55 protein-coding genes, 3 tRNA genes and 1 pseudogene (1 of these 59 only partly in view) are annotated in these 57,671 nt (G+C 35.9%); 22 read left to right on the forward strand and 37 right to left on the reverse strand.

Annotated elements, in window-relative coordinates; genetic code table 11:
- Positions 1–166: 166 nt before the first annotated feature.
- Together CQZ96_RS06965 and CQZ96_RS06970 are read left to right on the forward strand one after the other, a co-directional pair.
- Entirely contained in the window at positions 167–1,627 is a 1,461-nt protein-coding gene (locus CQZ96_RS06965) for a CYTH domain-containing protein (protein ID WP_004820133.1), read from the forward strand.
- 184 nt (positions 1,628–1,811) lie between these two features.
- Positions 1,812–3,281, forward strand: a complete 1,470-nt coding sequence (locus CQZ96_RS06970) for a CHAD domain-containing protein (protein WP_105714501.1) — start codon at positions 1,812–1,814, stop codon at positions 3,279–3,281.
- A 92-nt stretch (positions 3,282–3,373) separates the two neighbouring features.
- Here the strand turns inward: CQZ96_RS06970 and tsaA are convergent, their stop codons facing one another.
- Positions 3,374–4,102, reverse strand: coding sequence for a tRNA (N6-threonylcarbamoyladenosine(37)-N6)-methyltransferase TrmO (gene tsaA / locus CQZ96_RS06975; protein WP_105714502.1), 729 nt, complete (start codon positions 4,100–4,102; stop codon positions 3,374–3,376).
- Positions 4,103–4,201: 99 nt separating this feature from the next.
- Here tsaA and CQZ96_RS06980 point away from each other — a divergent pair, with 99 nt between their 5' ends.
- On the forward strand, positions 4,202–4,981 hold the full coding sequence (locus CQZ96_RS06980) for a ferredoxin--NADP reductase (protein WP_004721908.1): 780 nt from the start codon (positions 4,202–4,204) through the stop codon (positions 4,979–4,981).
- 174 nt (positions 4,982–5,155) lie between these two features.
- Here the strand turns inward: CQZ96_RS06980 and CQZ96_RS06985 are convergent, their stop codons facing one another.
- The gene (locus CQZ96_RS06985; protein ID WP_105714503.1) at positions 5,156–7,930 is read right to left on the reverse strand and encodes a M16 family metallopeptidase; all 2,775 of its coding nucleotides are present in this window, start codon (positions 7,928–7,930) and stop codon (positions 5,156–5,158) included.
- Positions 7,931–8,080: 150 nt separating this feature from the next.
- Positions 8,081–8,911, reverse strand: a complete 831-nt coding sequence (locus tag CQZ96_RS06990) for a PhzF family phenazine biosynthesis protein (protein ID WP_105714504.1) — start codon at positions 8,909–8,911, stop codon at positions 8,081–8,083.
- A gap of 187 nt (positions 8,912–9,098) precedes the next feature.
- On the opposite strand from CQZ96_RS06990, the gene CQZ96_RS06995 reads away from it, so the two are divergent.
- A complete protein-coding gene (locus CQZ96_RS06995) occupies positions 9,099–9,428 on the forward strand; it encodes a hypothetical protein (protein ID WP_004721915.1) in 330 nt (109 codons plus the stop codon).
- A 198-nt stretch (positions 9,429–9,626) separates the two neighbouring features.
- Here the strand turns inward: CQZ96_RS06995 and CQZ96_RS07000 are convergent, their stop codons facing one another.
- Complete coding sequence (locus CQZ96_RS07000) at positions 9,627–11,018, reverse strand: L-cystine transporter (RefSeq protein WP_034612245.1); 1,392 nt, start codon at positions 11,016–11,018, stop codon at positions 9,627–9,629.
- Between the two features lie 196 nt (positions 11,019–11,214).
- Here CQZ96_RS07000 and CQZ96_RS07005 point away from each other — a divergent pair, with 196 nt between their 5' ends.
- The 3 genes from CQZ96_RS07005 to CQZ96_RS07015 all read left to right on the forward strand — a co-directional run bounded on the left by CQZ96_RS07005 (position 11,215) and on the right by CQZ96_RS07015 (position 14,931).
- A complete protein-coding gene (locus CQZ96_RS07005; RefSeq protein ID WP_105714505.1) occupies positions 11,215–11,790 on the forward strand; it encodes a flavin reductase family protein in 576 nt (191 codons plus the stop codon).
- A gap of 262 nt (positions 11,791–12,052) precedes the next feature.
- On the forward strand, positions 12,053–13,237 hold the full coding sequence (locus CQZ96_RS07010; protein WP_105714506.1) for a YbfB/YjiJ family MFS transporter: 1,185 nt from the start codon (positions 12,053–12,055) through the stop codon (positions 13,235–13,237).
- Between the two features lie 335 nt (positions 13,238–13,572).
- Complete coding sequence (locus CQZ96_RS07015) at positions 13,573–14,931, forward strand: nucleobase:cation symporter-2 family protein (RefSeq protein WP_105714523.1); 1,359 nt, start codon at positions 13,573–13,575, stop codon at positions 14,929–14,931.
- A gap of 102 nt (positions 14,932–15,033) precedes the next feature.
- Here CQZ96_RS07015 and CQZ96_RS07020 read toward each other — a convergent pair whose 3' ends face one another.
- From CQZ96_RS07020 to CQZ96_RS07035, 4 genes are all read right to left on the reverse strand, one after another.
- On the reverse strand, positions 15,034–16,263 hold the full coding sequence (locus CQZ96_RS07020; protein ID WP_105714507.1) for a lipase family protein: 1,230 nt from the start codon (positions 16,261–16,263) through the stop codon (positions 15,034–15,036).
- Positions 16,264–16,722: 459 nt separating this feature from the next.
- Entirely contained in the window at positions 16,723–17,949 is a 1,227-nt protein-coding gene (locus CQZ96_RS07025; RefSeq protein WP_105714508.1) for an alpha/beta hydrolase family protein, read from the reverse strand.
- Between the two features lie 219 nt (positions 17,950–18,168).
- Complete coding sequence (gene ubiA, locus CQZ96_RS07030; protein ID WP_105714509.1) at positions 18,169–19,047, reverse strand: 4-hydroxybenzoate octaprenyltransferase; 879 nt, start codon at positions 19,045–19,047, stop codon at positions 18,169–18,171.
- A 17-nt stretch (positions 19,048–19,064) separates the two neighbouring features.
- Positions 19,065–19,562 carry a chorismate--pyruvate lyase family protein gene (locus CQZ96_RS07035; RefSeq protein ID WP_105714510.1) on the reverse strand — a complete coding sequence of 166 codons (498 nt, stop codon included), beginning with the start codon at positions 19,560–19,562 and terminating at the stop codon, positions 19,065–19,067.
- A 266-nt stretch (positions 19,563–19,828) separates the two neighbouring features.
- Between CQZ96_RS07035 and CQZ96_RS07040 the strand changes: the two genes are divergently transcribed.
- The gene (locus CQZ96_RS07040) at positions 19,829–21,370 is read left to right on the forward strand and encodes a DUF4139 domain-containing protein (protein ID WP_105714511.1); all 1,542 of its coding nucleotides are present in this window, start codon (positions 19,829–19,831) and stop codon (positions 21,368–21,370) included.
- 80 nt (positions 21,371–21,450) lie between these two features.
- Here the strand turns inward: CQZ96_RS07040 and rnk are convergent, their stop codons facing one another.
- The 7 genes from rnk to CQZ96_RS07075 all read right to left on the reverse strand — a co-directional run bounded on the left by rnk (position 21,451) and on the right by CQZ96_RS07075 (position 30,378).
- Positions 21,451–21,858 (reverse strand): nucleoside diphosphate kinase regulator, encoded by a 408-nt coding sequence (gene rnk, locus CQZ96_RS07045; protein WP_004820092.1) that lies wholly within the window; start codon positions 21,856–21,858, stop codon positions 21,451–21,453.
- A 265-nt stretch (positions 21,859–22,123) separates the two neighbouring features.
- On the reverse strand, positions 22,124–23,377 hold the full coding sequence (gene glyA / locus CQZ96_RS07050) for a serine hydroxymethyltransferase (protein WP_105714512.1): 1,254 nt from the start codon (positions 23,375–23,377) through the stop codon (positions 22,124–22,126).
- Between the two features lie 160 nt (positions 23,378–23,537).
- On the reverse strand, positions 23,538–24,764 hold the full coding sequence (locus tag CQZ96_RS07055; protein WP_004721951.1) for an alpha/beta hydrolase family protein: 1,227 nt from the start codon (positions 24,762–24,764) through the stop codon (positions 23,538–23,540).
- 353 nt (positions 24,765–25,117) lie between these two features.
- A complete protein-coding gene (locus tag CQZ96_RS07060; protein ID WP_105714513.1) occupies positions 25,118–26,527 on the reverse strand; it encodes an alpha/beta hydrolase family protein in 1,410 nt (469 codons plus the stop codon).
- Positions 26,528–27,164: 637 nt separating this feature from the next.
- The gene (locus tag CQZ96_RS07065; RefSeq protein ID WP_105714514.1) at positions 27,165–28,448 is read right to left on the reverse strand and encodes an alpha/beta hydrolase; all 1,284 of its coding nucleotides are present in this window, start codon (positions 28,446–28,448) and stop codon (positions 27,165–27,167) included.
- Positions 28,449–28,573: 125 nt separating this feature from the next.
- Positions 28,574–28,915, reverse strand: a complete 342-nt coding sequence (locus CQZ96_RS07070) for a transposase family protein (RefSeq protein ID WP_171287953.1) — start codon at positions 28,913–28,915, stop codon at positions 28,574–28,576.
- A 209-nt stretch (positions 28,916–29,124) separates the two neighbouring features.
- Positions 29,125–30,378 carry a lipase family protein gene (locus CQZ96_RS07075; RefSeq protein WP_105714516.1) on the reverse strand — a complete coding sequence of 418 codons (1,254 nt, stop codon included), beginning with the start codon at positions 30,376–30,378 and terminating at the stop codon, positions 29,125–29,127.
- A gap of 564 nt (positions 30,379–30,942) precedes the next feature.
- On the opposite strand from CQZ96_RS07075, the gene CQZ96_RS07080 reads away from it, so the two are divergent.
- The 3 genes from CQZ96_RS07080 to CQZ96_RS07090 all read left to right on the forward strand — a co-directional run bounded on the left by CQZ96_RS07080 (position 30,943) and on the right by CQZ96_RS07090 (position 33,070).
- Positions 30,943–31,644 carry a DUF3820 family protein gene (locus CQZ96_RS07080; RefSeq protein ID WP_004721962.1) on the forward strand — a complete coding sequence of 234 codons (702 nt, stop codon included), beginning with the start codon at positions 30,943–30,945 and terminating at the stop codon, positions 31,642–31,644.
- Between the two features lie 85 nt (positions 31,645–31,729).
- Positions 31,730–32,425 carry a hypothetical protein gene (locus CQZ96_RS07085; RefSeq protein WP_004721963.1) on the forward strand — a complete coding sequence of 232 codons (696 nt, stop codon included), beginning with the start codon at positions 31,730–31,732 and terminating at the stop codon, positions 32,423–32,425.
- 354 nt (positions 32,426–32,779) lie between these two features.
- Positions 32,780–33,070 (forward strand): hypothetical protein, encoded by a 291-nt coding sequence (locus tag CQZ96_RS07090; protein WP_004721964.1) that lies wholly within the window; start codon positions 32,780–32,782, stop codon positions 33,068–33,070.
- Between the two features lie 82 nt (positions 33,071–33,152).
- Here the strand turns inward: CQZ96_RS07090 and CQZ96_RS07095 are convergent, their stop codons facing one another.
- From CQZ96_RS07095 to CQZ96_RS07110, 4 genes are all read right to left on the reverse strand, one after another.
- Positions 33,153–33,380 carry a hypothetical protein gene (locus CQZ96_RS07095; protein ID WP_004721965.1) on the reverse strand — a complete coding sequence of 76 codons (228 nt, stop codon included), beginning with the start codon at positions 33,378–33,380 and terminating at the stop codon, positions 33,153–33,155.
- 1,307 nt (positions 33,381–34,687) lie between these two features.
- The gene (locus CQZ96_RS07100; protein ID WP_004721967.1) at positions 34,688–34,870 is read right to left on the reverse strand and encodes a ribbon-helix-helix domain-containing protein; all 183 of its coding nucleotides are present in this window, start codon (positions 34,868–34,870) and stop codon (positions 34,688–34,690) included.
- 258 nt (positions 34,871–35,128) lie between these two features.
- Positions 35,129–35,485, reverse strand: a complete 357-nt coding sequence (locus CQZ96_RS07105; protein WP_004721968.1) for a hypothetical protein — start codon at positions 35,483–35,485, stop codon at positions 35,129–35,131.
- 736 nt (positions 35,486–36,221) lie between these two features.
- A complete protein-coding gene (locus CQZ96_RS07110; RefSeq protein WP_004721972.1) occupies positions 36,222–36,416 on the reverse strand; it encodes a hypothetical protein in 195 nt (64 codons plus the stop codon).
- A 406-nt stretch (positions 36,417–36,822) separates the two neighbouring features.
- Between CQZ96_RS07110 and CQZ96_RS07115 the strand changes: the two genes are divergently transcribed.
- Together CQZ96_RS07115 and CQZ96_RS07120 are read left to right on the forward strand one after the other, a co-directional pair.
- Positions 36,823–37,260 carry an SRPBCC domain-containing protein gene (locus CQZ96_RS07115; RefSeq protein ID WP_105714518.1) on the forward strand — a complete coding sequence of 146 codons (438 nt, stop codon included), beginning with the start codon at positions 36,823–36,825 and terminating at the stop codon, positions 37,258–37,260.
- A gap of 147 nt (positions 37,261–37,407) precedes the next feature.
- Entirely contained in the window at positions 37,408–37,896 is a 489-nt protein-coding gene (locus tag CQZ96_RS07120; protein ID WP_105714519.1) for a GNAT family N-acetyltransferase, read from the forward strand.
- A gap of 135 nt (positions 37,897–38,031) precedes the next feature.
- On the opposite strand, the gene CQZ96_RS07125 is transcribed toward CQZ96_RS07120, so the two are convergent.
- From CQZ96_RS07125 to CQZ96_RS07200, 16 genes and pseudogenes are all read right to left on the reverse strand, one after another.
- Positions 38,032–38,298 (reverse strand): DUF2164 domain-containing protein, encoded by a 267-nt coding sequence (locus tag CQZ96_RS07125; protein WP_004721976.1) that lies wholly within the window; start codon positions 38,296–38,298, stop codon positions 38,032–38,034.
- Positions 38,299–38,683: 385 nt separating this feature from the next.
- Positions 38,684–38,911: a hypothetical protein gene (locus tag CQZ96_RS07130; RefSeq protein ID WP_105714520.1), complete on the reverse strand. Its 228-nt coding sequence runs from the start codon at positions 38,909–38,911 to the stop codon at positions 38,684–38,686.
- A gap of 71 nt (positions 38,912–38,982) precedes the next feature.
- Positions 38,983–39,174, reverse strand: a complete 192-nt coding sequence (locus CQZ96_RS07135) for a hypothetical protein (protein WP_105714521.1) — start codon at positions 39,172–39,174, stop codon at positions 38,983–38,985.
- Between the two features lie 400 nt (positions 39,175–39,574).
- Entirely contained in the window at positions 39,575–39,877 is a 303-nt protein-coding gene (locus CQZ96_RS07140) for a transposase (protein WP_146113223.1), read from the reverse strand.
- Between the two features lie 124 nt (positions 39,878–40,001).
- Positions 40,002–40,348, reverse strand: a pseudogene (locus CQZ96_RS21860) (IS630 transposase-related protein).
- A gap of 158 nt (positions 40,349–40,506) precedes the next feature.
- A complete protein-coding gene (locus tag CQZ96_RS07150) occupies positions 40,507–40,719 on the reverse strand; it encodes a helix-turn-helix transcriptional regulator (protein WP_004721981.1) in 213 nt (70 codons plus the stop codon).
- Positions 40,716–41,093, reverse strand: coding sequence for a hypothetical protein (locus tag CQZ96_RS07155; RefSeq protein WP_105714522.1), 378 nt, complete (start codon positions 41,091–41,093; stop codon positions 40,716–40,718). Before CQZ96_RS07155 ends, CQZ96_RS07150 begins: the two co-directional genes overlap by 4 nt.
- Positions 41,094–41,340: 247 nt before the next feature.
- Positions 41,341–41,417, reverse strand: a tRNA-Met gene (locus tag CQZ96_RS07160).
- A gap of 511 nt (positions 41,418–41,928) precedes the next feature.
- The gene (locus tag CQZ96_RS07165; protein ID WP_105714800.1) at positions 41,929–42,141 is read right to left on the reverse strand and encodes a hypothetical protein; all 213 of its coding nucleotides are present in this window, start codon (positions 42,139–42,141) and stop codon (positions 41,929–41,931) included.
- Between the two features lie 184 nt (positions 42,142–42,325).
- Positions 42,326–42,601 (reverse strand): hypothetical protein, encoded by a 276-nt coding sequence (locus tag CQZ96_RS07170; RefSeq protein ID WP_105714801.1) that lies wholly within the window; start codon positions 42,599–42,601, stop codon positions 42,326–42,328.
- Positions 42,602–43,800: 1,199 nt separating this feature from the next.
- Positions 43,801–44,016 carry a cold-shock protein gene (locus tag CQZ96_RS07175; protein ID WP_004721990.1) on the reverse strand — a complete coding sequence of 72 codons (216 nt, stop codon included), beginning with the start codon at positions 44,014–44,016 and terminating at the stop codon, positions 43,801–43,803.
- 385 nt (positions 44,017–44,401) lie between these two features.
- On the reverse strand, positions 44,402–45,241 hold the full coding sequence (locus CQZ96_RS07180) for a sterol desaturase family protein (protein WP_105714802.1): 840 nt from the start codon (positions 45,239–45,241) through the stop codon (positions 44,402–44,404).
- A gap of 81 nt (positions 45,242–45,322) precedes the next feature.
- On the reverse strand, positions 45,323–46,135 hold the full coding sequence (locus tag CQZ96_RS07185) for a helix-turn-helix transcriptional regulator (RefSeq protein ID WP_105714803.1): 813 nt from the start codon (positions 46,133–46,135) through the stop codon (positions 45,323–45,325).
- 208 nt (positions 46,136–46,343) lie between these two features.
- Positions 46,344–46,420: transfer RNA gene (locus CQZ96_RS07190), tRNA-Met, on the reverse strand.
- Between the two features lie 798 nt (positions 46,421–47,218).
- Positions 47,219–47,440 carry a hypothetical protein gene (locus CQZ96_RS07195; protein WP_004721994.1) on the reverse strand — a complete coding sequence of 74 codons (222 nt, stop codon included), beginning with the start codon at positions 47,438–47,440 and terminating at the stop codon, positions 47,219–47,221.
- A gap of 181 nt (positions 47,441–47,621) precedes the next feature.
- Positions 47,622–47,900, reverse strand: a complete 279-nt coding sequence (locus CQZ96_RS07200; protein ID WP_105714524.1) for a hypothetical protein — start codon at positions 47,898–47,900, stop codon at positions 47,622–47,624.
- Positions 47,901–48,081: 181 nt separating this feature from the next.
- On the opposite strand from CQZ96_RS07200, the gene CQZ96_RS07205 reads away from it, so the two are divergent.
- Entirely contained in the window at positions 48,082–48,279 is a 198-nt protein-coding gene (locus tag CQZ96_RS07205; protein ID WP_105714525.1) for a hypothetical protein, read from the forward strand.
- A 258-nt stretch (positions 48,280–48,537) separates the two neighbouring features.
- Here CQZ96_RS07205 and CQZ96_RS07210 read toward each other — a convergent pair whose 3' ends face one another.
- A complete protein-coding gene (locus CQZ96_RS07210) occupies positions 48,538–49,233 on the reverse strand; it encodes a metallophosphoesterase (RefSeq protein ID WP_105714526.1) in 696 nt (231 codons plus the stop codon).
- A gap of 616 nt (positions 49,234–49,849) precedes the next feature.
- A tRNA-Arg gene (locus tag CQZ96_RS07215) sits at positions 49,850–49,925 on the reverse strand.
- A gap of 187 nt (positions 49,926–50,112) precedes the next feature.
- Here CQZ96_RS07215 and CQZ96_RS07220 point away from each other — a divergent pair.
- The 8 genes from CQZ96_RS07220 to CQZ96_RS07255 form a co-directional block, all read left to right on the forward strand.
- Positions 50,113–51,048 carry an ABC transporter ATP-binding protein gene (locus CQZ96_RS07220; RefSeq protein ID WP_105714527.1) on the forward strand — a complete coding sequence of 312 codons (936 nt, stop codon included), beginning with the start codon at positions 50,113–50,115 and terminating at the stop codon, positions 51,046–51,048.
- Positions 51,045–51,818: an ABC transporter permease gene (locus tag CQZ96_RS07225; protein ID WP_004820027.1), complete on the forward strand. Its 774-nt coding sequence runs from the start codon at positions 51,045–51,047 to the stop codon at positions 51,816–51,818. Before CQZ96_RS07220 ends, CQZ96_RS07225 begins: the two co-directional genes overlap by 4 nt.
- Complete coding sequence (queF, locus tag CQZ96_RS07230; protein ID WP_105714528.1) at positions 51,818–52,642, forward strand: NADPH-dependent 7-cyano-7-deazaguanine reductase QueF; 825 nt, start codon at positions 51,818–51,820, stop codon at positions 52,640–52,642. The genes CQZ96_RS07225 and queF overlap by 1 nt, the downstream gene beginning before the upstream one ends.
- A gap of 17 nt (positions 52,643–52,659) precedes the next feature.
- Complete coding sequence (locus CQZ96_RS07235; RefSeq protein WP_105714529.1) at positions 52,660–53,310, forward strand: hypothetical protein; 651 nt, start codon at positions 52,660–52,662, stop codon at positions 53,308–53,310.
- A gap of 344 nt (positions 53,311–53,654) precedes the next feature.
- Positions 53,655–54,797: a rod shape-determining protein RodA gene (gene rodA / locus CQZ96_RS07240; RefSeq protein ID WP_004722007.1), complete on the forward strand. Its 1,143-nt coding sequence runs from the start codon at positions 53,655–53,657 to the stop codon at positions 54,795–54,797.
- 33 nt (positions 54,798–54,830) lie between these two features.
- On the forward strand, positions 54,831–55,832 hold the full coding sequence (gene mltB / locus CQZ96_RS07245; protein WP_004820018.1) for a lytic murein transglycosylase B: 1,002 nt from the start codon (positions 54,831–54,833) through the stop codon (positions 55,830–55,832).
- Positions 55,833–56,117: 285 nt separating this feature from the next.
- The gene (locus CQZ96_RS07250; protein WP_004722011.1) at positions 56,118–56,729 is read left to right on the forward strand and encodes a septal ring lytic transglycosylase RlpA family protein; all 612 of its coding nucleotides are present in this window, start codon (positions 56,118–56,120) and stop codon (positions 56,727–56,729) included.
- A 217-nt stretch (positions 56,730–56,946) separates the two neighbouring features.
- Positions 56,947–57,671: the 5' portion of an MFS transporter gene (locus CQZ96_RS07255; protein ID WP_105714530.1), read on the forward strand. 439 nt of this gene lie beyond the right edge of the window; the window shows 725 of its 1,164 coding nt (coding positions 1–725); its start codon is at positions 56,947–56,949; its stop codon lies off the right edge, out of view.

Genomic DNA, 57,671 nt, shown 5'->3' on the forward strand with positions numbered 1-57,671 from the left:
ATTTTGTCATTCTAAATATTTAATTAGTAACGATATAGCGGTAAAAAATACTCAAATGGCACGCTATACAAGTCTTCTGATGACACATTTTAAGTTACAATGCCAGATTAAACATTCAAGAATGTTTAACTCTCTAATAACCATGATTAACACTTAGGACCCTCACATGCTTGAAGTTGAATTAAAGTTTCAAATTCCGGAAGCCCGCCGCAATGCACTCCTCAAAGCATTAGATCCTAAAAAATCCCAAATTATTCAATTACAAGCAAAATACTACGACACGCCTGATCGTCAGATGTCCCAACACGGCGCTGCACTACGTCAACGCTTAGAAGGAACGCGTTGGGTACAAACATTAAAAGCCGCCACCAAAAGCCATTTACAACGCTTTGAAGACAATATTGATTTAGGTGAACTTGCTGAAGCCCCACATTTAGATCTTGATATTTACCAGAATAAACCCGAAGCACTTGCTGTTTTAAAAAATGCATTGGGGGATAAATTTGACGAACTTCAATTACAATTTGAAACTGACATCCAACGTACCATCCGTGTGATTCAGTTTGAAGATGCTGAAATTGAAATCAGCCTCGATATTGGTGAAGTCAGAACTGAAACCGCCAAACAAGAAATTCATGAAGTAGAATTTGAGTTAAAAAGTGGCTCAATTCAATCACTTTTAGCCTTTAGTTTTGAATGGGTTAAAAAGTATCATTTGTGGCTCGATGTACGTAGCAAAGCTGAGTTTGGACACTTATTGACTGTGGATCAAAAAGTCAGTCCAGCACAACTCAGCAAAGAAACCATTTTAAATAAAAAAGACACTGCAGATAAAAACTTACGGGTGCTTATTGCCAGTCAATTACAGCATTTATTGCCCAATATTGCTGCGATTTCTGCACAGGTTGCCCAGCCTGAACATATTATTCAAGCACAGACTGCCCTACACCATTTACATTTAAGTCTTTCTCTGTTTAAAGATTGGACAGATACCAAAACGGATAAATGGTCACATCAACTTTCAGCGTTTGAGAGTCACTTTAAAAACTTACAGCATTTTGAACATATGCAACGCACATTAGGTGCTTTACTGCAAAATCCGAAAACGGCGCAAAGTTTAGATCGGGATATTTTGTATGCCAATGAAAAACTCATCAATTTGGTCAAATCAACTCAAAATGTGCAGCACTATTTAGAATTACTCATGTTCAGTTTAGGACAGTCTGCGAAAGCGCCAACCCATGACTTAAAATGGTTTGCGCAAAATACATTGCAAAATCAGTATCGACAACTACAAGAAAGTTTAAATGAAGCCGATCTATCTGACCTTGAAAGTCTAGAAGCGCTGGCTCAGCATTTAAATGAATTAAAATTTAGCTTTCCGATCCTAACCAATATCTATGATGTTAAAAACTTGCAGAAATATGCGAAATCTTTAAATGATGCTCAACAAGCATGTGAGCAATATCAAGTGCTTGCTTCATCATCATCTTACCTACAACAAACTGACTTAGAAGCTAGTGATTGGTTTGCCTTAGGCTGGCTTACCGCAAAACAAGAAGCTTATGCAGAAAAACTGCTTGAAGCGACGGAACAGTTCTTGGTCAGCCGTAAGTTTTTAAAATAAATCAGCAGCGAGAAGAGATGGTTTTATTGAATAAAATCATCTCTTTAAATACTGCATAAAATTGAATATTTGTAGTCGCGTGAGTATTCACGTTGCGAATTTGTAATCATTCATTAAAAACTCAAAAAAAACAATTTATCGGATTAAAATCGAGAGAATAAGTAATAAGAATGGAACGATAAGCATGTTTGAAATTGAATTGAAATTCCAAATACCTGAAGAAAAGCAAGAAATGCTCATTAAAGCGTTTCAAAGAAAAGATACCAATATTCAGCACTTACAAGCCAAATACTATGATACGGCACAATTTATTTTGTCTGAGCATTCCATTTCGCTTCGTCAACGCCTTGAAGATGATCAAGAAAATCAGCAATGGGTACAAACCCTCAAACTTCCAACAGAACAAAGACTCAAACGTGCAGAATTTGAGGAAAATATCGGAAACGTGGAAACAGGATTAGATCTAAAAAACTATCTCAGCAATAAGCATATTGCTAAAAATATTAAACACTTATTAGAGCAACATAAAGATGGATTAGAAGTTCAGTTTCAAACAGACATCGAAAGAAAGCTCAGCTTATTTAAATTTCAAAATAGTGAAATTGAAGTCAGTTATGATCATGGTCATATCATCGCCCATCAACAGCGTCTCGCATTACGTGAATTAGAATTTGAACTGAAACAAGGCACTGTTCAAGATCTCATTTCTTTTATCTTACCTCGGATGAAACGCTATAACTTATGGCTTGATACCCGTAGCAAAGCACAGCAAGGTTTTCAGCTTGCACAAAACTCTCCAGACAATCCCGTACAGTTGCAAACGCCACTTGTTCTTGATTCAAAGGATCACCCTGAGAATGCATTAAAAAAGATCGTGAATAATTGCTTATCGCATCTACTCCCCAACACTACAGCAATTGCATCTGGAAACTTTAATTCCAAACATATTCATCAGGCACGTGTGGCAATTCGTCGCTTAAGAAGTGCTTTAAAAACCTTTTCAAATTGGTCTTTGCATATCGATCCCACTTGGCAAACACAGTTAACCGAACTATTTAGACAACTCGGTTCGGCTCGTGATTTAGATATGATTCGAGAGGAGTTATTACCTCAGCTTGAGGCTGCTGGTGCACCTAAGTTTAAACTTGCAGAACCACAAGATGTCGATTCGCAAAAATTAACCAAACTGTTTAGATCTTTTAATTTTAATTATTTGGTCCTATCCCTAATTCAATTTATTGCCCAAGAATCAAGTGAAAAATCTCAAATAGCTGTACATAAAGCAGCATTTAAAAAAGTTAGACAATTACATCGCAAAATTCAAACTGACGCAGAAAACTATTTAAATTTAGACATCGAAGCACGGCACCGTACTCGTAAAAACTTAAAGCGTTTGCGTTATAGTATTGAGTTTGTTGCATCATTATCGGATAAAAGCCAAGTCAAAAAATATTTAAAAGCTATAAAGCCTGCTCAAGAAAGTTTAGGTCTCTACAATGACCTGATTGTTGCTGAAGATGTGTTAAAAAAATTGGTCAAAACAGAACCCCAAGTCTGGTTTGCTTTGGGCTGGATTGCCGCAGAACAGCAACGGCTTTTGCTGAAATCACAACAAGATTTGCTGCAGTTTGCCAAGACAGCCGTTTTAGAGTAATTGTAGCTACTATCCTGCTCTTTAAACCGAGATGCTCCGATCACAGCGGACAAAAGCGCATAAGTTTTTAAGCAGGATATGGAATCACGTTTTCAATAACTGAACGACTCAATGCCCTGTATCAGGATCGCCTCTTCTGCACAGCTAAATTTAATATTAAATTGCCCAAAACGCATCCCATAAATACGCGCATCATCATGCTGATAAGCTGGTCGAGGATCTAAAGCCAGTACAGACTCAAGTTCAGCGATATATTTTGGGTCCATGTCAGCTGTTTGAAGAAATTTACTTTTTAATTGCTGAGCATGCTCAGACCAAATAACCTGTTTACGAACAGGCTCATGCTGGGCATAACCACTTTGCGCCGCATCCACAGCATCAGAATAATGAATATAAGGTTTAATATCGATAATCGGCGTACCATCTAAAAGGTCACTGCCTGTCACATATACACGAACTGCATTCCCCTCTTTTTTGACAGCTTTAAGTTGTACTACAGATAAACCGATCGGTGCTGGGCGATACATACTGCGTGTTGCAAATACACCGATTTTTTTATTTCCACCTAAACGTGGTGGCCTCACTTGAGGTCGGAACTTATCTTTATCTTGTTGATTTTTATTGTCATGAAACTGCCAGACCAACCATAAATGACTAAATTCTTCGATTCCCTCGAATGCTTCCAAGACATTGTAGGGTGCATACATTTCGATAAAAGACTCCACCTGAACCAGATTTGGTTGTCGAGGAATACCAAATTTTTCAACATAAGGAGAACGCATAATCCCAATAATCGGGAGACTTAACTCAGTCATAATCATTTTTTCTGATAAGTTCAATTAAATATATTCAGTTTATCGAGAATGATTTTAGATTAGAATAGCAGGCTGTTCTAATTTGATAATTTATTGAGACCTTTAATGGCTGCTTTCAACGTCGAAAAGATTACTCACGTACACCACTGGAATGACACTCTATTCAGTTTTAAGACCACACGTGATACCGCATTACGTTTTAAAAATGGTCAATTTGTGATGATTGGTCTTGAAGTCAATGGTAAGCCTTTAATGCGAGCATATTCTATTGCAAGCGCTAACTACGAAGAAGAATTAGAGTTTTTCTCAATTAAAGTGCCTGATGGTCCTTTAACTTCTATTTTGCAAAAAGTAAAAGTTGGTGATGAAATTCTAATTTCTAAAAAACCTACAGGTACTTTAGTGCTTGATGATTTGAATCCGGGTAAAAACTTATACCTTCTTTCATCGGGTACGGGGCTAGCACCATTCTTATCAACGATTCGTGATCCAGAAACCTATGAGCGTTTTGAGAAAGTCATCGTGGTACATGGTACACGCTTTATTTCTGAATTGGCTTACCAAGACCTGATTCTCAATGAACTTCCAAACAATGAGTTTTTTGAAGAGCTGGGTATTAAAGACAAATTGGTTTACTACCCAACTGTAACCCGTGAAGATTTCCATACCCAAGGTCGTGTAACTACTGCGATTGAATCTGGTGCATTATTTGAAAAAATTGGCTTACCACGTTTTAATCCTGAAACTGACCGCGCAATGCTTTGTGGTAGCCCAGCATTCCTTGACGATGTTGTCGAGCTTCTTGACCAACACGGCCTGAAAGAATCCCCTAAAATGGGTGTTTTAGGCGACTACGTGATTGAACGCGCTTTTGTTGAAAAATAATTTATTTTTCAAGCAGCGTTAAATTGAAAACCGAGGTTAAATACCTCGGTTTTTTTGAATTTAATCAATATAAATTAGTACAGCTTGATAGCTCATTTTTATAGATCTTGTATAGTGATAAAAACAGCCATACAAATGTATGGCTTTCCTTGAGTGATTCAATAATTTAAATCATCAATTTAGATTTTTCTGAGCTTGACCATATTGGTCAGCCATCACTTCAACCAATTGATCAGGTTTAATATACTTCTTAATCACAGCATCCACATCTGCTTTGGTCAATTGAGCAAACTCTTGATCTCTTAAAGCACGACTATCCATTTTCTTATTGCGTTCAAGCTGGCTGTTTAACATACGATGAATTACGCGCTCATCTTCTAAAGACGTCACACGTTGCTTCATGATATTGGCTTTAGCCGCTTCCAACTCCTGACTGGTTACTCCTGTCGCTAATAAGTCATTCAGCACTTTACGCACCACTTGCGATACTTCAGCAGATTTCCCTGCTGTGTAATTGGCTTCGATCGACAATGCACCTGCTTCATTAAAAGAGTCCAAGTTTAATTGACTACCAAAGCCATAAACCAACGCATTTTTTTCACGAAGCTCTTGTCCTAAACGAGAAGACAATTGCGAGTCACCCAAAATATAACTAAAGACAATCAGTGCTGCGGCATCTTTATTGTCCACACCTACAGGCAAGGTCTGCAAAGCTTGATAACTGCCAAACTCACGTTGTTCTGAAAGGGCATGCACTTTCTGCGCTTTATAAGTGGTAAATTCTGTTGATAGACGCTGATAAGGTTGTTTAGCTGACCAATTTCCAAATTGTTGCTCAAGTAACTTCTTGATCGGTTTTGCATCATATTGCCCAGTGATAGAAATAAAGGCATGGTCCATTGCAAAGTATGTTTTATATAAATCGACAACTTGTTGGTTGGTTGCTGCTTGAATCTGTTGTTTAGCCAGTTCTGGTTCAAAATGATAACGTAAATCACCCGGCTGATAGGTTTCAAGTAAGCGTGCAATGGTTAAAGAGGATACTGTTTCAGGCTCAGTATATGGTCGATCCAAACTAGATAAGCTTTGTAATTTAATTAAATCAAATTGCGATTGTTCAAATTTAGGGCTCTTCATCACCGACACGATATATTTAAAGAACTCTTCAAATTTTTCTTTTTTCGCTGAAATTTGAATGGTAATCCCGTTATCCGATGCAGTCGCAGTTGCTCCACCACTTGCTTCAATAGTTTTATCTGCAATGTTCTGTAAACTATATTGCTCAGAAGCACGTAATAATAAATAAGCCGTAAAATCGAGGATTTGTGCCTTATTCATTAAAGATTCAGCTGTACCAAAATTGACCTCAATGGTTGCATAGGTTTTATCATCACGTGTCGAGGTTGGGAATAAAGCATACTTCATTCCATTTTTTAAAGTGCCACGTTGAATCTTTTTCTCTGTTGCAGTTAAATATTGTTTCGATTTTTCAACATATTGAGCAACTTCAGCTTGATAAACACTGACATCTTTTAACGGTTCTACTGCAGCAGCTTGTTGATCTAAAGTTTTTGGTTTTTCAGCAGCTTGCTTTTGCTCCAAGGCCTTTTTCTGATCTTCAGGTGTCGGTTGAATATCACCATTAAAACGGTGCTGCTCAGTTAAAAATGCTTTTAAAGTTGCATTAGTTTCAGCTACGCTTAACTTTTGAATGGCCTGTTGATCTTTAAAATATTGTGCCCAATTGCCATGCGATGACACCACATAATCACTCAACATACCACCGACAGCAGCGGCACTGGTCAATAAACTTTCATTGGCATTCTGGATCAGATTTTTAACTCGTTTTAATTCAACATCATCAAAACTTTTATTTTTTTCTACACCGGCAATTAACGCACTGTCAATTTTTTGGGCATCATGGTTTGGCGCATATATTGCTCCCATAAATACCAAGTTAAAATCATCATCTAACCATGTTGTTGACTGGACATTGGTCGCGACGCCAGTTTCTACCATGCTGGAATATAGATGACCACTCGGTTGTAAGGTATATAAATATGGTGCAAGTGCTAATACTGGCTGAATTTTTTCATTCTTACCATTCATATAAATATTGAATTTGGCAAGATCACTGCCCTTTTTCACCACAAAATTACGATTTTTTATGGTTGAAGAATCAAGTAAAGGCACTATTGCTTGTTGAGGAATCTTACGTGCAGCAATTGCACTAAAGTTTTTATCAATGGCTTTTAAAACTTCTGCTTTATCAAATTTACCTGCAATCACCATCACCGCATTATTCGGTGCATACCAGTCTTTATAGAATTTGTTCAATTCATTCATTTTAATTGACTGTAGTTCAGCAAGATCACCGATCGGTAAACGACCTAATGACTTGTTGCCGTAGGCTGCTTTCCACATTTGATCCATCAGCACAGCAAAAGGCTGATCCATACGCACTTCGCGTTCACGCATCACAATATTGATTTCTGAAGGAACGAATTGTTCTTGAAGCACCAATTTGTCCATACGTTGTGACTCTAAATAAATCACTTCGTTTAAGGTATTTTGGTCTGGACGTACAATATTGGTATATTTAGTCGAATAATAATCGGTACTGGCATTGGTCATTAACGTATATTGATCTAAACGGCGTTGAAATTCTTCGCCTTTTACATCTTGTGTGCCTTTAAACGCTAAATGTTCAAGTAAATGTGCAAGACCACCTTTGCCTTGTGGATCATTTAATGAACCAGTCAAATAAACCGTATTCATAAAGACTTTACTTTCTTTATCATTCGGTGCAAGTAAAACTCTAAAGCCATTCTCTAGCTTATATTCTTCGATATTATGTTCAGATTTAACAAGGATGGCTTGAGCAAAACTAGACGCACTAAAACCAAGAATACAAAGCGACAAGGTGAGTTTTTTCAACTGCATGAGCATAGGAGAATCCAGAATTTTTTAAATTTTAAACAGTTATAAGCTAAACATCTTAAGAAATTCTGAACAAAATTTATAGTAAAGTTTTGAAAAAAGAGCCGTTTATTTCAACGGCTTTTGTAATGATTTGAACATGTCTAGCTTAAAATCAATTTAAATAAAAATCTCAGCTTGCATAAATAACTGTGCATAGCCTGAAATTTCGATACGTTGACTGTCCTGAATATCACAAAACAATTTTCCACCGCGCGCTGATGCTTGATAACCGATAAGTTGTGTTTTACCCAGCTTTTCAGCCCATAAAGGCGCTAAACCAGTATGCATTGAACCTGTTACAGGATCTTCATCTATCCCTTTATGCGGGGCAAAATAGCGAGCCACATAATCATAATCGTTTGAAGCTGCGGTAATGGTCACATCATAGCCTGCAGACTCCGCAGTTAATGCGGTACTCACATGATATTGTTCTGCAATTTTTCGGATATTGGGTAAGTTTGGTGTTGCATTTATCACGTCTTGTGCAGATTCACAAACTAGAATATAAGCTTGCGCATTGAGGTAGACTTCTTTAAAAGGCTGATCAATGACATGATTCAATAATTCTGGATAATCGATCACTTTTTGCGGCTGACGAATCGGGAAATTCATCTGGATCTTTCCATCCTCAGCTTGCTGGATGATAAAAATACCCAAACCTTTAACATGAAAATGAATCGTCTTCGCTTGGGTATGATCTTTAAATAAAACGAAAGCTGAAGCTAAGGTTGCATGTCCACAAAAATCGACTTCAACCTGTGGGGTAAACCAGCGAATTTGATAATTTTCATCATCAATGCGTTTTACAAAAGCAGTTTCTGCCAAATTATTTTCTAAGGCAATATTTTGCATCAAAGCATCATCCAGCCAGTCATCTAAGACCAATACAGCAGCAGGATTGCCCTTAAACAATTGTTGTGTAAAAGCATCAACTTGGTACATTTTCATTGTCAAAACTCCTCATTTTAATCTATTCTAAGTGATACTAAAAATGATTACAGATACAGTCTATGTTTTAAAATGGTTACAGTTAAAACTCTAGCTTGATCGTATTGACCATTCAAAATACACCTGTTTTATAGATTCATTTGAAGTTTATAACCTTTCCTAGATCAATAATTATGGAATAAGCACGATGAAAATAAGCATAAAACTCCGAAGCGTCGTTATAAGTAGCCTAATCCTATGTTCTCCACTGACTTTTGCAGCCGATACCATTTGGATTGCTGGAAGCACACATAAAGGGACAGTTACCGTACCGATAGAGAATGGCCCTAATGTGGTTTGGAAATGCGATGGTACTGTATGTCGGATGTCTGGTCCTTGGGGCAATCAACTTTCAATAGACTCATGTCAAAGTTTGGTCTCCCGAATTGGGAAAATCACCTTCTATAAAAATTCTGCTGGAAAAATTTGGACAAAAAATTCAAAAGAATTGGCTGAGTGTAATCAAGCAGCAAAATAGAACGTTTTAGCGCCAGCAGGCCATCATATTTGTAAGAAAGTGATCGATAAACTGCTATTTCGAGTAGTGAATACTTTGCCTTGTTTTAATGAATATGCGTTTAATGAATCAGAGTATGTTTGATAAACTTTAGTTGAAAAAAACACCTAAATGTAATTTAGGTGTTTTTATGGCATTTAAATAATATAGAAAAATGGGTTAACTATGTTTTAACTCTTCTCTCTCATCTGAAAGCAAAATGCTTTGATCTGTCTGCCCCATCAATTGACTGGTCACAACACCTGCAGTCATCGAACCATCAACATTTAACGCAGTACGCCCCATATCAATCAAAGGTTCAATGGAAATCAGCAAAGCCACCAAAGTCACAGGTAAACCCATAATCGGTAAAACAATCAGTGCAGCAAAGGTTGCACCACCACCGACACCTGCAACGCCAATTGAACTTAAAGTCACCACGCAAGCTAAAGTTAAAATCCAGATCGGATCAAGTGGATTAATCCCCACTGTTGGGGCAACCATCACCGCAAGCATTGCTGGATATAAACCCGCACAACCATTTTGCCCAATCGTTGTACCAAATGAAGCAGAAAAGCTGGCAATAGATTCAGGCACACCCAAACGGCGAGTTTGTGCTTCAATATTTAATGGAATACTTGCCGCACTCGAACGGCTGGTAAAAGCAAAGGTTAATACAGGTAAAACCTTTTTAAAGAATCGGATTGGATTAACGCCTGTCAGCAGCAATACAATTGCATGTACTGCAAACATGATAGCTAGACCCAGATAAGAGGCAACCAAGAAACCACCGAGATTAACAATGTCAGCGGCTTTAGAACTTGCCACGACTTTCGTAATCAAGGCAAATACACCATAAGGTGTAAGTGTCATCACCAATCGAACTAACTTCATCACCCACGCTTGCAAAGTATCAATTGCAGTGACGATACGTTGGCCTTTTTCGGCATCATCTCTGATCAGGTTAAGCCCTGCCAAACCGAGCATCGTAGCAAAGATCACCACACTAATGATTGAGGTTGGATGTGCCCCAGTGAGTTCAGCAAATGGATTTGTCGGCAAAAAAGATAAAATAAAATCAGGTACATTTAAGTCTGTGACTTTACCAATATATTCAGATTGAATTGCTTCAAGACGAGCTGTTTCCTGTGTCCCCTGTACAAGACCAGCCGCACTTAATCCAAATAGATTGACCACAAACACGCCAACCAAAGCGGCAATAAACGTGGTGATTAATAATGTACCAATACTAAAAATACTAATCTTGCCTAATGAGGATGCATTATGTAACTTAATCACAGCACTCAGGATCGAGACCAGCACTAATGGCATCACCACCATTTGCAAAAGCTTAACATAACCATTTCCAACGATATTAAACCATTGAATAGACTCGGTTAAAATTTCAGAATTTGTACCATAAACCCAATGTAATCCTAGCCCAAATACCACACCTAAACATAAACCGGCAAACACTTTTTTAGCCAGACTCCAATCTGTCTTTCTGGTTTGCATCAGCAGTATGATCAAGGCAATGAATATGACAATATTCAAAATGAGCGTATAGTTCATTCGAGTTCCAATAGTTTTGATCGTTTTATTATAAGCTTATTGTGAAATATCCAATAGTCTTTAGCATTTTTTGATATTTAAGTGTTGTTTTCTCAACATGCACTATTAATAATAAAAACATGACTTTAGCGCACTCATGAATTTTTTGTATAAGCTTATACAAATAAAGACTAACACCCAGAATATAGGCCATCTCATGAATTCACATATCCAAACTGTTGAACTTTCTAAGGCTTATCGCCTGTTAAATCACGGTCCAACCGTGCTTGTCTCAGCCCAGTATGAAAACGAAAAAAATGTCATGGCAGCAGCTTGGGCTTGTGCATTAGAACTTGTGCCTGCCAAAGTGAGTGTGGTTTTAGACAAAAGTACAAAAACTCGTGAATTAGTTGAAAAGTCAGGGCATTTCATCCTACAGGTACCGACACTCAAACAACTTAAGCTGGTACAACAATTAGGCTCAATCAGTCAGTTTAATGACCCTGAAAAACTCTCACACTGCCATACGCCACTTTTCCAATTTGAGGGATTTCAGCTCCCTGCTGTTGAAGGCTGCGCTGCATGGTTGATCTGTGAACTGATTCCTGAACCGCATAATCAACAAAGCCATGATTTATTTATAGGCAAAGTCGTCGCTGCGTATGCGGATGATCGTGTATTTCGCAATGGTCACTGGTATTACCATGAAGTTGGCGCTGAATGGAAAAGCCTACATCATGTTGCAGGTGGACATTACTATACGATCGGAGACCCTGTAGATGCCAATCTATAATCTATAGGCTTAATCCTTACGAAATTTGCTTGTCGATGGGTCAATCTGTTCTAAATCACGTTTAATTCATAATTGTTCAATAATCTAAACAGACTGAGCCCATCATATTAATCATACTTATCGCAGAGTAAGCTTCGATTTTACCAACTGGTTAAGTTATGTGAATAAGCCCTGATTATTCCCAAACTAAATACTGATTATTTATTGTCATTTTTTTAAATTCACCTTAAGGTGAATTAACGGAAAATGGATAATCTGCACAATGACCAAGATCGGATCGAATAAAATTCAGCTGAGTATCTTTCTATGCCTGTGTATGTGTTTAGGCATTGGCATTCTCCGATTTTCCTATACTGCATTATTGCCCTCTACCCGTCTTGCTTATCATTGGGACTCCAGTTTTGCCAGTATATTAAGCAGTGCAAATTTGTTGGGGTATTTAATTGGTGCATTTTGGGCAATGAAACTGCCTCAAAACTTTACCATGCCTCGATATATCATTTTGGCGGCATTTTCTGGAACGGTGAGTTTACTCAGTTGTGCTTTTTCAGGTCTTCCCGAAAGCTGGTATGTCTTTTGGCGTGTCATTTCAGGCATCAGTGGTGGCTTATTGATGATCCTAGCTCCCAGTATCGTTGCACATTGCAGCAAAGCTGAAGAACGTTTAACCATCAACTTCATTGGCTTTAGTGGTATTGGTCTTGGGGTGTTATTGGCAACCCTGTTTTTGCCTTATCTCGACAGAATCAACACACAATCTGCATGGATGATTTTATTTTCGTTTTCTACTGTCATTTGTTTGATCATTGTTTATTTACTCAATCTGTTTAAAGATCATCTAGATCATATCAGCGTAGCAAACAATCAGAGGGGGACAGTCAATGGCATGTATTTTAGTTTGCTGATTGTTTATGCTTCTAGCGCTTTTGCCTATGTTCCCCATTCATTGTTTTGGATTGATTATCTTAAAAACACCCTGCATCTTAATCTATATTTAATTAACTTGAATTGGATTTTGTATGGTTCAGGCAGTGCCTTAGGTGCAATTAGTGCTTACTTATTGGCACGAAAATTTGGCAATTTTACCGCATTAAAAATATTATATAGCCTATATGTTTTAGCAATCTTTATTGCGATTTTTTCAACCCATCCAATTCTTACCTATACATCATCCTTTTTTACTGGTTTGCTTAATCCTGCTGTGGTTTTCCTTACTTCATATACCATTTTACACCTTTATCATGTGGCCTATAAAAAACTATGGAGCATAGCAACATTAGCTTTTGCTGTAACTCAATTGGTTGGTGGAATCTGTTTTAGTAGCTTGCAACATTGGGGTGTTTCCTATCATCAGCAATTTATACTTGCCTCAGGTGTACTCGCTGTAGGTACAGCACAATTTTTTATTTATTCTCAAACCCATCAAGCACAACTGCATAAAAGCTAAAATAAATGATCATGTTGTGTGAATCATATCGCTATTAAAAGCTTCTCCTCCCCTTTGAAAAAGATCAGGATGGGGGTGCTTTATCTTAATCTATGCTTTAAAAAAGGACAGATGAAAGAAGCCTAGTGCTTCGTTTTAGAATCGCGCCAATCTAAACACGCTAAGCTTTATCCACCATAAAATAATCGGCTTTGCACAAAGAAATAATTTAAATATCAATCTCAAACACATAAGTTTTAGCTTTCACTTAAAGCACTTTGCTCACAGTTGTTGACCATTTGGCATATAAATTGCTCTTTGTAATGCAGGGATGGCAAAGTCATAAAGGTTTTAAGATGAATACTGAAATTAAAAAAATTCAACCTGAAGATGAAGTTTTAAGTGCAGGAAAGAACCTGACATTTGGTTTACAGCATGTACTCACCATGTATGGTGGTCTGATTGCAGCACCTTTGGTCGTAGGTACAGCGATTGGTCTAAATGCAGCTGAAATTGCCTTATTAATTACAGCATCTATTCTTGTGGGTGGTTTGGCAACATTACTACAAACGCTTGGGCTAAAGTGGTTTGGTGCAAAACTTCCAATTGTACAAGGCACTTCATTTGCTGCTGTCGCAAGCATGATCGCGATTGGTACAACTGGGGGAAATATTCAAACGATTTTCGGTGCTGTGATTGTCAGTTCTATTTTCGGGATATTGATTACCCCCTTTTTCTCAAAAATAGTGCGTTTCTTTCCACCGATTGTGACGGGTTCAATTATTACCATTATCGGGATTTCACTTTTACCTGTTGCAATCCGCTGGATTATGGGCGGTAACCCTAAAGCACCCGAATGGGGCTCACTAGAAAATATAGGGATTGCAGCCTTTACCCTCGGCGTACTACTTGTGGTGAGTCGCTTTGGTTCAGCTACAATGGCGCGCCTAGGCGTACTCATTTCAATTATTGTTGGTGCAATTTTTACCATCCTGCTTGGTGTTGCCGACTTTTCAAAAGTGGGCAATGGTGATTTATTTGCTTTCCCACATCTATTTGCGTTTGGTCTACCCAGCTTTGAAATGTCCGCGATATTAACCATGTGTATCGTGACCATCGTGATCCTTACTGAAACAACAGCCAGCCTATTAGCGATTGGTGAAATTGTTGATACAAAAATGGATAGTCATCGTTTGGCAGATGGTTTAAGAGCAGACATGCTATCTTCTGCGATTGCGCCATTATTTGGTTCATTTATGCAATGTGCTTTTGTTCAAAACGTGGGACTGGTTGCCATTTCAGGTGTTAAAAGCCGTTTTGTGGTAGCAACGGGTGGTGCTATTTTAGTTGTACTGGGTTTATTACCGATTTTCGGACGTTTAATTGCTGCGATTCCGATGCCTGTTTTAGGTGGCGCAGGTATTGTTTTATTTGGTAGCGTTGCAGCAAGCGGTATTCGTACATTATCTAAAGTGGATTATCAAACCCAATCCAATCTTATCATTGTTGCTGTGTCGATCTGTGTCGGCTTAATTCCTTTAATCAGCCCTGATTTCTTTCATGCCTTTCCCAAAGTATTCCAAACTTTATTTCATTCAGGAATAAGTGCGACATGTATAGCAGCAGTATTACTCAATATTTTCTTTAATCACCTTTCATTTGGTAAAAAATCTGTTCGATCTTCGGTCAAAAATGTACAAACGGCCATACATTGAGATAAAAAAAGCAGAGCTTTAATAAAAACTCTGCTTTTTTACTTACGACGCTCTATTTAACCGCCAAGAAAAGCAAATGACTGCATGCTTTTCTTAAAACCATTATTTTGTGGTTGGCATATGCTGTTTAATAAAGGCAACCAATTCAGGATTTTTTTCAACAATCGCTTCAATATGGTTAGCTTCATCTACAAGTAAGAACGTCACATCTGTACCCATATTTTTTAAATCTTGCTGTAATTTTTCAGTCACTTGATAAGGTACTGCCATATCTAATTTACCCTGAATAATCATTACTGGGCTATTAATTCTCTTGGTTGCAGGTTGGTTCTCAGCTAAGAATTTTTTTACCGTCGGATTTTGTTGGAAAGTATCAACCAATGCAGGATAGTCTAAAACGGTTTTGCTAGGATTTTTAACAATATAATCACGAATATCATCGGAAAATTTCTTATGTAAGTCATCGAAACATAAGCCATTTTCACCTGTTGAACCTTCAGCCTCTGCAGCAATATCTCTTGAACGCTCTTTAAAAACTTCTCGATAATTAAACTTAGGCTCACTTGCTGTTATACCCACAGTAGCATAAGCAGTATATGTCAATAATTCTGCATAAACATCAACCGCCGTAGCCACCTTCCCATCTAGAAGAAGTCTTTGAATTGCTTGTGGCGCAACGACAGAAATAATATCACCTAAACTTGAGGCAGGTGCGCCTGCGACAGCACCTTTGTAGTTGGAGTCGGTATTGGAAAGCTCAGCAGTTCCTAAAGAACCATGCCCACCCTGCGATTGTCCGACAGACATCCACTGACCATTAATCTGATTACCATAGCGCTCTTTATATGCTTTCACTGCATAAATCGCTGAATTTGCTTCACTCTTTAAATTTAAATACGGATGCATACCTGGTGTGCCCAAGCCTTCATAATCAGGGGCAATGATGACATAACCTTCATTTAATAGGCTTTGCGCCATATTTTTAAATCGTGGGTTAAATTTATTTCGACTTGGCGCACAACTATCACCCACACCGACTGTACCATGCTCCCAAACCACAACTTTCCAACCATCAGTAGGTCGTGTTGTTTTGGGGATGAAAACCATTGCTGTGGCTTTTTTGGTTTCACCAAGTACATTTGGCATATTATAAGTCATGACTTTGACTGATGTAGCCTCATTGATTACATCTGAATTATATGTATTTTCAGATACATAATTCTTATTTGAACCCCAGTTATTCCAGTTATTATCGTCATCATTACATGCAGTTAAAAATAATACTGAACCACAGGTCATTGCCAATAATGTCCGTTTAAATAATGCTTTCATTACTAAGTCCTCAGTTTTTATTGTTTGAACAACTCCGTGTTCAAGCTACTAATTAAACATAAAAAAATGTATCTTGCTAGGATACTTTTAACCAAATAGTAAAATAATATATAGATACAAATGCTTATCTTTAATTTAAATTCGCTTAAACCAAATTCATACAATAGAAACGCCAGCACCAGTCATTCAACCATTCCACGAATTACGCAGAAATACATCATTGTGAATCATAGAAATAGCTCAAAAAATGTGATCACGAATGCCAGTTGAGATAAATAGCGATCATACTTTAATAGCCTTGATCAAAATCCAGTCAAATCTTCTATAAAACCGTATAAATGAGCATATATAAATATAAAAAAAGCAGAGCTTTAATTAAAACTCTGCTTTTTCTATAAATTGCTAATCCCTATTTAACTACCAAGAAAACCAAATAATTTGATGATTTTCTAAAAACACTTATTTCGTAGTTGGCATATGCTTTTTAATAAACTCAACCAGTTCAGTATTCTTCGCTATAATCGCTCCAGTATGATTCGCACCTTCCACAGCTAAGAAAGTCACATCTGTTCCCATTGCTTTTAAGTCTTTTTGTAATTTATCTGTGACTGTATAAGGCACAGAGGTATCTTCAGTCCCCTGAATAATCATCACAGGCGTATTAATTCTTTTCGTTGCAGGTTGATTATCTGCCAAGAATTTTTTCAAGGTCGGGTTCTCTTGGAAATTATCGATTAATCCTGGATAATCTAAAACAGTTTTTCCTGGATTATCATTAATATAACCTTTAATATCACCAACAAATTTAGTTTTTAAATCGGTAAAGCATAAACCGTTCTCCCCTGTTGAACCTTCCGCCAACGCAACAATACTTTTTGAACGCTCTTTAAACACATCTCGATAGTTAAACTTAGGCTCATAAGCGGTCACACCGACTGCGGCAAAAGACGTATAGGTCAATAATGTAGCAGATACATCAGTTGCGGCATCCACCTTTCCATCTTTAAGTAGCTTTTGAATCGCTTTCGGTGCAACATCAGCAATGATATCCCCCAAACTTGAGGCTGGTGCGCCTGCCACAGCACCTTTATAGTTGGCATCACTATTGGAAAACTCTGCCGTACCTAAAGACGCTTGCCCGCCCTGAGATTGCCCGACTGACATCCATTGACCATTGATTTGATTACCATAACGCTCTTTATATGCTTTCACTGCATAAATTGCTGAGTTTGCTTCGCTCTTTAGATTTAAATATGGGTGCATACCTGGCGTGCCCAAGCCTTCATAATCAGGTGCGAGAATCACATAACCTTCTTTTAATAGACTCTGTGCCATCCCTATAAATCGATCATTAATTTCATTTCTACTCGGTGCGCAACTATCACCCACACCTACAGTACCATGCTCCCAAACCACTACCTTCCAACCATCAGTAGGTCTCTTGGTTTTTGGAACAAAAACCATTGCTGTAGCTTTCTTAGTTCCACCGAGTACATAGGGCATATTATAGGTCATGACTTTGATTGATTCAGCCTCAGGCATGCGACCTAAATTATAGGCACTCTCAGACACATAATCTTTATTTGAACCCCAGTTATCCTTGTTATCATCATCATTACATGCAGTTAAGAATAATGCTGAACCGCAAGTTATTGCTAATAGGGTTTGTTTAAATATTGCTTTCATTACAAATTCCTCAATTTTTTTATTGTTTGAACAGCTCCGTGTTCACCCTTAATTAAGCACAAATAAATGCGTCTTGCTACAATATTTTTTAATAAAACAGAGGAATATATCACATTTATAAATTATTATTTTTCTTTATCTAGTGAAATTTCATCAATATTTCGTATTATTATAAATACAGATGAAATTTCAAAAGTGGTTTATTTTAATAATTTAAATTCAAAATAATGCAATAAAAATGCCGACAAAGATAATTAAACCGACCCAACGGTTATGTCTAAATGCCCAAAAGCATAATTGTGGATCTCGCTCTTTGGTTTTAGACCATTGGTAAATAAAATCAGCAACAACCAATAACAATGCAATCAAGCCAAATGGAATCAATATATTTTCTAAATATAATGCTGTACCAATCAACAATACACTGGTCAATTGCAATAAAGAGATGATCTGAATATCGTATTTTCCAAAAAGAATGGCAGTTGATTTCACGCCAATTTTTAAATCATATTCACGATCTGTAATTGCATATTGGGTATCATACGCCACGGTCCATGCTAAATTGCCAAAATAAAGCAACCAACAGGTCCAATCTAAAGGTTTCCCCATTGCGGTAAACGACATCGGAATACCCCAAGAAAATGCCATCCCTAAGACCACTTGTGGTAAATGGGTATAACGCTTCATAAAGGGATAAATAAAGGCGAGGACTAAACCTGCAAGCGCGCAGTAAAAAGTTGCGATCGGTAAGAAAAACAAAGTACACGCACTGGCAGCCACCAAACCCACAAACACCCAGACTGCTTCTTTGGCTGAGATCACCCCAGTAGCCAGTGGACGATTTTTAGTTCGTTCCACATGTGCATCAACTTTACGATCAGCAAAATCATTGATCGCACAACCGGCTGCGCGCATAAAAATTGTCCCTAAGACCATTGCAACCAGTGTCACAATATCGGGGATACCTTCTGCAGCAATCCATAATGCCCACATGGTCGGCCATAAAACCAATTCTGTCCCAACTGGTTTATCAAAACGACACAGATAATAATAAGCTTCTAAGCGTTGTTGCCAAGTGGTGTGTTGCGCGATCGACATGACAGTCCTTCAATACTCTATTTTGAAATATGCTGTTGTTGCAAAAATTGCTCAAAGGCAGGTAGAAAAGTCTCTTGAACAATAAATTTACAACCATGCCAAGTATAACAACTTTGACGTGTCCAACCTTCTGCTAATTTTAAAACACGCCGTTCACACAGCGGATTGGTACGTTGAAATAAAAATTTTCCGATCGGTTTGGTTCGAATATGCTTAAACAAACGTGCTTTGCCATGGATACTGAGAATGGGAAAAATACTTTTTGCTTTTACCCATGGCTGTGCATCACAACCAAATAAGTAACTTTCACGGACCCATGAGGTATGTTGCTGTGGCATTAGCATCCATTGACTATCCAGCACACTCATTCTTTGATAATGCTCTTGAATCGGTTGAACTTTAAAAACACCACCCGCGACATCAGTCAACTGCTGAGTCAATGAACCTTGTGCATACAACCATGTTTTTAATTCAGGAGGAAACTTCTTATCCCGTATTGTGCATGATTGTTTCAATGTTCAGCCCTTCAAATTTTGGATGACTTAGTGTAACTGAAATTTTTTGTTTTGTTTAAATTGATCGTCTGAATCCTAAAATTGAATGAACAATCCATCAAAAATAAAAACAGGGAAACGAGAGATTCAAGTGAAAATTAAGATAACTTTATTTCATCAACTTCGCACCGACTGGTTTTCTCTTTTAATCACTATTTTGATTTGTATCACTTTCTGCTACATTTTAAATATTAACACTGATCTCAGGTATTTTAGGGCCTCGCATAATGAATATAAAAACAGCACTACAACTCAGCATTTTATGCATTCCTTCAACATATAGCTTTGCACTTAACTTATCCAATTCACCGATTCAACAAGTCACACTGTATCCTACACTGGCAAAAATTGAACGAACCATTCCTGTACAAGCAGGAGAACAACTCGTTACCCTGAATGGCCTTGCGGCAAACTTTAATATCGATCAACTGCAATATCAAAGTAGCAATATTGAAGTCAATGCGGTTTCGCATACAGATAGCGCACTGGATAAACCTGCTGGAAATGAGTCTTCTCAATTGCGCAATAATATAGAGGATATTAAAAAGAAAATTTCTGAACAAAACTCAATTATTCAAGCGGCTGAATTACAAAATAAGTTTTTAGAAAATGTCATTAAAGGCTCTGCGCCAAAAGTACGCAAACAAGCCTATGAGGCCTTTATTGCCATTGATCAAGCCAAGGCAGAAAAAGAAAAGTTACAACAACGTTTACAAGAACTTGAACAAGACTTAAATGCCATTGGCGACAGCGAGTTTAACCAACGTACACTTAAGTTTTATGTCAATGCACCACAACGTGGTGAAATTAAAATTAGCTATATGGTGCCTTATGCACGCTGGCAACCGATATATAAAGCCGAATTAAATACCCAAACCAAGCAAATTAAACTCACCCGTATGGCAATGATTGCACAAAAAACTGGTGAAGACTGGAACAATGTTAAATTGGCATTGTCCACAGCAACACCGCAAAACTACGTTCAACAAGTGCAGCCACAACAATGGTGGGTCAACTATTACGAACCAGAACCTGTACGACCAATTTATCCAGTTGCACCAGCACCTATTGCGATGGCTGAAATGAGTTATGATAGAAAGTCGACAGCCGCAGTCAAAAAAGCGCCCCCGCAATTCCCACAGTTTCAAGCAGCTGATTTAAATTTTAGTACTGAATTCCGTTCAGAGACCAAAGCCTCCATTCCAAGCAGTCAACAACAAATCTATTTACCTTTAAGCACTGAACAATACGCAGCGAAACTTTCAGTTTGGGCGATCCCGAAACAAAGCACTCAAGCCACAATTAATGCTGAAATTTCAAAACTTGATCAAAATTGGCCTTCTGGGACTGTAAAACTATATCGTGATGGCGACTATATTGGGCAAAGAGCTTGGAGCAATAGCGCAGATGAAGCACTTCAAATGAGCTTTGGTACAGATGATCAAATTCAAGTTAAAGTGACTGATTTAACCGATAAGAAAAATCCAGTCAAAGGTACTCAATCTGAAACCATCCGAAAACAGCAATATTCAGTGCAAAACTTACATAGCTACCCAATTCAAGTCACGATTTTTGAAGCTGAACCACAAAGCCAGAACGGTAAACTCAGCATACAATCGACCTATAATATCCCGCCGACTGCAACACAATGGAATGGACAACCCAATATCAACCAATGGCAAATCGATTTAAATCCAAAACAGATTTATAAATTAGATATTCAACACCAATTTAAGTATCCAAGCAAAGGAAGAACTTCAGGTTTTTAACTTTTGTTTTTTATATAAAATTTAGCCCAGTAATGACTGGGCTTTATTTAAACAGGTAAATTTTATCGCTTAAATTTTTATTAGAGATAATCGCCTTCTCTTTCAGGCTGATACAATATTTTTTCAATTTTAACTTTCATCAAATGACCATCAGGCTGTGGCCATTCAATTTCCTGTCCTTCAGCCAAGCCAAGAATTGCAGTACCTACAGGTGCAACCACATTGACCTGCCCTGCCTCACCACGAAAATCATGCGGATAGACCAAGGTAATTTCTGTTGCTTCCGTTGAGGGTGCTATGGTGATTAAAACCTTTGCATTCATGGTCACCACATTGGGCGGCATATCTTGAGGCGCAACCACATCTGCTCGTGCCAATTCCTCTTCTAAATGTTGCATCGTCACAGTCAATTTCGACTGATGTTCCAACATCGTTTCTAAGCGATGTAAATCTTGTTCTGAAATAATAATATTTGGTTTACTAGCCATGTGCCTAATTCCTTCGATCTTTCACATCATTTGGGTATAGCAGCGATGTTTATAATAGGTCTGTTGACATTTCATAAATGAATTAAGCCACAAGCCGAAAATTACAGCATGTAACCTATATGTCGGAAACGTGAAACGAAGTATCAATAAACTCCCATAATCTACTTCTTTTATAACAGATATTTACTTCGGTGTTTAAGCTTTTCAACTTATTCAACAACCATAAAAAAAGCCCCCTTGAGAGGAGGCCTTCTCAAGTTAATGCTTATTTAGCATAAACGGGGAATTTTGCACAGACTGTTTCAACTTTTGCTTTCACCGCATTGATAACAGCTTCATCACCTTTTGCATCGAGGATATCCGCAATCCAACCAGCCAAGTCGCGAACTTCAGCTTCACCAAAACCACGTGTTGTTACTGCTGGCGTACCGATACGGATACCTGAAGTAACAAATGGAGAACGTGGATCATTTGGTACAGCATTTTTGTTTACAGTAATATGAGCAGCGCCTAACCAAGCATCAGCATCTTTACCTGTCACATCTTGCTTAATTAAAGACAACAAGAATAAATGGTTTTCTGTACCACCAGATACAACATCATAACCACGTAAAATCAATACTTCAGCCATCGCTTTAGCATTTACAACCACTTGTTTTTGATATTCTTTGTATTCAGGCATCATTGCTTCTTTAAAGCAAATTGCTTTTGCTGCTATCGCATGAACCAATGGACCACCTTGGTTACCTGGGAATACAGCAGATTGAAGCTTTTTCTCAATTTCTTCGTTTGCTTTTGCAAGGATTAAACCAGAACGTGGGCCACGCAAAGTTTTGTGCGTAGTCGTGGTTGTTACATCAGCGATTTGAACTGGGCTTGGGTATACACCTGCGGCAACTAGACCAGCAACGTGAGCCATATCTACAAATAAATAAGCACCAACTTTATCCGCAATTTCACGGAAACGTTGCCAATCTACAATTTGGCTATATGCAGAGAAACCTGCAACGATCATACGTGGTTTATGCTCTATAGCTAAACGCTCAACTTCTTCGTAATCAATTTCACCAGTTTCTACGTTTAAACCATATTGAACAGCATTATATGATTTACCAGAGAAGTTGACTTTAGCACCATGGGTCAAATGCCCACCATGTGCCAAGCTCATACCTAAAACAGTATCGCCTGGGTTGAGTAAAGCAAGATAAACTGCTGAATTTGCTTGAGAACCTGCATGTGGCTGAACATTTGCATAGTCAGCACCAAATAATGCTTTAGCACGATCGATCGCCAATTGTTCGATCACATCAACATATTCACAACCGCCATAATAGCGCTTGCCAGGGTAACCTTCCGCATATTTGTTAGTGAGTTTTGACCCTTGTGCTTCCATAACAGCTGGTGAGCAATAGTTTTCAGATGCGATTAACTCAATATGAGCTTCTTGACGGGCATCTTCTTGAGTGATTGCTTGAGCAATTTCTGGATCAAATTCAGAAATAGAGATATTGGCGAACATTAGCGAGGTCCTATGAATTAGGGCTTTTAAGCCGTGCTAAGATTGCGCGTATTGTAGCATGAAGTTTGTAATTAAACAGAATCAAGTTTGCTCCGTTTTAAATAAAAATGGCTCATGTTGAAAACATAAGCCATTTGCTCAAATCTACAATTTAAAATAGTTATTGTGCTGCAAACATTCCTTTTACATCAGCCACAATATTGTCGATATTTTCAGAATAGGCTTTACCATGATCCCAAGTTGGTTCGGTAATGTAATGCACCTGCGTCGCCAGTGCTTTCGCCGTACCATATAAGGTATCTGTTGCTGCTTTCGGTACAGTGGTATCAGCGCCACCTTGATAGATGATGATAGGTGTTTTAACTTGAACTTGTAGAGGTTGCGAATCTTTCTCTAAGAAAGTTTTAACGGCTGGTAACGACATAAAGGTATCTGTTTTTCTTGGATAATTTTTCAATGATCCATTGATTGCAACATACTGTCCCATTGCTCCCCCGAACTTATCGCCTAGTTGAGAAGAACAAACAGATTCTGCTTGTTTAGCAATCGCATCAGTCGGCACTTTAAAGACTTGGCTATAGTCTAAAGTTGGGTTTGCATTACGTAAGCCTGCCGCGATCAGAGCGGTAAACGTATCTAAAGATGCATAAACTGGAATCTGTTGAACAGGCGTTGCATTTGCCACACTAGATTCTCCAGCATTTAGAATCAAATTCAGTTGTGACGCAGGTGCAACAGCAACTGTACCTTTATAGTCTAAATTTGCACGATCAGCATATTGTGCAGCACCTAAAGCAGCTTGACCACCTTGCGAGTGTCCAACAGTCACCCATTGTTTCGATGCTTTGTTACCTAACCAATTACGGGTTGCAACCACAGCATCTGTAATCGAGTAACCTTCACTTTTTACATTTAAGAATGGATGGAGTTCAGTTCCACTCGGCTCGCCTAAACCTTCATAGTCTGGTGCAACAACCACATAGCCTTCCGCAAGGAATTTAGAAATCATTTTTTTAATATCAGCATTGGTCTCATTACGGCTTGGCGCACATACATCAGCGACACCGGTTGTACCATGCGCCCAAACCACGATAGGCCAACCTGAAGCTGGTGGTGCAGTTTTAGGCGTAAATACCAATGAGGTTGCTTGTACTTCAGTTCCCTTCACCCCTTTCATCTTATAAGTCATCACCACACTATCAGCCGCCACAGCAGAAAAATCTGTCTTGGTATATGCTATAGGTGTACCAACAACAGGGTTTGCGATAGTGTTTAGATCCGTATTTGAAGGTGATTCATAAGAATTTCCCCCACTACCACCGTTATTACACGCGGATAAAACTAAACCTGAACTTAGAATTAAAATTGATAATGCATTTTTTTTCATGTGACTTATTCCTTAAAGCACAATTTTTTTAAAGTTATATATACGGCTGAGCGCGTATAATTCTTTCATCAATACTTCAAAAAAAAATGTTAGGCAAGTTTTTTTAATCATTATTTAAATTTTCACTTTATTTTTGTCTTATAGCAAATACTTACAATGATGAACGATCTCTATATTAAAAATATTAAATAATACTAATCAAAGGGATAATCAATGACTCAGTCAAAAAAGTTTCTCAATTCATCTTTTTTCTAAACTTAAAATATAAGAGTTAACGCAATAAAAAATACCCTTATTACTGATAATAAGGGCATTTTTACATTGCTACAATTAAGTATTGAACACTCACAAAATTAATCAGCAAGTAGGGCTTTTATATCTTTTAACAAGTTTCCATTTTGAACATGGGTCGCCTGTATATTGACGTGCCTCCAAGTCGGATCAGTTCGGTACTCAATTTTGGTGTTTAAAGCACGTGCCTTCTCCACTAAAGCATCCGTTGCCTGTGGGTATACGATAGTATCCGCTCCCCCTTGATAAATAATAATTGGCGTTTTTACTTGCGTTTGTAGTGGTTGTGAATCCTTATCTAAAAATTGCCTTACAATCGGATTATCTTTATATTCCGCTTTTTTACGCCGTGAAAAGTTGACTAGACGACCAAACAGCCCTTCAGTCCTATTTGTCCGGTCAGTAAAAGCCGCAATTACCCCTGCAAGACAACGTTCTTCTGCTCGTGCAGCAGGGGTATGATAAGGGTCGTTGAATATGTTGGTATAAACAGGCTCGTTTGGATAAAGACTTTTCATCCCCGCACCCATAAAAGAGGTTAAGGCATCTAGCGCCGGATAGCCCATCATTTGCTCAGCTCTAGTTTTATTCGCCAAATCCGTTTCTGTTATGTTTTCAAGCATTTCTAAATTATTTGCTGGCGCCAAAGCAACAGCACCCTTATAGTCCATATTGGCACGCGCCGCATATTCTGCTGCGCCCAATGCGGCATGCCCCCCTTGTGAGACGCCAGCAACAGCCCATTTGTTGGATACTTTATTGCCTAACCAGCTTTTAGTTGCCACCACAGCATCGGTAATTGAATAGGCTGCACTTTTTAAATGCAAAAATGGATGCATTTCCTGACCACCTGGCTCTCCCAAACCGTCATAATCGGGTGCGACTACAACATAGCCTTCTTTAACAAAGCTATCGATCATATCATGAGTAGATCGATCTACGCCTAGAATGGTAGTGGTGATTAATTTCATTCGACTCGGTGCACATTGGTCAATAACACCTGTTGTACCATGTCCCCAAGCTACGATTGGCCAGCCGCCAGCTGGCGGTGCAGTTTTAGGCGTAAATACCAATGCTGTTGCCTGAGTTTCTGTTCCTTTGATGCCTTTCATTTTATAAGTCATCACTACACTGTCTGCAGCATTTGGTGGATTTTCTGCTGCGCTCTGATATGCGCTTGGTGTGCCCACCACTGGGTCTTGAATATTGTTGACATCTACATTTGGCTTATCTTCAGGTGGTTTTTCATCGCCTGGCTTTTCGTCACCTGGCTTTTCGTCACCTGGCTTTTCATCTCCTGGTTTTTCGTCACCTGGTTTTTCGTCAGGTGGAATTACATCACCGGGCTTTTCTACAATGGGTTTTTCATCATTTGAACCTGTGGATGAATTATTACTGTTTCCATTGCCACCACAGGCACTTAGCAATAGACCAGATCCAACCAACATTATTGAGATTAAATTTAATTTCATTTGATTCATCCTTGCATATAATAATTTTTATGACTTCAGTGCTAACAAATTCAATTTGCCAACTCTAATTAACGAAGCTCCAGCCACAGGCATAATGAATGTTTATTTTTTTTGCTTACATCACATTGTGCAATTTTTAAGCTGCGCTTCATTATAATTATGCGAGAAATAATATTTAAGCAAGTGGAATTTAATATTTTAAAATTTTAAATTATTTTTAAAATCAATATATTGATATTAAATTCACTGAAATATTGTTGTATTTATAGAATCTCATATTTATTTATTATTTACCCCAAGTGTTATATATCGCATATATTCTGCAAATACTGTGAATTAGGGAGGTGATACAAATATATGTTTGATTTTTTATTTTAAATAAATTCTTATCAACAACCATCGTATAGTTTAAGTTTCAATCAATTCAAGATGATTAATATTTAAACATTGCAGTCACAATATACTAAAAAACAGTTCAGATAATAGCTAAACGATAGAAATAATCAATAACCAAATCAAAACAACGTTTCTTAAGCCATCTTTTTCTAAACTTAAAATATAGTGTTTAACGCTATAAAAAACACCCTTATCACTGATAATAAGGGCATTTAAAATTGTTATGGTCAACATTGAACAATTAATTGGCAAGCAAGGTTTTTATATCTGTTAACAGCTGGCCATTTGCTACATTAGCAGCGTATATACTAAAGTGATCCCAAGTCGGATCAGTTCTATAATCAATCTTTGTAGTTAAAGCACGTGCTTGTGCCACCAAGGCATCCGTTGCCTGTGGTATTACAACATTGTCGCTGCCCCCTTGATAAATAATAATCGGGGTTTTAATCAGACTTTGTAGCGGTTGTGAATCCTTTTCCAAAAATTGCTTTACGATTGGATCATTTTTAAAGCCTTCCTGTTTACGCGAAGAATAACCTTTAAGACGCCCTTCATTCTTACTCATATATGCACCTACCTCCCCCAAAAATTGAAAACCCAAGGGGACAAGACAAAGCTTTTCTGCTTGCTCAGCAGTTTTATCAATTGGTGACTTAAATATTTTACTGTATAAAGGCTCAGTCGGATAAAGGCTTTTCATCCCCGCCGCCATATAGGACGTTAAGGTATCTAAAACGATATAACCGAATGTTTTAGCGAATGTCCCATCCTCCATGTTCATCAAAGCCATCTCCGACAGTTCCTCAATCAATTTTAGATTATTTGCGGGTGCCAATGCGACTGCTCCTTTATAATCCATATTGGCACGCGCTGCATATTGTGCTGCACCCAATGCTGCATGACCGCCTTGTGAGTGCCCCGCAACAGCCCACTTATTAGATGCTTTATTGCCTAACCAACTTTTGGTTGCCACCACCGCATCTGTAATCGAATAGGCTTCACTCTTTAAATTTAAAAATGGATGCATCTCCTGCTTACTCGGTTCACCTAGACCTTCATAATCTGGTGCAACCACCACATAGCCTTCTTTAACCAAACTATCGACCATGTTATAGATAGACCTATCTTGTGCACCTAAAAACGAAGTCGTAATTAATTCCTTTGTACTCGGCGCACAATCGTCAGCAACACCTACAGCACCATGTGCCCAAGCCACAATCGGCCAACCACCAGCAGGAGGCGTAGTTTTAGGGGTAAATACCAATGCGGTTGCCTGAGTTTCTGTTCCTTTGATGCCTTGCATTTTATAGGTCATCACCACACTCTCAGCTGCATTTTCTGGACGATTTTTTGGGGAATTTGGCATATATGGTTGGGGTGTATTTACCACTGGATTTTGAATTTTGTTTACATCTACATTGACATTTGGGCTTGTGGATGGAGTATCGCTCTTGTCATCACCACCACAGGCAGTCAAAAATAGAAAGGATCCAGCCAATATGACTGAAAGTAAATTTAATTTCATTTGATTCATCCTTGCATATAATATTTTTTAGTATTTTGAATGAATATTTGATAACAAATTGAATTAACTTAAATCGTCCAAAAGAACTAATTTATTAAAAATTTTTAATAGACTCCTTTCATAAATCACTTTTTACTCAGTTCTAAATTATAAATACCTGCAATCAAATTGAACCTTAAGCCAAGTCTTTCCCCTTTATTTCGATAACACTCTACAAAGATTTTGAAAGTTTTTAATGTACCAAATAAATGCTCAATGCCTATTCTTCTTTTATTAATTTCTCGATTATATGTTTTTAGCAAAGGATCTAATTCACAACGTTTTTTAGCTTTGGACGGTAACAGGTTAGTGGTATATATGACAGAAATCCATTGATAACCTTTATCTGCAAGAATAAATGAATTTGTTGGGAATAAATGCAGATGATGCCTGAAAATCTTAAATTTTGCAGAATGAATATTAAACAAAAAGATGAACGTTTTTTGATTTATGAAAGAGGTTTAATAACCAGACCAAAAAACTATGTTCTTAAAAATTGTTTTCTAAAATTTCAACATGCTTCAAATCCATATAAAAAAGCCTCCTATTTTTCATAATAGGGGCTTTTATGTTGATCTATGTTTTAAAAAAAGACTTATAAAAGAAGCCACTAGTAAGGACTAAACACACTCAAAATTTAATTAGCAAGCAAGGTCTTAATATCTTCTAGCAGTTGTCCATTATCAACATTGGCCGTAAATGAACCAGTGTGATCCCAACTTGAATTGGTTCTATAATCAATTTTGGTGGTTAAAGCTCGTGCCTGTGCCACCAAGGCATCAGTCGCCTGTGGTAATACAACAGTGTCTTTACCGCCCTGATAAATAATAATCGGCGTTTTAACGAGTGTTTGTAAGGGCTGTGAATCTGTACCCAAAAATTGTCTTACGATTGGATCATTCTTATAGCCCTCTTTTTTACGCGGATAATCTTTAAGACTCCCGTTCTTAATATTATAAACAGTCATCGGTAGTGCAAAAGCAGCCCCCATTCCTGCAAGACATTCTCTTTCTGCTTTCTCAGCAATTTTATCAGTAGGTGTTTTAAATATAATACTGTATACAGCCTCAGTTGGATTTACCGCCTTTATACCCGCTGCCATATAAGCCGTTAAAGTATCGAGTGCAGCATAACCGCCGATCTGAATTAACCCATCTGCATCCGCTAAAGCCATTTCCGACAGGTTTTCGATCAATTCCAGATTATTTGCCGGTGCCATTGCAACTGCACCCTTATAATCCATATTGGCACGGGCTGCATACTGCGCTGCACCTAATGCTGCATGACCGCCTTGCGAGATTCCAGCAACCGCCCATTTATTGGATGCTTTATTGCCCAACCAACTTTTGGTTGCCACCACAGCATCGGTAATTGAATAAGCTTCACTTTTTAAATTTAAAAACGGATGGATCTCCTTCTCGCTCGGTTCACCCATACCCTCATAATCTGGCGCAACCACCACATAACCTGCCTTAACAAAGTCATCAACCATTTTTTGAGTATGCACATCGGCTATAGGCACAAATAATTTATTTTTACTCGGTGCACACTTGTCAGCAACACCAGTCGTTCCATGTGCCCAAGCCACAATTGGCCAACCTCCAGCAGGCGGTGCAGTCTTAGGGGTAAAGACCAATGCGGTTGCCTGAGTTTCTTGTCCTGTGATGCCTTTCATTTTATAAGTCATCACCACACTCTCATCCGCATTGGGTGGAAGAACATCATTTTTAATATTATAAGGTACTGGTGTATTGACCACTGGATTTTGAATATTATTCACATCTACATCTGAGCTTGTCGATAAATGATCACTATTGTCGTCATCACCACCACATGCAGTTAGAAATAGCGTAGATCCAGTCAATAACACTGAAAGTAATTTTAATTTCATATAATTCTTCCTTTTTATCATTTTTTCTATCAGTTCAGCAGGGTCAACCCATCGTTTGCCAGCGCTGATCCAATAGATCACTCATCTTAGTTTAATGTTTATGTTGTTATTACTTCATAATACCTGGCGATATTTAAGCTAGGCTTTATTACAATTAAGACATAAATATAAATTTAGCAAATGAGATTTAATCTTTAAAACATATTAAATTATCTCATCAATCCAACTTTTTTATTTATCAATCAACTGAATTTAATGTGGTTTTTATACACCAATCAGCATAAATTAATTTCATAACACTCAATTTTTAATATATTTTTCACAGTTTTAACGATGAATAGATTCTTATCAATGATTTATTTTATTATTTAAATTTCAATCAATTTTTAATCATTGGTTTTAAGTATTCTAAAGATAATTCACATTAAAAAACTGATTCTGCCTGTGATTTAAGCAAAAGCCTGTACTTATCTTAATTTTAGATGGGTTTCATTTGTATTTAGCGTCTAAAAAAGCTAGTTTAATAAGGCGCTCTTTCTTATCTATTTGTTGAGGAACAAAGGTATGCAAGCAATCATTCTAGATACTGAAACTCATACACTCAATGGATTGCCCATTGAAATTGCTTATGCACCGATTCAAATTCAAGAAGGGAAATTAAGCTTAGATCGGGAACAAATGTTCGATCAACTTTATAGTATTGGCAATGAAAAAATTTCCTTTGGCTCAATGGCAGTTCACCATATCTTAGAATCTGATCTTGTCGGGCAACCTAATTTTTCCAGCTTTGAACTTCCTCAGCACACCCAATATATCATTGGGCATAATATTGATTATGATATTCGCGCAATCCAACAATGTGGCGTAGATACTGCTCATATCAAAGCCATTTGTACGTTGGCACTTGCTCGTCTTGTTTGGCCTGATGCTGAAGCACACAATATATCAGCACTGATTTATATGATCAGTAAAGGCAGTGAGAAAGCACGTGAAATGTTAAAAGGTGCACATCGTGCGGATGCCGATATTATTTTAACTGCAAATATTCTCATGCATATTGTTTATCAACTCAAAATTCAAACCATTGAAGAATTATATGAAGCCTCAGAAGATGCGCGTATCCCGCGCAGTATTAACTTTGGTAAGCATCGTGGGACAGCGATTGCAGAATTACCCAAAGACTATGTGCAATGGTTGCTTCGTCAAGATGAGCTTGACCCTTATTTACGCAAAGCTTTAGAGAATGCAAACATCGTCACACTTTAAACTGATGATTTGTAACAATAAAGTCATATTAGTGTAATTTTCATTCTTTACTCTAGGGTCAATTTATTGGGGAATAATTTGACTCATGGATCACTATTTTAAAACTGACTTGGGAATTCAGACTTTAAAACATCGCTCAATTCAACTCACTGCTCGCCAAAGACAATTACTGCTTCTTATCGGCACAGATGATTTTAAAATTTTGAATAGTTCACTAAAGCAACGGCTTGCAACACCAGAACTTCTTCAACAGTTAGAAGAGCTTGGTCTAATTTTTCAGAATCAAATGAATGGTGCGCCTCAAGTTAAGTCAAAAATAACATCAGAATCGTCCAAGATTGAACAATCAAATCAGCGCACCCCTTCAAATCTGACAACTGAAATGGGCTTTAAACCGTCACCTAAAGCAGTTGAAAATCCAGCAATTATTAGCGATACACAGCTCAGTCAAAATACAAAATCAGCAGATCCAAACCCCATCCAGCAAAGCGTTAGCACGGTCACACCTAGACACGTAGCGCATGCCGAAACCACGCCTGAACTGAATTATATAAATTTTGATGACATCAAATACAAAATGTCTACCCTGCTACAAACGCATTGCGGCTTGATGACCAAACAATTGGTCATGCAAATACAGCAGGCAAAATCAATTCGAGATATTAAATTTTGTCAAATGCAGTGGATTACCGCACTTCAAGAAAGTCGAATCTCTCCCCAAGAATTAAATCAAACCATGCAACAAATTAATTATTCACTCCAACATCTACAATCATCTTAAAGCAACCCTAAATATTTATTTCAATTCACCCCCTTAGAATGACAAATGAAGTGCTTTAAAGTCATTCTAAGTCTTTTTATTTAAGGGTATTTTTGATTTATTCTCGAATATCAAAACTTTAAAGCCCAATAAGCTACCGCCAATAAATCAAAGTTTTATGTATATTAAAGATGATTTAAAAGCACAATATTATCCCAACTTTGCAATTTTAAATGAGAGAAATACAGATCAATTTTTAAACCCTCTTAAGCTTATTCTCATACATTCATATCTCTTTACAAAATCACATTGTCTGTTTTACACGCATTCTGTAGAATTATAGGCACGCCAATGATTTAAAACAATTAGACAATTATGACTCAATACCTTACAAAATCGACCAACCAAACAGCTTTAGAACTTTCAAATTTTTACCCAACGTTTGAACAATGTTTAAATGCTGTATCCAATATTAAATATCAAAAAGATTTACGTATCAAAAGTGATCCTATTTCATCTCAACATATTTTGGTTGAAAGCTATTCTCGAGGAACACTTCAAGATAAGTTTAAAATTGAAAAAAATGCAATTGAGCATGCAAACAAAAACCGTTTGGCCTTATATCATCTTGTTGCTGTCACACTCGATCATTTTAAAGCTGCTTAATATTCACACAACCTTTTAAACTGATTAAAAATAAAACGTGTTGGGCTTTTCACCCAACACGTTTTTTAATTGATGATAACAATTAGCTGACTTGTTCAATTACACGATAAATACTGTCACTTTCTTTGCTTTCAAAAAGCAACTCAATACTTGGTAAGATTTTCTCACCATCCACTACGATATGATCAATTTTTTGGAACAATGATAAATTATCTGTGTCTTCATGCTCTTGCAGCTTATTTAACCAAGCCATCGCATTCAGCTCATTACTATATTGATCCTTGACCCTTACTGTAATCATTTCAGTCATTTTTCTGTCCTCTTTTTTATATACTGTTTTCTTATAGCATGCGCCAAAATAAAAATTAGCTTAAAGTTGTTAGATTTTATGGCAATGTTAAAAATTAGCTACATTACTATTTTTTTTATTTATAAAATAGAGAGTTACTTTGAATACTTTGTGTAAATACAGCTTCAATCAATTATTTCATGACGTTTCAAAAAATCAGAAAAAGAAAAGCCCGCATTTCTGCGAGCTTTTTATGTTGGAAAGCTAGTGCTTATTTTTTATTTGAACTGGAGTCACAAATTCAATAAGCCGTCATTGATCTGTCCAACTACTTCGTAGCGTCTTATCGACCTACTGTAGTTTTAATATAGTCAGATGCGCTTTGATCTGCAAGATACAGTAACATTATTGAACGATATCACAGCAATTTTGAAATTGAATATTTTTTTAATTGGTAGATAATAGATAAGTTTGATTGACTATAATTTAATATCTATCAACCTGAAAAAATCTAAATAACACTAAACAAAAACTAGCCAGTAAAAATTATTTTATAAAAATAACCTATAAACCTACCACGCTAGATTACCTATTACATTGATTATCATTAAGATTTATATATCATTAAATCTCTTTTCATAAATCAAAAAGCGATCATGTTGAGTGAATTATATTGGTATTGATAGCCCCCCTTTCCCACTATTTATCTAAACACATTTTCTCGATTTCACTTTTATTGCTGTAATTCAAGCGGTTTTTAAAACACCTACAATATTGTCTAGACTGCGTGTACTTTAAATTTTCAGGAATATGTATACCGAAACATTCCGTCTCAATATTTCCTTTTTGTGATAAAGGAAGCTCTGCTTTACTGAGCAAAATACCAAGACCAAATGCAATAAGCATGGCAAAAAAGATTAAACCTTTATAATGGATGATTTGCTTGACCATGAGTGGCTAAATTTATAGAACATGATGAAGCTAATCCTAGCTTAAACTTTCCTGTTTTTTTATTTATTTTTAAAAACAATTGAATAACAAATAAGGGAGTTAACATGCGCTGATCTTTTAAAGCAAAATAAATATACAGGTCTATCAGCTAAAATTTTTCAACAGCTTATGCAACTTTTGAGCGCGACTCATTTTATTCTATATGATTGCTTAAAAACTTTAATTTTCAAACAAATATAGCACATGGAATAATCATGAAAAATAGAAGCAATGATCATTTTCATTTTAACGTATTATTTTTATTCTCTAAAAGTACTAGAAATATCAAATAAATCTTACGGCTCAGTAAAGTATTTATAAATAGAGAAAATTAATCTCTATTTATTTTTTGCTATGGGTAATTTAGTTGAATATTCAGTATCATGCTTATCTAAATATTCACGAATTAATTGACGAACAACTTGAGATGGCTTTAAATCCTGACGATTACATAATTCTTCAAAAGCTTGTTTTTTATTTGGATCAATCAAAATTGTTAATCTTGCTGTTTTATTTTCCATACCATATTTCCTTAAATTTGTTAGCTATAGAATTGTAATAATATTTACAAGATTTTCAATGAAATTTTTTATCTCACAATAATCTTAGCTTAATGCATGACTTTGAGTTTAAATTATTTATTTTGTTTAATACCTAATTTTATCAATAAATCTATTATAAATTATGGTGAATATTTTTTGAATATTTTGATTTTATAATCAAAAATCACCCAACAGGCTATCACAACAGCGCTGATGCAATAGCCAAAACATTGATGCTTATGAGAAATCTAATTCTTTTTCAAAAACTCTGAGTTCGTGTCGTGCCATCGCTAAATTAGATTTTTGGCGATCTAATACTAGATATAAAAATAAGCTACTGTTTTTATCCAGTGGCCTCAATAAGTGATACTGCTTTCCTAATGTAATTAAAATATCATCAATCGTGTCGCGTAATTTTAACGCTTCTGCCGTTTTCATTTTCGCTTTTAAAACCTCCGTATTTCCAGCGGCAGCAAGTTCCAAATCAATTCCTGTTCCATATGAAGCCAATGATAAGCCACTTGTACTATCAACAAGTGCCGCAGCAGTGAATCCGTCAATTTCTGATAAAGGTGTTAAGTCAATTTTAGCCATTTATATATGCCTTTTATTAAGTAAAAATAATATGAGTCGCTTTTAAAACATCCTCATGTTTAAAAAGTATCATAAAATTATAATATAATATTATTTTATGATAATAATTTGTAACTTTTTTTAATTTAAACAAACAGTTAGATCACTATTACTCTATAATTAAAATATTTTATTTAATCTAAAAAACACTTATTACGTTTAAGTTCTGCATAAAAAACATGAATTTAAGCATAAATAAATCACTTATTTTTTTATAAAAAAAATCACATAAAATTAAAACAAAGAATAAAATAATTTAAATACAAATATTTAGACTAAAACTCTAATTTACAGCAAAATTAACAAGAAAATATTTTAAAACTTTATTATTTATTCATATACGATATCTATTAAGGTATTTATTATATTTCTTTTCATTTATATATTTAGCATGACCTGCCATCAACCTTATTTCCATATTAAAAAATAAGATGCTTAAAATATAGACGATGTATGCTATATCATTGTACCCCCTGAGGAACGATCTCTACAATTCCTCTTTCAAACTTGGTTTTTAGACGCCCTCTAGCAGAATATTATTTACAAGATGATTTGATGATTTATTTTAGAATTAACCAAGATCAGAGCATCTTTTTAGTTCTAAACAATGCTTCATCTATAAGGGCAAAGAAATAGAACACCAAACTCTATCAGACTTTAAAAACCTGGTTAACCCATGAATATCAGGTCTTTTTTGTTAAGCCATCAACCAAATTTTATAAAATTCCTGAATATCCGACTCTAAAAACTCATCACAGTCACTGTCGTATACAAATGTTTTTTGTTCTAATAAATATTCAGCTTGATGTTCCATCAAATATTTCTTTAAAAAGTTTTTAAATTCATTGGCACGCTCAGGAAAAATATGCTCTCCATCATAAAAAATCATCATAATTACCTCTATAAAATCACAAAGCCTCGCCTACAGTTTACATAAAAATGCTAATTAACTCAAACTAAACAATATTAAAGTGAAATATATCACGTTATTTTGGTGTTTTATTATCACCAGATTTCATATAGCGTGCTTAACAAGCTATTTATTTTTAAGCTATGAAATTGCCTAAATTATGCTTATTAATTAAAATACTGAATTGATTCATTCAAGGTTATTTTTTATAATTTTAAAATAAATCAATGATATAAAAATTCAACACACAATAACTCAAATATGCAAATCATTCTTATTCTATTCAATTTTTTTAATATCCTATCAGTAGTGATCTTAATTTTAACGATATTAAAAAGTTGAAATAAGTGTATATTAGGTAAAACACAAGCTAGTCGATAGAGCTAACATGAAATTTGAGATAACAACAGAAATTTTGATCAATGCACCCATTGATATCGTTTGGAAAACCCTAACAAATTTTGAAGATTATAAAAATTGGAATCCGTTTATCATTGATGTTTCAGGAGAAATCCATAAAGGTGGCAAAATCAATGTCACCATACAAAATGATGCGACAAGTAAAATGTCTTTTAAAGCAGTTGTACTTGAAAATCAAAAAAATAAACAATTTAGTTGGCGCGGAAAATTATTGGTGAAGGGCGTATTTGATGGGGAACATAAATTTAGATTAGAACAAATAACTCCTGTTCAAACAAGATTGATCCATAGTGAAGCCTTTAGTGGAATTTTAGTAAAACCGTTTCTTAAGAACTTACAGACAAAAACCAAGCCCGGTTTTCAACGAATGAATAATGCGCTTAAAGTAAGATTAGAGAATCAATAGAATTATTCAGCTGGCAAATCGGCTTTAAGTAAAACCAGCATCAATTCCTCTCTATACTTGGAATCAATATAGCTTGGTCTCATCTTGCATAAAGCCCCATAAGATTAATAAAACCATCGCAACAACTCATATTTTAGGAGGATCCTATTGGAGATTGAGTTTGACCGTTTAAGCAATGTGAGCAAGTCTGAAATTATTGAATTAAATACAAATGAACGTGTCCTTAAGCAAATGCCTTTAGCCAAGGGCGTTATTTTTGATGAAGATCAATGTAATGCTTGGGTTAATGAAAAAGAAAGCCTATGGATGAACCATGGTTATGGTCCATGGGCATGTATTGTTGATGGCCAATTTGCAGGCTGGGGAGGTTTACAATATGAGCATGGAGACGCTGACTTGGCTTTAGTGCTACACCCTCAATATTGGGGAATGGGTAAACAAATTTTTAATAAAATTATAAACAAGGCATTTAACGAGATGGGCTTTGATTCGATCACAATTTTATTACCGCCAACACGGAAAAAGTTAACAGGGATCTATTCACTCGGATTTAAATTGGATGGTGAGGTCATCATAAGCAATGAACATTTTTTCAGGTATCGACTCAATAAAACGTCTATCGAAAGAACCGAGTAAGTACTACCCTAAAATACTTAGGTGGGGCTTTCTAAAAGCTTCTTAGCATGAATGATCATAAATCAGATAACCTTTCTTCTGACCTTATCACATCAAGTATTGAAATCATGCTGGTTACGATTTCCAAGACACTGCTTATTTTGCTTTGTTGATTTTTTCTTTAGACAAAATGAATAAATCTTCATTTAGATGAGCAAATCTTTCTGCTAACCATTCATGGGTATCATTGAGCGCTTGATTATAAAAATGATGTCCAAATTCATCTACAATAAAATCAAATAAAAACTGTGCTGGAAAGTTTCCAAGGTCTAACTCTAGTTCCTTTAAGGCATATTTTTTCAATGAGCTAATTAATTGTTCACGCGTAAACTCATCAAATGTAATTATTTGCTTCTTAGCCATAGTCTTCATTCTGAAAATAACAAAGAATCATTACAATACTTATTTAGAATTTATTCAATCTTATCGCGTCTTATTATGTCGTACATCTTGAGTTTTCTCTGGCTATGCTTTAACACCTACGCAACCAATTACAAAAATTACCCAAATAGCAATAAATAAAGTAGTTTTAAGATAAACATAGTTTTTAGAATTTTGTAGGAGGCAATAAATTAAAAAATATTCTCAGCATAGTAATAACAGATCAAAAAAACTTTTTTAATAAAAAACTTAAAATAATCTTATAAATATTTAAAATTATACCAATTTAATAAATTTAGCAATTACTAATACATATAATTTTTTATAAAAGCGATTAAAATCTTTTGGAAACTTATTTCAACTCACTTTAAAGTGTTCTCCCTTGAAAGGACGGATCTTCTTCTACAAAAAAAACCTCATCAGTACCAATTAAAGCCCATTGATATGTTCCAAATATTCTGCTTAATTCCTGATTGAATGAATTAAATAGTTTGACTAGATTAAAAGACTCATCATATTCTCCCACATATTGTGTAATTGGAAATTGTCGAAATTCTTCATACATTTTATGTACAGTTACTTTTTTAATCATCATTTTAACTCCTAAGTAAATTGAAAGAAGTTCCCTTCTTTCAATTTACACTTAACTCAATAAAAGCCTAGATGCTATTTTTTTTGCTCTGGGGTTTCTTCAACTTTCTTTGGCTGTGCTTGGGATGGATTGCTTTGATTGCTATCAGGTTGTTTATTCTGATCTTTATTTGTCTGTTGCTGCTGAGGCGCTTGTGATTGATTGCCTTGATTAGCATCAGGTTGTTTATTCTGATTGCTACTTGGTTGCTTGGTAAAATTTGACATAGTAATATCTCTTTTTTGTCATTCATATTAATGACTCATTCAAGATGCGCCTTTATTAAATAAATAGATAGTATTAACACGTATCAAGATATATTTACCACAACAACACCATTGGTTTATATCAGTTATTTAAAATTATATAATTACATATATATTTTTTAATTCCACATCCAAAAAATTTAAATTCAAAAAATAAAAGATATATAAAGAAAATTAATCCACCCCACCTATTTGATCATTAAAATCAATACTTATAATATATCATACTTTACTTATATTAATATTTCTTAGGCTCCTATTGATAGATATACTTATATATTCTTAAAAATATATAGTAAAACCGTTTAATTACTCATACATATTTAAAAGAATAATTTGAACAGCATACCGATAGAATCTACTAACCATTCTTCCTTTTATTCTTCACCCACGCCATTTCTATAAGATTTAAATCAGGGCTGTAAAGTGGTAACCATAATATATGATGCTCATGTTGCTCTAATAATTCTTGAGTATCTGACCTTTTATGAAATGTCACATTATCCATCACAACAATACTCTGCTTCGGCAATTCTGGGTTAAAAAATTCCTTAACCCAAAAATGAAATACATCTGAATTCACTTTGCAATCAAATAGTCCAACTCCAAATAAGCCAATTTGATATATTGCACCAATTGTATTGGTTTGATTCTTAACTATCAATTATATGATCCATAACAAGGTGTTCCCCGTTTAGAGTAGCCATAAGGTCGTTGTTCATGTGATTTAAAGCCACTTTCATCCAGATAAACGATAGGATGCTTGTGCTTTAACTCATCCAGAGTCTTTAAGTATTGTTCTCTGATTTCAGGTTTTGCTTGCGGATGAAGTGAGGTCTTTTTTTTAACGGTAATCCCTAGGCGGCTTAATGTATCGCCAATGGAAGAAACTCCACAGCCAAAACGTGCTGCACGTTCATATTGATAATCATCAGTATATTGTTCAACATCTGCCCTAGAGCGTCATCATCTATTTTTGATGGTCTACGTGGTCAAGCTCTTTTAATCTCTATACTTTTTCCCAACTTAAAATTGTATTCTTATCAATTTCAAATTGAGTGGCAACGGCTCGAATAGAATTTCCTTCCTCAAGTTTAGCTAAAACTTTTCGTCTAAAATGTTCTGAATAAATCATTTATCTAGCATCTTACATTTTTAACAGTTTGACTATAGATGGTTATCCTCCCGTTGGGCGAGGGGTACGCAAAGGTATTTAAACTTTCAAAGCAAAATATGGCAATGAAAGCTTTTTTATAATCAAACACTCATTTTTTCATGTAATTGTATGAATAATTAGATGGTTTGATTATAGTTTTCTTCATCTTTAAAAATTGCTTCAATTGATAAGCCAAATAATTTAGAAATTTTAAATGCCAAAGGCAGACTAGGATCATAACGTTCTTTTTCAATTGCATTAATTGTCTGCCGCGAAACACCCAAATATTCTGCTAATTGCTGCTGAGACCAGCCTTGTTTCGTTCTTAATTCAGATAAGATATTTTTCATCGATAACGCCAGCTCCCAATTGCAATACCAACACCCCACAATGTTGCCATTAAAGGCCATACAAAAAACATAGAAAGATGTGGAAAGCCAATATTTTCAAGAAATCCATAGCTAAATGTAATGAGTGCGGTACCTACGAATGCGAGCGCAAAAGCTTGTAATTGGATGTGTTGTTGCATTTCATCTAAGCGCGCTAATTGTCTAAGTACACTCCAACCCACCAAAATACAGGGAATTATCGGCAATAATGTCACAAAAATTTGTGTTGAATAGCGGATATCGTCATTCTTTAAATAATTTAATGAACAAATAAGCACAACAATATAAAGCAGTATTGATGCACTAAACTCAATCAGAGATCTATATTTTTTCATACGGCAACCATGTAAAGTAAACTTTACACAAATTTAGATCAAATAGCACACCATGTAAAGTACACTTTACATATTATTTTTATTTTAACTTAGACAACAAACTTGAAATGCGCCTTTAATTGTCATTTTTTCACAGCATTTATCCGCGCTTTGATTATAAATTTCTAAAGCTAAATGATTTAAAAGCATAAAAAAAACCTAGTAAGCATGAAGCAAACTAGGCTATAAACTTTGAATCTCTTTTCGTTGGTAGCGGGAGCTGGATTTGAACCAACGACCTTCGGGTTATGAGCCCGACGAGCTACCAGACTGCTCCATCCCGCATCAACGAAGCACCTTTATACGCCTTAAAGACAAGGAATACAACCTTTATTCTATATATGTTTAAAAGAATTATTGATGGGCATTCAGAACACGCTAAAAGCATTCATTGTTGACTAATTATCGTATGCTCTTTTAACTTCAAAACACAACGGTTTAACCTTTTACTTAAGATTAAAAACCTAATATTTCGATAGCGATCTATTATACTTTTACCCTCATCAAGGCATCTTTAGCTCTTACCCAAATAACAATTTAATTAAACCAGTCATTGATATAGCATTAGAAAGCCCACTAAAAAGTGGGCTTATTTTTTGGAGGCGCATGAATGATGTGTGAGTCGCACAACAATTCAATAAAAAGTATATCAGCCTTTATTTATTAATTAAATTAAACTATGTAACAAAAATTAGCCAAAGCGTGCTGCAATACAATGTTCAAATAAACAGCGAAGATTTGCCTTAGTCTCTATATAAATTTAAGCAATTAAAAAACCACCCGTAGGTGGCTCGATTTAAATCATAGCTTCCAAAATCTTATAAATTTTACCATTCTTGCTGCTTTCAAACAGCATTTCGAAGTTAGGACGCAAAAGTTCATTTTCAACAATAATATATTTGATACGTTCATGAGTTTTATTTGGATTTATCACAACATCATCTAATGTTGCCTCTACTGCGTAACACTTTCCAAATTGATCCTTTACATTTATGTCGAGTTTATTCATAAAAAACACCTTAAAAATTAAATAAAAACAGCTAAAACTGTTAACCAAAACATTCAATGATTATTAAATTTATGCTTGTACATCAAACGCAATTCAATATACTGCAAAAACAGTAAATTATTATAAAAATTTTTATTTACTTACATTTTAAGTGCTTATCAAAAAGATTGCTTCTTGATACTACTCAGGTTTTTTTAGGATCTATTGCTTTTATCTCCTTTAAATCATCAAGATGAAGATCAAAAATACTTTCAATCATTTTTACTTTGGATTCACTGGTATCCTCAGACGTTTCAATCAAGTATTTTTTTGTTTGTTGGGTAAATTGAAAATAGTCTTCATAATTCACTGTTCCATTTTTTATCAGAAAACCGACTAAATTTCCGATGAGTAATCTTGTGACATGGTCACCCTCTAAGGTTGCCTCAACCAGCTTCCCAGCTAAAATTAATTTTTTCATCACATTACCATCCTTTGTATCGTTCACTTAATTTAACAAATTCATTTTTACTTGTCATATCAATAAAAATATTCATTGCTTAAGTTCGTTCAGATGTACGCTAGCTTTTGGCCTCTATTACTGCAAATGCATCAATATTGATACTTCAACAATAATACTCAGTTACTTGAATACAATTAAACAATCCCCTCCTTCTATACTTGCAAAGCTGCTTTAAAAACCAATGTCCACTCTAGTATGTAGACCAATCATCAGCCTCAAATCGGATTTATTCTAAACTTACGCTGATCTAATAAAAAAGCCCTACATTTCTGTAAGGCTTTACCTTAATTTTGCGCTGACTAAGGATTTTTGTTATTTATTATTAGTAAAATAACAATTTAAATTTACTTTAAAATTAAATTATCGTCAACCCTTTTATTGTCTGTATAAAAAAATACCCACCGATAGAGTAAGTGGGTATATAAACTTGTGATATATGTTTAGATAAACTTAATTTACAGAACATAAGTCTCACTTTCAATACCATTCATCGGCTATTTAATTTCAGAAAAATACAAATATCAGAATTTATTCACTCAATGATCGAGACTTCATATGCTCACAGATAAAGCCCTCTATAAAAACAATAAAAAACACCAGCCAATACTACGCACAAAGAAGAACAAAAAATTAAATCGTATGCAACTGATTTTAAATATTTTTTAATTAAATCGTTTTAAAATATAACATAAAAGAAAAGTCTACTAGGTTCTATTCACTTATCTAAATTATTACGGTTTATCAATCATATTGAACCCAAAAGACCCTATACATTTATCTCGACTATTTTACTGCGTTTTTATTATTAAAGAACAGATGTATAGTATCCGTGACCATTGGAGAGAGTGGTCTATAGACAATAAAGAAAGGCCCTACTAACCTGCATGATGCGGGTTTCTTTTTATTTATTGATCTAGAAATAGCACAGTAGCCACACAGTCCCCCGCATAAAAAAGACGAGATTTACACAGCAATTGATTAGATGTGCTTAAATTTTTGCTGATAGGCGAATGATGGATCTTTTAAATAGGTCCAGTGTTTTAATAAAAATATAGAAAAAGTTATAGAAATAATTGAAATGTATAAATATGAATTAAGATAAAAATTTAGAGTTAAAAAAAGCACGATATCGTGCTTTTTTTACAACTTACTCTGAATTATAGCGGAGTAATGTTTACAGCGTTAGGACCTTTAGGACCTTGAGTGATACTGAATTCAACTTGTTGACCTTCAGCAAGAGTTTTAAAGCCAGAGTTAGCGATTTCGCTGAAATGAGCAAAAACGTCTGGACCTGATTCTTGTTGAATGAAACCGAAACCTTTAGTTTCGTTGAACCATTTAACTGTACCTTTAACAACATTTGAGTTTGACATAATCAATCCTACTGAGATTTAAAAATTTTAAGTCATTTTATGACTAGTGATAACGTCGAAAATAATAAAGAATTGAACTTAAAATCTGAATAAAACGAAGGATTATGACTAAAACTGCGATACTTAGAGAAGATTTACCAAAACATGACTTTTTTCTAGTTGGCTTTACTTTACAGGAAAAAAATAAATAATCAAGCCTTCTTATACATATTTAACTTTTTTATGGATAAAGAATGGCTTATCTATTTAGAACAGCTCTCATGTGAGAGCTTTCTCAAATAACTTACTTTTTTCGATCATTGATAGAAAGCCAATTAACTTTCTATTTCAGAAGAAAAAAATACCAATGTTCCATACATCAATTTTTCTTATGCTTATTTTAGGGTTACTTTTTAAATGGCCAGCGGAGTTGAGCCAAATATTGGTTGGGTATTTGACTACGCACACCAACTTGATCATCTTTAATTTTTTGATCTTCATAGTAAAAACTCCCAAACAGAATATCCCAAAATATAAACACTTCTCCAAAATTCTTACGACCAAATCCATGTTTATGATGGATGCGATGTACTTCAGCTACAGCAAAAATATATTTGAACGGACCAACACGATAATCAATATTTGCATGTTGAAAAAACAAATGCACGGCCATAAATATCATCCAACACCCTATCAGCACACTTGGAGCACCCAAAAGCGCTAAGATGATCAAACTAGGTCCAGCAAGTACGATTGCACTCAGTGGATGCCTCTTTTCAGCATTTAACCAATATAAACGGCGTGATTGATGGTGAATCGCATGTAATTTCCATAAAAATCGATACTTGTGGCTTAGGTAATGCATGAACCATAGTCCAAAATCAATCACCACAGCAACAATCAATATCTGCCAAAATACCGAAATATGGTCGGGCCATAATCGTGAAATAAATCGGAAAAGATCAAACCATTCGATAATTTTTGAGACAGAAACGATCAAAAATAAATTAAAAATTGCATGGATGATATCTGTAACAAAATCTTGATGTGTATCCAACCATTTTGCTTGATAAGGCAAATAATACTCACCCCATGCAATCACTACGCCACTTAGCAAGATGAATAATATTGAACTTGGCCAATACGGAACTTGCCCTGAGACGATGAACATCATCATCCATACGGTTAACAACATATAAAGTGGATAAAATAAATATCGCAGAGATATTTTAACAAAAGCGCTCATTTATAACTCCAATCAACAGAATACGTTTTAGGAGTATGCTGACTGGCTGGATATAAAAATTGAACGAAACCGCTATATCTCCTATAGCTTTTGATCCGACATTAGCAATATTGGCATTTGCTCAATGGATGGAATAAATTTTAATAGTGAAGGTTGAATGCCAAACATTTGTTTGCAGGTTCGACTAAAATGCGCCTGATCAGAAAAATGAGATTGATGAGCCATGCTGGTTAAATTAATATCCTGATCTATGGCTTGAAAGCTTTGTAATAAGCGTAACCATTTCCGATAACTACGATAAGAAATACCAAAATTGTCACTAAACCAATGACTAAAACGGCTTTCTGAAAGATTGAATTGTGAGGCGATTTGTTTAAGTGTCAAATTCTGTTGATGATTGAGAATAAGAAATTTTGCAAGACGCTCTTCTCTAACTGACTGAGCTTTGAAATTAGATTCACTGCAATAACTTAAAAGCTTTTGGAAAGATTCAAACGTTTGATTTTGTTCTATAAAATATGCTCTAAGAATAGATACCAAACTTTGAGGCAATATCGTAATCGGTGAGTCTTGTTTTAGGTAAGCTTGTAAATAATGCTGAATGACATCAGCAAGAAAATGTGTTTGATCAATATAGATCGAACAGTAAGTCCCTGGTTGCAAATGATGTAAAGTATTTGCTGCGATATAGACCCCACTACTCCATATACAATAATCATCAGCAATAACTTGAATCCGCTCTCCCTGTTGTTTTGCAAAGCTTAACTGATGTGCGTGATGACGATGTGGAGAGTTATCACCAACAGCTCCCTCAAAATAGCCAATGCCATATCCAATTGCTATTCTGCCCATCCAATATTTAGCAGGTAAGTTATATAGATTAGATTGAGCCATAGAATACTTAAGCTAAAAGTGAAAACTCATTAAATAACACTATTCTACTTATCTTCAAATACCCAGCATAAATAAGCAGATTGATTGAGTGCGCTTTTTATATCTTTGCTATTCTAAAACGTTTGAATTCAATCCAATAAATTTTAAGCATAAAAAAACCTAGTAAGCATGAAGCAAACTAGGCTATAAACTTTGAATCTTTTTTCGTTGGTAGCGGGAGCTGGATTTGAACCAACGACCTTCGGGTTATGAGCCCGACGAGCTACCAGACTGCTCCATCCCGCATCAACGAAGTGACTTTATACGCCTTAAAGGCAAGTAATACAACCTTTATTCAATATATATACCTAAAAGATCCACTTAATTATCCTATTCACACAATATTTATACTTTATGCATTGTTTTCAAGTGTGCTTAGATAAATATAGAAACAGAAAATTTCGGATTGATTAGATTGAATCTCTTTCGCTAAATCCACAACATCATATTAAACACCAAACATCGCTAATCTCTATGCCATGATCCAAGTTGCTAAATAACAAAATATCCTTAAGCACCTATCAACATAAAGATCAGTAGCATGATAGGAAATTTATTTTCAATATATTTCAACACATCAAAACTCATAAAAGCCCACCTTTTGATGAGCTTTTAGATCCATTTGTATTTACTTATACACCCATACCCCAGAAGGGATATTACCAAATAAATGTATAAGCAAAGTAAGAACAATAAACATAGAAAAGAAGAATGCGATGTTTATAGATTTAGATATCATGTAATCACCCTTATTTTATTGTTGTTGCTTTTTTATACACTAATAACGTGAATTTTTCAATCATTAACATGAATATAAATAAATCACTTTAAAATCTAAGACTCTATAATGAGCATAAATAGTAAAACATTTTATGATAATTACAGCTACTCTCCTCCTTATAAATACCTCTTACCTTATAAATATCTTTTAGAGCATTATAGTTTAACTATATATAGCAATTTTTGGCGTAAAAAAGACGCTTTAAGCGCCTCACCATAAACTTCATTATTTACAACCTATTTCAACTTATATTGCTTAATCATCTACTCAATCTCAAAAAAATGCTTTTCTGTGACTATTTTTATCTTTATCTCTTTATAATATCTAATCATTGGGTCATTTGCATCTTTGCTGATTTTATCTAAAAACTTATTCTCTTTCATTAATTTAGAATAAGTTTTATAACCTATAATTAATCTTTGTGGATCCTTAATTTCTTTAAAATCATCAATTTGCTTATTGAGTTCTTTTAGATTAATACCCATGTTGGCTGCCCTCAATTGTTTTATTCAATATAGCACTCATTTATGACATTTTTTTGGCGAATTAAGAAAAATTAAGCGATCAAAAATGCCTCATATCTTTGTAAGGTATTCTTCAATATTTTGCTATATCTTTCATCAATCCTTAAAACATCGGTGACTTAACTCTAGTCACTACATAAACTTATGATTCAGTGATAAATAAGGGATGATTCGCTTTATAAATCGCTAATTTTTTTATTTCATTTTCCAAATAATCTGCTGGTTCTTCTTTCCATGTCGCTTTTCCACTATCAAAATCCGAGTTACTTAAAGTCCAAGAAGAAATCAAACTGTAAACAAATGTATTATCAGCAAAAATTAATTTTGTTTTATCACTCTTATCACTTGTAAACACTTTATGTGTAGGTAAGGCCCCAAATATACCCACGTGGGTATACAAATATGTAAAGGTTTCATTCATCGTAATGATTACTCTTGTCGTTAATCACTATACTACCGCATTCAGCTCTATTTTATGAACTTTGAGCAAAATTCTAAATCCTTAACAGCTTAAGGATTTTATTAAAAAAGTAGTCCACTAAGTCTATGCTATAAATAATTTAAAAACTAAGGCAAAAAAAACCTGCATCTTTGGGGAAAGAATGCAGGCAAAAACCGATGATTCGGTGATAAAAGGAATACCTACTATTTTACTAGGGTTTGATTTTATTTGTCAGTGGCAATATATAACAAGTGCTATAGCTTGCTTACAATTGGTGAAAAATACTCAATATAAAGGTAGAAAAGAAAATAAAAAACTTATAAATACATTTTTAATCAAAGCATTACAAGTGATTTAATGAACACTTGTAATGCTTTAGTAGCTTATATTTGGCTGCTAATTTATGCTTTTTAGGATCGATCTTATCGAGTGGTTGGCTATAAAAACTTCACCAACAAAGCAACTCTATTTAAAGCATTTCCAAAAGATCAGTTCTCTTTTTAGTGTTCAAATTACTTTTATATTTTTTCAATTTTCAAAATTACAAATAGTCCCCCATCAATGGCTTATATTGATCAATTCATAACTTTCATGGTGATGTTGATTCTAATCCCTCTTAAACCTTACTCAAGTCTAAAATTGTCATGCTACCCCAATACACTGCACCTGTATCAATGTAGTAGCAATTATCTCGCTTGATAGGCATTTTTGTGACGGTATGCCCCATGATGACCATATCCACAGCTTGAACTTTAGTATATTTCAGATTCTCTAAATCAAAGCGTTCTCTACCCCACATTGCAGCTTCTGTAGGTAATCGCTTAGCTTCAATTGCATATCTGATAGCATCAAAATCATCAAGATTATGCTTAAACAACTCCCAATCATTTTGCTCAATATGTCCATGTACAAAGCCAAACTTACGACCGTTATGTGTTACTTCAAGTGCAATCGGTAGTTGCTTAAATTTGTTTATAATTTTATGTTGAGTTTGAGCATCCAAATCGTAAAACCACTCTCCCCCATTGGCGATATGGCAACGGCGAAAGGAATCATTAAACAAACTTTTAATACATAAGTCCTCATGATTCCCTCGAATTGAAGTAAACCAAGGTTGATCGATTAAATTCACACACTCAATATTTTGAATACCACGATCAACCAGATCACCAACAGCAACCAATAAATCGTTTTCAAAGTTAAAGCCTATCTCAATCAAGCGACTCATCAGCAAGTCGTAACAACCATGAATATCGCCAACTACGTAGAGCTTACCTTTGATTGTCTTATTCCAAATTTTGACTAAGTTCATGACGCTGTCCTCTTAAGCGGATTTTCAACCATTTACTGCAATGCCCTATCTGTATAATTGTTTTGTTGTACACCGCATTGATGTATAAATATTTTTGTTTACATAGCTTTGGCTAATTAATATGAGCTATACATCAATTTTTGTTTTCTGTAATAACGCATTTACTTGAGGTTAAGCAGGCTTTTAATAGATTTATAAATACATTGGCTGGAAATGAATCAGACCTATATTGAATGCTTTACATCACCAGTAGCGTTAGTTTGGAGAAATATGAATACTTAGAATTGCATGCTTTTTGATAAGTCTGATTCTTATATAGTCAAAATAACAATATCTTCTAATTGAATCATCTATAAAGGTATCCACTACGGCTATCATTTTTTTGCTTTTCTAGATTTTTCTTATGAGTTGAAATTTCAGCTTTTATCTTTGTGTCTGTGAGACTTACAACGAGTTTAGCCATTTTGAGGGTACATTTTTATTGGATTTTGCGGTATACCGTATAAAGTACCGTTAAAAATTGAGCAGTGGACATACATCATACGATGAAATGAGACAATAAATTCTATCAATGTCTTTAATATAGGTGTTATTGAGACAAATTGGAACAGCAAGATGGTACGCCCAGCGGGACTCGAACCCACTCCACAGGCTTCGGAAACCTGCACTCTATCCAGTTAAGCTATGGGCGCTTAAATTGAGAAGGCACATCATAACAAAAAAAAACGCGAGGTAAAGCATTTATAAAACAACTCTTTTGATTGATGCTCATGCTTTAAGCAATGTTGCATATTTGCAATGCAGAATTCCTCCTAACTTACTTGGTTTATTTAAAAAGATCGCTCACAATACACACTCCATAAACCAAGTGAGAATTTCATGACTGATGCTCTGACGTTAAGAGATTTATCTAAAACCTATAGAAATGGATTCCAAGCTCTCAAAGGAATCAATTTGACTGTTCCAGAAGGAGAGTTTTATGCACTTTTAGGACCAAATGGCGCTGGTAAATCGACAACAATCAGTATTATCAGTTCCTTGGCACGGAAAACCTCGGGTACTGTGGAAATTTTTGGTCATGATTTAGATACCCACCCTTCTCATGCTAAGCAATGTCTAGGTGTCGTTCCTCAAGAATTTAACTTCGGTCAATTTGAAAAAATCTTCGACATCTTAGTTACTCAAGCAGGTTATTACGGCATTCCGCCTAAAATTGCACAACAACGTGCTGAAGAATATTTAGAAAAATTAGGTTTATGGGATAAGCGTAATACTCAGGGGCGCATGTTGTCTGGTGGTATGAAACGCCGTTTAATGATTGCGCGTGCCATGATGCATGAACCTAAACTTTTGATTTTAGATGAACCCACTGCAGGTGTAGACATCGAGTTACGCCGTTCAATGTGGGATTTTCTTACAGAAATGAATGAAAAAGGCACCTCGATCATTTTAACCACACACTACTTAGAAGAAGCAGAAATGCTTTGTCGTCAGATTGCGATTATTGACCGTGGTGTTATCAAAGAAGATACATCGATGAAAGCATTCTTAAACCAATTGAGTGAAGAATCTTTTATTTTCGATTTAGAAAATCCGATTGAACCGATCGTGATTGATATCATTGGTGTGAAGTTTAATCTGATTGACCCAATGACCTTAGAAGTCACAATGGATAAAGCGCATTCTTTAAATGATTTATTCCAGCTTTTAGAAGCGCAAGGCATTCGTGTTCGCAGTATGCGCAATAAATCAAATCGTCTTGAAGAGTTATTTGTGAAACTGGTTGAGAAAAATCTTGAAGGAGTTGCAGAATGAATTTTACTCAACTACGTATTGCGCTCTATACATTAGTTCAAAAAGAAATCCGCCGCTTTATGCGAATTTGGCCGCAGACCTTATTACCGCCTGCGATCACCATGAGCTTGTACTTTGTGATTTTTGGTAATTTGGTCGGTTCTCGTATTGGGCAAATGGGTGGATTTAGCTATATGCAATTCATCGTGCCAGGTCTCATCATGATGGCGGTGATTACAAACAGTTATGCCAATGTGTCTTCAAGTTTCTTTAGTGCTAAATTCCAAAAAAGCATCGAAGAGCTGATCATGAGTCCAGTTCCATTACATATGGTCTTGTGTGGTTATGTGATTGGTGGTGTTGCCCGTGGCGTTCTTGTTGGGGCAATTGTCACTGCAATGAGTTTGTTCTTTACAGACCTTTATATCCATAATATTTTCGTCACGATATATACCGTTATTATTACCTCGCTACTGTTCTCTTTAGGTGGTTTTATCAATGCTGTATATGCAAAATCGTTTGATGATATTTCGATTATCCCAACCTTTGTATTAACACCCCTCACCTACTTAGGCGGTGTGTTTTATTCGATTAGTGCTTTAAGTCCATTTTGGCAAAATCTGTCTTTAATTAACCCGATTGTATATATGGTCAATGCTTTCCGTTTCGGAATTTTAGGTCATAGTGATGTCAATGTTTCATTGTCTTTACTTATCGTGACCCTTTTCTGTGGCGTACTTTATGCAATTGCCTACTATTTACTTTCTCGTGGTTCAGGAATGCGTGAATAATGTCTGTTGAAAAATCTTTATTGGGTAAAGAAACCGATTACCCAACTACCTATCAACCCGAAATTCTTTTCCCAATCGCGCGTGCACAAGCACGTGAGCAATATGCGGATGTAGCGGGTATATATAAAGGTCAAGATTGGTGGCATGTATTCGAAATTTCTTGGCTAAATGTCAAAGGAATCCCGCAAGTTGCGATTGGGCGTATTGCGCTCCCTGCAACATCAGCAAATTTGATTGAATCGAAGTCGTTAAAGCTCTACTTTAATAGTATGAACTTTACCCAGTTTGATTCTCATCAAGCTTTTATCAATACCGTAGAAAAAGACTTATCTGCTGCTGCACAAGCCCCAGTGACGCTAACTTTATTTCAAGTTGATGATTTAGAGATTAGCAAACCAACGGGTATTTGTATTGATGATCAAGAACCTGACCAGCTGGTCAATCATCCAGATGCAAGCCTTTTGGCCTTTGATCAAGAAAATACACAACACGGTGAAAGCATTGAAATTCAACTGTATTCACACTTATTGAGAAGCAATTGCCCTGTGACTGGACAACCAGATTGGGGAACTGTTTTTATCCGATACCAAGGTAAAAAACCTTGTTATCGTAGTATTTTAGCTTATATTATCTCGTATCGTCAGCATAACGGTTTTCACGAACAATGCGTGGAACAAATCTTTGCAGATATTTGGCAAAATTTAAAACCTGAAAAGCTGATGGTGTATGCAACATATACACGTCGTGGCGGTTTAGATATTAACCCATGTCGTGTATCTGATGAATCATGGATGCCAAGCCCAATTCGATTGGCGCGACAATAAACATTGAGGTTGAAAACATGCCTTTTTTTGGTTTTGTACCTTCTGAAGAACTATTAAAGAACATTCAGACCGGTATTGAGAAAAAAAACTCTAACGAACCACTTTACCCTTTACGTGATCAAACTGCCTTACTCATTAATGAAGAAATTATTGATACGCTTTTGATTGAACTTGTTCGTCGCTTCCCTGCAAGTGACAAACGAGATACTGCTGAAAAATTAGCAGGCTATGTCAAATCGACTGTTGCTGTGTTACTTAAACAATTATTAAGTAAAGCAGACAATGATGTGGTTCGTCAGTCTGTAGAGTTTTCAGAACGTAGTCTATTTAAAGATCCACAAGGTCAATTCCGTGTGGGTGTGAATTTAGACTCAAGTTTAGTCACCAATCTCAAAAATAGTTTTGCTGAAGTTCAAGCAAATGGGGATGTAAATCGCGCTGTATTGTCTGAACAATTCAAACAATTCTCAGATGCGACGATTAACCATTTTATGCGTGATTTTAATAAAACGCTGGATTTGGGTATGATCAAACGTAAAGCTGCGGATATTGGCGCGTCTGCTGTAGGCAAAGCAGTGCATATGGCAATTGATAAGTTGATTCCAAATTTAAATAAAGATGAAATCACAGCTGTTGCAGAATATTACGATACTTTATTTTTTAATTGATCGTTAAAATTCGATTGGATTTTTAAATATAAAAAATGCCCTTCTTCGTAAGGGCATTTTTTATAAAGTTACAGAGCTATGCTTTTAAGGATAATAATTAACCATTAAATTCATAAACTTAAAATCATTATAAAATACTATCCCTAGATCCTTCTAAGACCTTTTCAAATTCAAAACCATTTAATTCAATCTATTTAACCCACTATTTTCTAATTTAAATATTTCAACCTCAAAATAATCACAAAATTCAGGTCATAATTTTGTTGCAAAGTATTGATATTCATTGCCTTCGGAGGGGATTGTGATAGCATGCGCAAAACACATTTCCCGCACAAAATAGACCAATGGCACCAAGCTCTCAATATAAATTTTTACGTCAATCTCCTCGTGATGGTCTGAGTACTGCCATGATCCCCTCACGCTGGCAAAAACTCCATATTGACCCTTGGTTGAGCTTATTTCTAATTTTAAACGCGATGCTCGGTTTAACTGTCCTTTATAGTGCGTCTGCTCAAGATATGGGGCTGGTTTCCAAACAAGCCATGAGCTTTGGTATCGGTTTTCTCGTCATGTGTGGTTTAGCCCAAATTCCCCCTAAAGTTTATCAAGCTTTTGCCCCCTACTTTTATCTCTTCGGACTGGTCTGCTTAGTCGCTGTGAAAGTCTTTGGTGAGGTTCGCATGGGTGCTCAACGCTGGATAGGGATTCCTGGTTTTGGCAGTGTGCAACCCAGTGAGTTTTTAAAAATTGGTATGCCATTGATGATTGCATGGTTTTTATCCCGTAATCCTCTACCACCTAGTTTTAAAAATGTGTTTTTATCACTGATCATGATCGGCATTCCTTTTATCCTGATTGCAGAACAACCCGATTTAGGCACATCATTGCTCATCTTGGCCAGTGGGATTTTTGTGCTATTTCTGAGTGGTCTTTCTTGGAAAATGATTTTAGGTGCCGTGAGTGCTGTTGCAGTAGTAATTCCAGTCGCTTGGGAATTTCTACTACATGACTATCAACGACAACGTGTTTTAACTTTATTTAATCCAGAAGCCGATGCCTTAGGCACAGGCTGGAACATCATTCAGTCTAAAACAGCGATTGGTTCGGGTGGCTTTATGGGTAAAGGTTATTTGGAAGGTACTCAATCGCACTTACATTTTTTACCTGAAGGCCATACTGACTTTATTATTGCCGCATTTTCTGAAGAATTCGGTCTGATTGGTATCCTACTTCTGATCATCATTTACTTTTGTATTATCTTTAGAACCTTTCAAATGAGTTTACAATGCTTCCATAATTTTGGGCGCTTGGTTGCTGGTACTTTTGCTTTGTCATTTTTTGTTTATGTATTTGTAAATGCGGGCATGGTCAGTGGTATTTTACCTGTAGTCGGTGTGCCATTACCTTTTATGAGTTATGGTGGTACTGCAATTATTACTTTAATGGCCACTTTTGGCATTGTGATGTCTATACATACACATCGTTAATTTTTTATCATAAATAATTAGGAAATATAACCTATGTTTACTTTTGGGCTTTTACAGAAAGTTAAAAACATCACTTTTTGTGCAGCTGCATTTTCACTGACCAGTTTCTGCCAAGCCAATGATTTTGCCAGCAACCCTGAATACAATAATTTTAAAGCCAAAACCATGCAAACTTATGGTTTAAGTAGCGAACAAATTGATTGGGCAATGAATGGCTCACGCAATTTGCCCAATATCATCAGCATTATGGAACGACCAGGTGAAAGTAAGCCTTGGTATCAGTACAAAACTAATTTTTTAGCTGAAGGCACCATCCAACGTGGTGTGCGTTTTAAACAACAATATGCAGATACGCTAAATCGCGCAGAACAGCAGTTTGGGGTGCCTCAAGCAATCATCCTAGGCATTCTAGGGGTCGAAACAGGTTATGGTTCAAATAAGGGCTCCTTTATCACCCGTGATGCACTTGCAACCCTCGGTTTTGGTTATCCTCGCCGTGCGCAATATTTCCAAGATGAGTTGGGTGCTTTAATTGCATGGTCATATAAAGATGGCGTTCCGACCAATTCGATTGTTGGGTCTTATGCAGGTGCAGTAGGTTATCCGCAATTTATGCCAAGTAATGTGTCTAAATTTGGCGTGGACTACGATGGAAATGGTCATGTTGACTTACGTAACTCTGCGGTCGATGCGATTGGTTCGATTGCCAACTATCTGGCTCAACATGGCTGGCAGCGTGACCGCCCTATTGCGTTTTTAGCGCGTTATACAGGGAACAATCCTGAAGCAGTTATTGCAAAAGATTTAACTCAGCCTGTTCCCTATGGATCACTTAAAAATTTAGGGATTTCTCCATTAAATCCAATCGTCAAAATTGATGACTTAGATTTGGTTAATGTGATTCAATTACAGGACAGCAATGGCCCTATTTATTATATTACTTATCCTAATTTTCAAGTGATTACGACATATAATAGAAGCCGTATGTATGCCACCGCTTTATGGCTTTTAGGCACCGAAATTGTAAGTCGTTAAGACTTGCAATTTCCTAAACAATAAATAAGTCAAGATTTTTTTATGTTAATTTGATCACATTTAATACTTTTTTCATACCTTGTTACAATATTGGTTATTTTTTAATCAAAACCTGTAAGAATTTGTCCTTTTTGTAACTGTTTCTTAAATAATGCTAGACACATTTATTCCAGCTTGAATATTATCCTTTCCGTTAAATGCAGTTGCACAAGTGAATTTACAGACCTCTATGGTTAATTTTCAGCGACTTAGAAAGTTAAAATTGAGGTTCCAAGGAGTTAAACGATGCATGCTTCACTAAAATATATGATGGCCCTGACCATGGGTCTGAGTATGACGCAGGTCAACTCAGAAATGGTTCAGTCATCATACTTAAACAATGATTCGGATAGTTCGAGTCTAGCTTCTCGTGTGATTAGCAAAGATTCAACAAATTTCAACTCTCATTTTTCAAACCTAAACAGTTTGTCAATTACTGAACGTTCTGGCGATCAAGTCCGTCGTCAAACTATTGCAGCAAAGATTCAAGTTCCTGAAGATGAGCCTTCAGTAATTGATAAACTTAATGAAGTTGCTTCAAACACAGTTCGCAAATTTAGCCAAACTGGTGTTGCATCTTGGTACGGTCGTCAGTTCCACGGCCGTAAAACCGCAAGCGGTGATACATTCGATATGAATGATTTGACTGCTGCACACCGTAGCTTGCCATTAAACTGCTTTATTCGCGTAACCAATAAAGACAATGGTAAAAGCGTAGTGGTTAAAGTCAACGATCGTGGTCCTTTCCATGGTAACCGTGTACTTGACCTCTCTTACGGCGCTGCTAAGCGTTTAGGTATTACAAATTCAGGAACAGCACGCGTTAATATTGAACGCGTAGATGGTCCAAACTCGTAAATCACTGCATGCATTTAACAAAAGCTACTTTCCAGTGGCTTTTTTATTGCAAAAATAAAAATACAGATGTCCGAATTGCCCCCTTAACTTTCCAGTTGTGCCCCTTTTCTTTCAATGCATTCCAGATAAAATAAAATGCGAGTCGATACAGGATGTATCACTAAACAGAAAACGAAAACCGAAGTTTAAATTCTAAAAGTAAAAAAGTGAGCCATGCATGGACGTGAACAGCAAAACGCCAAACTTCGCGCATACCCCCCTCAGCAAAACCCAAAAAGTAATCGCACTTGGTTTTGCCACGCAAGGCTTGGGTTATGCCAGCGTCATGACTGCGCTTCCCACAATTAAAAGTCGATTCAGACTTTCAGATGATCAACTGTCGATTATTATCCTTGGCGTCTGTATTGCAGCAGCACTGGGTTCTATTTTGGCAGATCGACTCGCTGTAAAACTAGGTTCAAGGCTGGCTATTGTTATCGGCTTGCTATTTGAAGCCATCGGTATTGCAATTGCAGCATTTAGTCCCAGTGCCATGATCATGGTCGCTAGTTTTTTACTTTATGGGCTTGGACTTGGATGTTTAGATGCTGCATTGAATATGCAAGCTGTCATGATGGAACAAAAACTTGGAAAAAGCGCCTTAGGCGGTTTTTTTGCCTGTTATACCGCTGCTGCTTTCCTTGGTGCGTTAATCATGTCCGCGACAGTCTCAACCACACTTGGGGCAACAGCGGCATTGTGCATTGCTGTCATGATGTGTTTGATTACATCGCAAGTGTCAAAACGGTGGTTATTTCAACAAAAAGAAAATGCTGCCCTACACCCTCAACAACGATCACCAATTCCGCATAAACAATTGCTTATTTTTGGTGTGATCATTCTCATCGCCTTTACTGTCGACTCAGCAATCAGCACGTGGAGTTCAATTTATCTTAAAGATAT

Origin of the sequence: Acinetobacter sp. MYb10, assembly GCF_002980175.2 — a bacterium.
Lineage (GTDB): Bacteria > Pseudomonadota > Gammaproteobacteria > Pseudomonadales > Moraxellaceae > Acinetobacter > Acinetobacter guillouiae.

Coding starts and splice junctions, on each gene's coding strand:
- CQZ96_RS06965 (WP_004820133.1), top strand. CDS start 167: ATGCTTGAAGTTGAATTAAAGTTTCAAATTCCGGAAGCCCGCCGCAAT.
- CQZ96_RS06970 (WP_105714501.1), top strand. CDS start 1,812: ATGTTTGAAATTGAATTGAAATTCCAAATACCTGAAGAAAAGCAAGAA.
- tsaA (WP_105714502.1), bottom strand. CDS start 4,102: ATGATTATGACTGAGTTAAGTCTCCCGATTATTGGGATTATGCGTTCT.
- CQZ96_RS06980 (WP_004721908.1), top strand. CDS start 4,202: ATGGCTGCTTTCAACGTCGAAAAGATTACTCACGTACACCACTGGAAT.
- CQZ96_RS06985 (WP_105714503.1), bottom strand. CDS start 7,930: ATGCTCATGCAGTTGAAAAAACTCACCTTGTCGCTTTGTATTCTTGGT.
- CQZ96_RS06990 (WP_105714504.1), bottom strand. CDS start 8,911: ATGAAAATGTACCAAGTTGATGCTTTTACACAACAATTGTTTAAGGGC.
- CQZ96_RS06995 (WP_004721915.1), top strand. CDS start 9,099: ATGAAAATAAGCATAAAACTCCGAAGCGTCGTTATAAGTAGCCTAATC.
- CQZ96_RS07000 (WP_034612245.1), bottom strand. CDS start 11,018: ATGAACTATACGCTCATTTTGAATATTGTCATATTCATTGCCTTGATC.
- CQZ96_RS07005 (WP_105714505.1), top strand. CDS start 11,215: ATGAATTCACATATCCAAACTGTTGAACTTTCTAAGGCTTATCGCCTG.
- CQZ96_RS07010 (WP_105714506.1), top strand. CDS start 12,053: ATGACCAAGATCGGATCGAATAAAATTCAGCTGAGTATCTTTCTATGC.
- CQZ96_RS07015 (WP_105714523.1), top strand. CDS start 13,573: ATGAATACTGAAATTAAAAAAATTCAACCTGAAGATGAAGTTTTAAGT.
- CQZ96_RS07020 (WP_105714507.1), bottom strand. CDS start 16,263: ATGAAAGCATTATTTAAACGGACATTATTGGCAATGACCTGTGGTTCA.
- CQZ96_RS07025 (WP_105714508.1), bottom strand. CDS start 17,949: ATGAAAGCAATATTTAAACAAACCCTATTAGCAATAACTTGCGGTTCA.
- ubiA (WP_105714509.1), bottom strand. CDS start 19,047: ATGTCGATCGCGCAACACACCACTTGGCAACAACGCTTAGAAGCTTAT.
- CQZ96_RS07040 (WP_105714511.1), top strand. CDS start 19,829: ATGAATATAAAAACAGCACTACAACTCAGCATTTTATGCATTCCTTCA.
- rnk (WP_004820092.1), bottom strand. CDS start 21,858: ATGGCTAGTAAACCAAATATTATTATTTCAGAACAAGATTTACATCGC.
- glyA (WP_105714512.1), bottom strand. CDS start 23,377: ATGTTCGCCAATATCTCTATTTCTGAATTTGATCCAGAAATTGCTCAA.
- CQZ96_RS07055 (WP_004721951.1), bottom strand. CDS start 24,764: ATGAAAAAAAATGCATTATCAATTTTAATTCTAAGTTCAGGTTTAGTT.
- CQZ96_RS07060 (WP_105714513.1), bottom strand. CDS start 26,527: ATGAAATTAAATTTAATCTCAATAATGTTGGTTGGATCTGGTCTATTG.
- CQZ96_RS07065 (WP_105714514.1), bottom strand. CDS start 28,448: ATGAAATTAAATTTACTTTCAGTCATATTGGCTGGATCCTTTCTATTT.
- CQZ96_RS07075 (WP_105714516.1), bottom strand. CDS start 30,378: ATGAAATTAAAATTACTTTCAGTGTTATTGACTGGATCTACGCTATTT.
- CQZ96_RS07080 (WP_004721962.1), top strand. CDS start 30,943: ATGCAAGCAATCATTCTAGATACTGAAACTCATACACTCAATGGATTG.
- CQZ96_RS07085 (WP_004721963.1), top strand. CDS start 31,730: ATGGATCACTATTTTAAAACTGACTTGGGAATTCAGACTTTAAAACAT.
- CQZ96_RS07090 (WP_004721964.1), top strand. CDS start 32,780: ATGACTCAATACCTTACAAAATCGACCAACCAAACAGCTTTAGAACTT.
- CQZ96_RS07095 (WP_004721965.1), bottom strand. CDS start 33,380: ATGACTGAAATGATTACAGTAAGGGTCAAGGATCAATATAGTAATGAG.
- CQZ96_RS07100 (WP_004721967.1), bottom strand. CDS start 34,870: ATGGAAAATAAAACAGCAAGATTAACAATTTTGATTGATCCAAATAAA.
- CQZ96_RS07105 (WP_004721968.1), bottom strand. CDS start 35,485: ATGGCTAAAATTGACTTAACACCTTTATCAGAAATTGACGGATTCACT.
- CQZ96_RS07110 (WP_004721972.1), bottom strand. CDS start 36,416: ATGATGATTTTTTATGATGGAGAGCATATTTTTCCTGAGCGTGCCAAT.
- CQZ96_RS07115 (WP_105714518.1), top strand. CDS start 36,823: ATGAAATTTGAGATAACAACAGAAATTTTGATCAATGCACCCATTGAT.
- CQZ96_RS07125 (WP_004721976.1), bottom strand. CDS start 38,298: ATGGCTAAGAAGCAAATAATTACATTTGATGAGTTTACGCGTGAACAA.
- CQZ96_RS07130 (WP_105714520.1), bottom strand. CDS start 38,911: ATGATGATTAAAAAAGTAACTGTACATAAAATGTATGAAGAATTTCGA.
- CQZ96_RS07135 (WP_105714521.1), bottom strand. CDS start 39,174: ATGTCAAATTTTACCAAGCAACCAAGTAGCAATCAGAATAAACAACCT.
- CQZ96_RS07150 (WP_004721981.1), bottom strand. CDS start 40,719: ATGAAAAATATCTTATCTGAATTAAGAACGAAACAAGGCTGGTCTCAG.
- CQZ96_RS07155 (WP_105714522.1), bottom strand. CDS start 41,093: ATGAAAAAATATAGATCTCTGATTGAGTTTAGTGCATCAATACTGCTT.
- CQZ96_RS07165 (WP_105714800.1), bottom strand. CDS start 42,141: ATGAATAAACTCGACATAAATGTAAAGGATCAATTTGGAAAGTGTTAC.
- CQZ96_RS07170 (WP_105714801.1), bottom strand. CDS start 42,601: ATGAAAAAATTAATTTTAGCTGGGAAGCTGGTTGAGGCAACCTTAGAG.
- CQZ96_RS07175 (WP_004721990.1), bottom strand. CDS start 44,016: ATGTCAAACTCAAATGTTGTTAAAGGTACAGTTAAATGGTTCAACGAA.
- CQZ96_RS07180 (WP_105714802.1), bottom strand. CDS start 45,241: ATGAGCGCTTTTGTTAAAATATCTCTGCGATATTTATTTTATCCACTT.
- CQZ96_RS07185 (WP_105714803.1), bottom strand. CDS start 46,135: ATGGCTCAATCTAATCTATATAACTTACCTGCTAAATATTGGATGGGC.
- CQZ96_RS07195 (WP_004721994.1), bottom strand. CDS start 47,440: ATGGGTATTAATCTAAAAGAACTCAATAAGCAAATTGATGATTTTAAA.
- CQZ96_RS07200 (WP_105714524.1), bottom strand. CDS start 47,900: ATGAATGAAACCTTTACATATTTGTATACCCACGTGGGTATATTTGGG.
- CQZ96_RS07205 (WP_105714525.1), top strand. CDS start 48,082: ATGCAGGCAAAAACCGATGATTCGGTGATAAAAGGAATACCTACTATT.
- CQZ96_RS07210 (WP_105714526.1), bottom strand. CDS start 49,233: ATGAACTTAGTCAAAATTTGGAATAAGACAATCAAAGGTAAGCTCTAC.
- CQZ96_RS07220 (WP_105714527.1), top strand. CDS start 50,113: ATGACTGATGCTCTGACGTTAAGAGATTTATCTAAAACCTATAGAAAT.
- CQZ96_RS07225 (WP_004820027.1), top strand. CDS start 51,045: ATGAATTTTACTCAACTACGTATTGCGCTCTATACATTAGTTCAAAAA.
- queF (WP_105714528.1), top strand. CDS start 51,818: ATGTCTGTTGAAAAATCTTTATTGGGTAAAGAAACCGATTACCCAACT.
- CQZ96_RS07235 (WP_105714529.1), top strand. CDS start 52,660: ATGCCTTTTTTTGGTTTTGTACCTTCTGAAGAACTATTAAAGAACATT.
- rodA (WP_004722007.1), top strand. CDS start 53,655: ATGGCACCAAGCTCTCAATATAAATTTTTACGTCAATCTCCTCGTGAT.
- mltB (WP_004820018.1), top strand. CDS start 54,831: ATGTTTACTTTTGGGCTTTTACAGAAAGTTAAAAACATCACTTTTTGT.
- CQZ96_RS07250 (WP_004722011.1), top strand. CDS start 56,118: ATGCATGCTTCACTAAAATATATGATGGCCCTGACCATGGGTCTGAGT.